Annotated in this window: 57 protein-coding genes and 1 pseudogene (1 of these 58 cut by a window edge); 28 read left to right on the top strand and 30 right to left on the bottom strand. The window is 64.3% G+C overall.

Features of this window, described 5'->3' with window-relative positions; translation table 11 throughout:
* The 5 genes from JQ621_RS32500 to JQ621_RS32480 form a co-directional block, all read left to right on the top strand.
* Positions 1–1,185, top strand: partial view of an NAD(P)/FAD-dependent oxidoreductase gene (locus JQ621_RS32500; RefSeq protein ID WP_212241068.1) — the 3' portion only. Its footprint begins 102 nt before the window's first position; the window shows 1,185 of its 1,287 coding nt (coding positions 103–1,287); the start codon falls outside the window, past its left edge; its stop codon occupies positions 1,183–1,185.
* On the top strand, positions 1,182–1,625 hold the full coding sequence (trxC, locus tag JQ621_RS32495; protein WP_212241067.1) for a thioredoxin TrxC: 444 nt from the start codon (positions 1,182–1,184) through the stop codon (positions 1,623–1,625). The genes JQ621_RS32500 and trxC overlap by 4 nt, the downstream gene beginning before the upstream one ends.
* Positions 1,626–1,653: 28 nt before the next feature.
* Positions 1,654–1,857, top strand: a complete 204-nt coding sequence (locus tag JQ621_RS32490; protein ID WP_212241066.1) for a YgaP family membrane protein — start codon at positions 1,654–1,656, stop codon at positions 1,855–1,857.
* A gap of 38 nt (positions 1,858–1,895) precedes the next feature.
* Positions 1,896–3,335, top strand: a complete 1,440-nt coding sequence (gene ccoG, locus JQ621_RS32485; protein ID WP_212241064.1) for a cytochrome c oxidase accessory protein CcoG — start codon at positions 1,896–1,898, stop codon at positions 3,333–3,335.
* A 154-nt stretch (positions 3,336–3,489) separates the two neighbouring features.
* A complete protein-coding gene (locus tag JQ621_RS32480) occupies positions 3,490–4,683 on the top strand; it encodes a GNAT family N-acetyltransferase (RefSeq protein WP_212241062.1) in 1,194 nt (397 codons plus the stop codon).
* On the opposite strand, the gene JQ621_RS32475 is transcribed toward JQ621_RS32480, so the two are convergent.
* Together JQ621_RS32475 and JQ621_RS32470 are read right to left on the bottom strand one after the other, a co-directional pair.
* A complete protein-coding gene (locus JQ621_RS32475) occupies positions 4,661–5,326 on the bottom strand; it encodes a DsbA family oxidoreductase (RefSeq protein ID WP_212241060.1) in 666 nt (221 codons plus the stop codon). The genes JQ621_RS32480 and JQ621_RS32475 overlap by 23 nt on opposite strands.
* Before the next feature lie 80 nt (positions 5,327–5,406).
* Positions 5,407–6,228 (bottom strand): helix-turn-helix domain-containing protein, encoded by an 822-nt coding sequence (locus JQ621_RS32470; RefSeq protein ID WP_212241058.1) that lies wholly within the window; start codon positions 6,226–6,228, stop codon positions 5,407–5,409.
* 101 nt (positions 6,229–6,329) lie between these two features.
* Here JQ621_RS32470 and JQ621_RS32465 point away from each other — a divergent pair, with 101 nt between their 5' ends.
* The 4 genes from JQ621_RS32465 (at position 6,330) to JQ621_RS32450 (ending at position 9,367) form a co-directional block, all read left to right on the top strand.
* Entirely contained in the window at positions 6,330–6,560 is a 231-nt protein-coding gene (locus JQ621_RS32465; protein ID WP_212241056.1) for a hypothetical protein, read from the top strand.
* 36 nt (positions 6,561–6,596) lie between these two features.
* Complete coding sequence (locus tag JQ621_RS32460; RefSeq protein WP_212241054.1) at positions 6,597–6,995, top strand: hypothetical protein; 399 nt, start codon at positions 6,597–6,599, stop codon at positions 6,993–6,995.
* A gap of 380 nt (positions 6,996–7,375) precedes the next feature.
* Entirely contained in the window at positions 7,376–8,992 is a 1,617-nt protein-coding gene (locus JQ621_RS32455; protein ID WP_312015468.1) for a GAF domain-containing protein, read from the top strand.
* Positions 8,993–9,001: 9 nt separating this feature from the next.
* Complete coding sequence (locus JQ621_RS32450; protein WP_312015466.1) at positions 9,002–9,367, top strand: response regulator; 366 nt, start codon at positions 9,002–9,004, stop codon at positions 9,365–9,367.
* Positions 9,368–9,412: 45 nt separating this feature from the next.
* On the opposite strand, the gene JQ621_RS32445 is transcribed toward JQ621_RS32450, so the two are convergent.
* Both JQ621_RS32445 and JQ621_RS32440 read right to left on the bottom strand, forming a co-directional pair.
* Positions 9,413–9,979, bottom strand: coding sequence for an SET domain-containing protein (locus tag JQ621_RS32445; protein WP_212241050.1), 567 nt, complete (start codon positions 9,977–9,979; stop codon positions 9,413–9,415).
* Between the two features lie 190 nt (positions 9,980–10,169).
* Positions 10,170–10,892 carry a TetR/AcrR family transcriptional regulator gene (locus JQ621_RS32440; protein ID WP_212241048.1) on the bottom strand — a complete coding sequence of 241 codons (723 nt, stop codon included), beginning with the start codon at positions 10,890–10,892 and terminating at the stop codon, positions 10,170–10,172.
* A 106-nt stretch (positions 10,893–10,998) separates the two neighbouring features.
* On the opposite strand from JQ621_RS32440, the gene JQ621_RS32435 reads away from it, so the two are divergent.
* The 5 genes from JQ621_RS32435 to JQ621_RS32415 all read left to right on the top strand — a co-directional run bounded on the left by JQ621_RS32435 (position 10,999) and on the right by JQ621_RS32415 (position 14,545).
* Positions 10,999–12,396 (top strand): carotenoid oxygenase family protein, encoded by a 1,398-nt coding sequence (locus tag JQ621_RS32435; protein ID WP_212241046.1) that lies wholly within the window; start codon positions 10,999–11,001, stop codon positions 12,394–12,396.
* Between the two features lie 42 nt (positions 12,397–12,438).
* Positions 12,439–12,921: an MAPEG family protein gene (locus JQ621_RS32430; RefSeq protein WP_212241044.1), complete on the top strand. Its 483-nt coding sequence runs from the start codon at positions 12,439–12,441 to the stop codon at positions 12,919–12,921.
* 75 nt (positions 12,922–12,996) lie between these two features.
* A complete protein-coding gene (locus tag JQ621_RS32425; RefSeq protein WP_212241042.1) occupies positions 12,997–13,572 on the top strand; it encodes a hypothetical protein in 576 nt (191 codons plus the stop codon).
* 13 nt (positions 13,573–13,585) lie between these two features.
* Positions 13,586–14,140, top strand: a complete 555-nt coding sequence (locus tag JQ621_RS32420) for an inner membrane-spanning protein YciB (protein WP_212241041.1) — start codon at positions 13,586–13,588, stop codon at positions 14,138–14,140.
* A gap of 108 nt (positions 14,141–14,248) precedes the next feature.
* Positions 14,249–14,545, top strand: coding sequence for a hypothetical protein (locus JQ621_RS32415; protein WP_212241040.1), 297 nt, complete (start codon positions 14,249–14,251; stop codon positions 14,543–14,545).
* 133 nt (positions 14,546–14,678) lie between these two features.
* Here the strand turns inward: JQ621_RS32415 and JQ621_RS32410 are convergent, their stop codons facing one another.
* Positions 14,679–16,334 carry a fumarate hydratase gene (locus JQ621_RS32410; RefSeq protein ID WP_212241039.1) on the bottom strand — a complete coding sequence of 552 codons (1,656 nt, stop codon included), beginning with the start codon at positions 16,332–16,334 and terminating at the stop codon, positions 14,679–14,681.
* A 245-nt stretch (positions 16,335–16,579) separates the two neighbouring features.
* Here JQ621_RS32410 and JQ621_RS32405 point away from each other — a divergent pair, with 245 nt between their 5' ends.
* Positions 16,580–17,059, top strand: coding sequence for a hypothetical protein (locus JQ621_RS32405; protein ID WP_212241038.1), 480 nt, complete (start codon positions 16,580–16,582; stop codon positions 17,057–17,059).
* A gap of 254 nt (positions 17,060–17,313) precedes the next feature.
* Positions 17,314–17,487, top strand: coding sequence for a hypothetical protein (locus JQ621_RS32400; protein WP_212241037.1), 174 nt, complete (start codon positions 17,314–17,316; stop codon positions 17,485–17,487).
* A gap of 54 nt (positions 17,488–17,541) precedes the next feature.
* Here the strand turns inward: JQ621_RS32400 and JQ621_RS32395 are convergent, their stop codons facing one another.
* From JQ621_RS32395 to flgB, 10 genes are all read right to left on the bottom strand, one after another.
* Positions 17,542–18,249, bottom strand: coding sequence for a glutathione S-transferase (locus JQ621_RS32395; RefSeq protein ID WP_212241036.1), 708 nt, complete (start codon positions 18,247–18,249; stop codon positions 17,542–17,544).
* A 135-nt stretch (positions 18,250–18,384) separates the two neighbouring features.
* Positions 18,385–19,062 (bottom strand): lectin, encoded by a 678-nt coding sequence (locus tag JQ621_RS32390; RefSeq protein ID WP_212241034.1) that lies wholly within the window; start codon positions 19,060–19,062, stop codon positions 18,385–18,387.
* A 149-nt stretch (positions 19,063–19,211) separates the two neighbouring features.
* Positions 19,212–20,216, bottom strand: coding sequence for a Tim44 domain-containing protein (locus JQ621_RS32385; RefSeq protein ID WP_212241032.1), 1,005 nt, complete (start codon positions 20,214–20,216; stop codon positions 19,212–19,214).
* A gap of 204 nt (positions 20,217–20,420) precedes the next feature.
* Positions 20,421–23,006, bottom strand: a complete 2,586-nt coding sequence (gene cckA, locus JQ621_RS32380) for a cell cycle histidine kinase CckA (protein ID WP_212241030.1) — start codon at positions 23,004–23,006, stop codon at positions 20,421–20,423.
* A 153-nt stretch (positions 23,007–23,159) separates the two neighbouring features.
* The gene (gene flhB, locus JQ621_RS32375; RefSeq protein ID WP_212241028.1) at positions 23,160–24,239 is read right to left on the bottom strand and encodes a flagellar biosynthesis protein FlhB; all 1,080 of its coding nucleotides are present in this window, start codon (positions 24,237–24,239) and stop codon (positions 23,160–23,162) included.
* Between the two features lie 9 nt (positions 24,240–24,248).
* Entirely contained in the window at positions 24,249–25,019 is a 771-nt protein-coding gene (fliR, locus tag JQ621_RS32370) for a flagellar biosynthetic protein FliR (protein WP_212241026.1), read from the bottom strand.
* 17 nt (positions 25,020–25,036) lie between these two features.
* Positions 25,037–25,300: a flagellar biosynthesis protein FliQ gene (fliQ, locus tag JQ621_RS32365; RefSeq protein WP_212241024.1), complete on the bottom strand. Its 264-nt coding sequence runs from the start codon at positions 25,298–25,300 to the stop codon at positions 25,037–25,039.
* 110 nt (positions 25,301–25,410) lie between these two features.
* Positions 25,411–25,719, bottom strand: coding sequence for a flagellar hook-basal body complex protein FliE (fliE, locus tag JQ621_RS32360; RefSeq protein ID WP_212241023.1), 309 nt, complete (start codon positions 25,717–25,719; stop codon positions 25,411–25,413).
* Positions 25,720–25,736: 17 nt separating this feature from the next.
* A complete protein-coding gene (gene flgC, locus JQ621_RS32355) occupies positions 25,737–26,162 on the bottom strand; it encodes a flagellar basal body rod protein FlgC (protein WP_212241022.1) in 426 nt (141 codons plus the stop codon).
* Between the two features lie 18 nt (positions 26,163–26,180).
* A complete protein-coding gene (gene flgB, locus JQ621_RS32350; protein ID WP_212241021.1) occupies positions 26,181–26,585 on the bottom strand; it encodes a flagellar basal body rod protein FlgB in 405 nt (134 codons plus the stop codon).
* A gap of 360 nt (positions 26,586–26,945) precedes the next feature.
* Between flgB and JQ621_RS32345 the strand changes: the two genes are divergently transcribed.
* Positions 26,946–27,890 carry a flagellar biosynthetic protein FliO gene (locus JQ621_RS32345; RefSeq protein WP_212241020.1) on the top strand — a complete coding sequence of 315 codons (945 nt, stop codon included), beginning with the start codon at positions 26,946–26,948 and terminating at the stop codon, positions 27,888–27,890.
* Positions 27,887–28,672 (top strand): flagellar type III secretion system pore protein FliP, encoded by a 786-nt coding sequence (gene fliP / locus JQ621_RS32340; RefSeq protein ID WP_212241019.1) that lies wholly within the window; start codon positions 27,887–27,889, stop codon positions 28,670–28,672. Before JQ621_RS32345 ends, fliP begins: the two co-directional genes overlap by 4 nt.
* 189 nt (positions 28,673–28,861) lie before the next feature.
* Here the strand turns inward: fliP and JQ621_RS32335 are convergent, their stop codons facing one another.
* The 6 genes from JQ621_RS32335 to fliL all read right to left on the bottom strand — a co-directional run bounded on the left by JQ621_RS32335 (position 28,862) and on the right by fliL (position 35,984).
* The gene (locus JQ621_RS32335; RefSeq protein ID WP_212241017.1) at positions 28,862–29,098 is read right to left on the bottom strand and encodes a hypothetical protein; all 237 of its coding nucleotides are present in this window, start codon (positions 29,096–29,098) and stop codon (positions 28,862–28,864) included.
* Between the two features lie 79 nt (positions 29,099–29,177).
* On the bottom strand, positions 29,178–32,936 hold the full coding sequence (locus tag JQ621_RS32330; RefSeq protein WP_212241089.1) for a tetratricopeptide repeat protein: 3,759 nt from the start codon (positions 32,934–32,936) through the stop codon (positions 29,178–29,180).
* Between the two features lie 103 nt (positions 32,937–33,039).
* Positions 33,040–33,801, bottom strand: a complete 762-nt coding sequence (locus JQ621_RS32325; protein WP_212241015.1) for a MotE family protein — start codon at positions 33,799–33,801, stop codon at positions 33,040–33,042.
* Between the two features lie 9 nt (positions 33,802–33,810).
* Entirely contained in the window at positions 33,811–34,257 is a 447-nt protein-coding gene (locus JQ621_RS32320) for a DUF6468 domain-containing protein (protein ID WP_212241013.1), read from the bottom strand.
* A complete protein-coding gene (gene fliM / locus JQ621_RS32315; protein WP_212241011.1) occupies positions 34,254–35,456 on the bottom strand; it encodes a flagellar motor switch protein FliM in 1,203 nt (400 codons plus the stop codon). The genes JQ621_RS32320 and fliM overlap by 4 nt, the downstream gene beginning before the upstream one ends.
* 27 nt (positions 35,457–35,483) lie before the next feature.
* Positions 35,484–35,984: a flagellar basal body-associated protein FliL gene (fliL, locus tag JQ621_RS32310; RefSeq protein ID WP_212241010.1), complete on the bottom strand. Its 501-nt coding sequence runs from the start codon at positions 35,982–35,984 to the stop codon at positions 35,484–35,486.
* 386 nt (positions 35,985–36,370) lie between these two features.
* On the opposite strand from fliL, the gene flgF reads away from it, so the two are divergent.
* Genes flgF through flgH form a run of 4 tightly spaced genes read left to right on the top strand, consistent with a single transcriptional unit; the run spans position 36,371 to position 39,873 of the window.
* The gene (gene flgF, locus JQ621_RS32305; RefSeq protein WP_212241009.1) at positions 36,371–37,132 is read left to right on the top strand and encodes a flagellar basal-body rod protein FlgF; all 762 of its coding nucleotides are present in this window, start codon (positions 36,371–36,373) and stop codon (positions 37,130–37,132) included.
* A 16-nt stretch (positions 37,133–37,148) separates the two neighbouring features.
* Positions 37,149–37,937 carry a flagellar basal-body rod protein FlgG gene (gene flgG, locus JQ621_RS32300; protein ID WP_212241008.1) on the top strand — a complete coding sequence of 263 codons (789 nt, stop codon included), beginning with the start codon at positions 37,149–37,151 and terminating at the stop codon, positions 37,935–37,937.
* A 10-nt stretch (positions 37,938–37,947) separates the two neighbouring features.
* Entirely contained in the window at positions 37,948–39,102 is a 1,155-nt protein-coding gene (flgA, locus tag JQ621_RS32295) for a flagellar basal body P-ring formation chaperone FlgA (RefSeq protein WP_212241007.1), read from the top strand.
* Positions 39,103–39,111: 9 nt separating this feature from the next.
* Entirely contained in the window at positions 39,112–39,873 is a 762-nt protein-coding gene (gene flgH / locus JQ621_RS32290) for a flagellar basal body L-ring protein FlgH (protein ID WP_212241006.1), read from the top strand.
* Positions 39,874–40,083: 210 nt separating this feature from the next.
* Here flgH and JQ621_RS32285 read toward each other — a convergent pair whose 3' ends face one another.
* Complete coding sequence (locus JQ621_RS32285; protein WP_212241004.1) at positions 40,084–40,863, bottom strand: 2-keto-4-pentenoate hydratase; 780 nt, start codon at positions 40,861–40,863, stop codon at positions 40,084–40,086.
* Between the two features lie 89 nt (positions 40,864–40,952).
* On the bottom strand, positions 40,953–41,981 hold the full coding sequence (locus tag JQ621_RS32280) for an SDR family oxidoreductase (RefSeq protein WP_212241002.1): 1,029 nt from the start codon (positions 41,979–41,981) through the stop codon (positions 40,953–40,955).
* Positions 41,982–42,102: 121 nt separating this feature from the next.
* On the opposite strand from JQ621_RS32280, the pseudogene JQ621_RS32275 reads away from it, so the two are divergent.
* Positions 42,103–42,376: pseudogene (locus tag JQ621_RS32275) on the top strand (winged helix-turn-helix transcriptional regulator).
* 282 nt (positions 42,377–42,658) lie between these two features.
* Here the strand turns inward: JQ621_RS32275 and dksA are convergent.
* Positions 42,659–43,024: an RNA polymerase-binding protein DksA gene (gene dksA, locus JQ621_RS32270; RefSeq protein WP_008142458.1), complete on the bottom strand. Its 366-nt coding sequence runs from the start codon at positions 43,022–43,024 to the stop codon at positions 42,659–42,661.
* A 216-nt stretch (positions 43,025–43,240) separates the two neighbouring features.
* Positions 43,241–43,852, bottom strand: coding sequence for an NAD(P)-dependent oxidoreductase (locus tag JQ621_RS32265; RefSeq protein ID WP_212241000.1), 612 nt, complete (start codon positions 43,850–43,852; stop codon positions 43,241–43,243).
* Between the two features lie 152 nt (positions 43,853–44,004).
* Between JQ621_RS32265 and JQ621_RS32260 the strand changes: the two genes are divergently transcribed.
* Entirely contained in the window at positions 44,005–44,376 is a 372-nt protein-coding gene (locus JQ621_RS32260; RefSeq protein ID WP_212240998.1) for a winged helix-turn-helix transcriptional regulator, read from the top strand.
* A 37-nt stretch (positions 44,377–44,413) separates the two neighbouring features.
* Here the strand turns inward: JQ621_RS32260 and JQ621_RS32255 are convergent, their stop codons facing one another.
* The gene (locus JQ621_RS32255; RefSeq protein WP_212240997.1) at positions 44,414–44,827 is read right to left on the bottom strand and encodes a flagellar assembly protein FliX; all 414 of its coding nucleotides are present in this window, start codon (positions 44,825–44,827) and stop codon (positions 44,414–44,416) included.
* Between the two features lie 282 nt (positions 44,828–45,109).
* Between JQ621_RS32255 and JQ621_RS32250 the strand changes: the two genes are divergently transcribed.
* The 4 genes from JQ621_RS32250 (at position 45,110) to JQ621_RS32235 (ending at position 47,660) form a co-directional block, all read left to right on the top strand.
* On the top strand, positions 45,110–46,246 hold the full coding sequence (locus tag JQ621_RS32250) for a flagellar basal body P-ring protein FlgI (protein ID WP_212240995.1): 1,137 nt from the start codon (positions 45,110–45,112) through the stop codon (positions 46,244–46,246).
* Complete coding sequence (flgJ, locus tag JQ621_RS32245; protein WP_212240993.1) at positions 46,246–46,632, top strand: flagellar assembly peptidoglycan hydrolase FlgJ; 387 nt, start codon at positions 46,246–46,248, stop codon at positions 46,630–46,632. The genes JQ621_RS32250 and flgJ overlap by 1 nt, the downstream gene beginning before the upstream one ends.
* Positions 46,633–46,643: 11 nt before the next feature.
* Positions 46,644–47,138: a hypothetical protein gene (locus JQ621_RS32240; protein WP_212240992.1), complete on the top strand. Its 495-nt coding sequence runs from the start codon at positions 46,644–46,646 to the stop codon at positions 47,136–47,138.
* 159 nt (positions 47,139–47,297) lie between these two features.
* On the top strand, positions 47,298–47,660 hold the full coding sequence (locus JQ621_RS32235) for a hypothetical protein (protein ID WP_212240991.1): 363 nt from the start codon (positions 47,298–47,300) through the stop codon (positions 47,658–47,660).
* A 13-nt stretch (positions 47,661–47,673) separates the two neighbouring features.
* Here JQ621_RS32235 and JQ621_RS32230 read toward each other — a convergent pair whose 3' ends face one another.
* The 4 genes from JQ621_RS32230 to JQ621_RS32215 all read right to left on the bottom strand — a co-directional run bounded on the left by JQ621_RS32230 (position 47,674) and on the right by JQ621_RS32215 (position 53,484).
* Positions 47,674–48,042 carry a hypothetical protein gene (locus JQ621_RS32230; RefSeq protein WP_212240990.1) on the bottom strand — a complete coding sequence of 123 codons (369 nt, stop codon included), beginning with the start codon at positions 48,040–48,042 and terminating at the stop codon, positions 47,674–47,676.
* Positions 48,043–48,054: 12 nt separating this feature from the next.
* Positions 48,055–48,423: a flagellar biosynthesis regulator FlaF gene (flaF, locus tag JQ621_RS32225; RefSeq protein ID WP_027534793.1), complete on the bottom strand. Its 369-nt coding sequence runs from the start codon at positions 48,421–48,423 to the stop codon at positions 48,055–48,057.
* A 283-nt stretch (positions 48,424–48,706) separates the two neighbouring features.
* Positions 48,707–50,995: a DUF1522 domain-containing protein gene (locus JQ621_RS32220; protein WP_212240989.1), complete on the bottom strand. Its 2,289-nt coding sequence runs from the start codon at positions 50,993–50,995 to the stop codon at positions 48,707–48,709.
* A 218-nt stretch (positions 50,996–51,213) separates the two neighbouring features.
* The gene (locus JQ621_RS32215; protein WP_212240988.1) at positions 51,214–53,484 is read right to left on the bottom strand and encodes a DUF1522 domain-containing protein; all 2,271 of its coding nucleotides are present in this window, start codon (positions 53,482–53,484) and stop codon (positions 51,214–51,216) included.
* Between the last annotated feature and the right edge of the window lie 379 nt (positions 53,485–53,863).

Genomic DNA, 53,863 nt, shown 5'->3' with positions numbered 1-53,863 from the left:
CAGGGCGCGACCTATCATTTCGTGCCCTCGAATCCGTGGGTCGCGGTCGGCTGGCGCAAGCGAGACGAGATCGAGATCAATCTCAGCGAGATCATGTCGCGCAAGGGCGTGCGCCTGCTGACGCAAGGCGCAAAGCTGGTCCACCCTGCCGAAAACCGGGTCGAGCTCGGCGACGGAACGTCCATCCAGTACGACTATCTGGTCGTCGCAACCGGTCCCGAGCTCGCTTTCGACGAAATCCCGGGGCTTGGACCTCAGGGCTACACGCAGTCCATCTGCCATGTCGATCATGCGACGCACGCGAAGGAAGCGTTCGAAATCCTCGCCGCAAACCCCGGCCCCGTCGTCATCGGCGCGGTCCAGGGAGCTTCCTGTTTCGGGCCGGCCTACGAATTCCTGTTCATCCTCGAAACCGAACTGCGTCGGCGAAAGCTGCGCGACAGGGTCCCGATGACGTTCGTCACCTCGGAGCCTTATATCGGCCACCTCGGTCTCGACGGCGTCGGCGACACCAAGGGTCTTCTCGAAAGCGAGATGCGCGAGAAGCACATCAAGTGGATCACGAACGCACGTGTCGACAACATCAGCCCCGGCTTGATGTCGGTGGAGGAACTGGCCGACAACGGCACGGCACACAAGGCGCACGATCTGCCTTTTGCCTATTCGATGATGCTGCCGGCCTTTCGCGGCGTCGAGGCTGTCCGCGGCATCGAGAAGCTGACCAACCCCCGCGGCTTCGTCATCGTCGACAAGCATCAGCAGAACCCGACCTTCCCCAATGTCTTCGCCGTCGGAGTCTGCGTCGCGATCGCGCCCGTCGGCGCGACGCCGGTGCCGGTCGGCGTTCCCAAGACCGGCTTCATGATCGAATCCATGGTGACGGCGACAGCGATGAACATCGGCGCTCTGCTCCGCGGCCAGACGCCGACCGCGCAGCCGACCTGGAACGCGATTTGCCTCGCCGACTTCGGCGATTCCGGCGTCGCATTCCTCGCGCAGCCGCAGATTCCGCCGCGCAACGTCAATTGGTCCTCCAAGGGCGAGTGGGTGCACTACGCCAAGGTCGCCTTCGAGAAATATTTCCTCCGCAAGATGCGGCGCGGCGAGAGCGAACCGTTCTACGAGCGTTTCGTGCTCGACAGACTGAACATCGCCAAGATCAAGGAGGTTCGAACGGGCACATGAGCACGACACGCCAGGTCGTCTGTGGACATTGCGGGCGCAAGAATCGCCTGCCCGCCGAGCGCGCGCCTGAAGCAGCGCGATGCGGCGCCTGTCACCAACCGATCTTCACCGGCCATCCGATCGAAGTGAATGAAGAGGCCTTTGGACGCCATGTCGCCGCCAGCGACATTCCCGTGCTGGTCGACGTATGGGCGCCGTGGTGCGGACCGTGCCGCGCCATGGCACCGATGTTCGAGCGCGCGGCGCAGGCGCTCGAGCCCGGCGTCCGGCTGCTGAAGCTGAATTCGGACAGCGCGCCGACGCTGTCGCCGCGGCTCAACATCAGCGGAATTCCGACGCTGCTGCTGATGCGTGGCGGCCGCGAAATCGCCCGCCATTCCGGAGCCATGGATGCACGCGGCATCATCGCGTGGACCGAAGCCAACCTGACCCGTTCGTAACGTCGCCGTATCTGAAGAGGAGCATGCCATGAATGTCGACAAAGCCGTTCTCGCCTTCGCAGGATTCGTCGTCCTGCTCGGACTTGCGCTCGGCACCTATGTAAACGCGTATTGGTACCTTCTGACCGCCTTAGCCGGGCTGAACATGATTCAAGCCTCGTTCACCGGCTTCTGCCCGGCCGCGATGGTCTTCAAGAAGCTCGGCCTGCGCGGCGGTTGCGCGTTTTCGTAACGCGCAGCGACGCCGCCTGTAATGCGGGGGAATTTGCCATGACCGACGACACCATCATCGAAGGCCCGCTCTACGAAAAGCGCAGGAAGGTCTATCCGCAGTCGGTCCACGGTCCTTTCCGCCGCATCAAATGGACCATCCTCTGCGTCACGCTCGGGACCTATTATCTGCTTCCCTTCTTGCGCTGGAACCGCGGGCCCGGCCTGCCCGACCAGGCGGTGCTGATCGACCTGCCGCATCGGCGCTTCTATTTCTTCTTCATCGAGCTGTGGCCGCAGGAGGTCTATTATTTCACCGGGCTCCTCATCATTGCGGCGATGACGCTGTTCCTGATGAATGCGGTCGCGGGCCGGTTGTGGTGCGGCTACATGTGTCCGCAGACGGTGTGGACCGACCTGTTCTACGCGGTGGAGCGCTGGGTCGAGGGCGACCGGCGCGAGCGCATGCAGGGCGACAAGCGCTACTGGACGCTCGATCACATCCGCAAGGTTGCGCTGAAGCACTTTCTCTGGATCATGATCGCCTGGTGGACCGGCGGCGCCTGGGTGCTGTATTTCGCCGACGCACCGACGCTGGTGAAGGATCTCGCCACCTTTCAGGCTCCGTTCATCGCTTACCTGTGGATCGGCATCCTGACCGCAACGACCTATCTCTTCGCCGGCCACGCCCGCGAGCAGGTCTGCATCTACATGTGCCCCTGGCCGCGCATCCAGGCGGCGCTGACCGACGAATGGGCGCTCAACGTCACCTATCGTCGCGATCGCGGCGAACCGCGCATGTCGGTGAAGAAGGCCGAAGCCGCCCGGACCCATGGTGAACTCGCCGGCGATTGCGTCGACTGTCACCAGTGCATCAATGTCTGTCCGACCGGGGTCGACATCCGCAACGGCATCCAGCTCGGCTGCATCCAGTGCGGCCTCTGCATCGACGCCTGCGACAACGTCATGCGCGAGATCGGCCGGCCCGCAGGCCTGATCGGCTACGACACCGACATCAACATGCAGCGGCGCCGCGACGGCAAGGCGCCGATCTACCGCGTCGTGCGCCCGCGCACGCTGATCTATGCCGCAGCCATCGGCATCGTCGGCACAGTCATGCTCTATACGCTCGCCACGCGCGCAACGATGGACGTCAATGTTCTGCACGAGCGCAATCCGCTGTTCGTTCAGCTCTCGGACGGCGGCGTGCGCAATGACTACGTCGTGCGCCTTCTCAACAAGGGCGCAGCGCGATCGTTCGCGCTCGATGTGTCCGGCCTGCCGGGCGCGACCATTCGCATCGCCGGCATCGCAGCCGGCCCCGGCGACAAGCCGGTCGTCGAGGTCGGGCAGGATCAGACCCGCGAGGTCCGCCTGTCGGTGCAGGTCGACCCGGCCCATCTGCCGAAGACGCCGCGCGACATCGATATCGCCATCGCGGACACCGCCGGCGGCGGAAAGGCAAGCGCCCGCGATCACTTCATACCGGGTGACCAGTGACGTCGGCACCCGTTGTCGGGCCTCCGTATGCTCAATCAAACGTTAACAATACGACTCGAATTGAAGCGGCGTCCCAACGGTATTTTCCAATCTTTGCGCTAAGCATGACCTGATAACGCCGGCTTCTGGCTGGCGTGAACGGGGACGACGGGACGTGGTCGACATCGCGCACCAGGCTGCGATCAATCCGGCATCGACGAAGGATGCAATGCCCGCGCTCGCCCCCCTCACGGCCATCGAGCCCAGTCAATGGCGCGCACTGGCGCAGCGCGTGGCCGAGCCGAACGGCTATTATTTGCCCGCCTGGGAGCTTGCCGTCAGCGCAACCGCGCGCGACCGCACAGGTGCCTCGGCCTTGACCGCCTGCGCGGGCTCCTCGACGCGGCTGATCGGCTTGATGCCGGTGGTCTCGCTCTGGCGAGCCTGGAAGATCCCCCTGCCCGCGCTGGTGAGCGCGCATCCCTATGGCACGCTGTGCAGCCCGCTGCTCGACCGCGACGCGTCGGTCGAGGCAGCGACGGGCCTCCTGCAGCGGGCGCGCGCGGCCGGTGCACATGCGCTGATCCTGCGCGACGTCGCGCTCGACGGCGCCGCGATGATGTCGATCAAGACAGCGCTTGGCCGGACTGGCCTGACGCCACGCGTGCTCTCCTCCTATATCCGCGCCTGTCTCGATGCGACACGGGATGGCGACGAGCTGCTGCACCAAGCTCTCGGTGCCAAGAAGGTCAAGGAGCTGCGCCGCCAGCGTCATCGGTTGGAGGAGCACGGCGCGATCAGCTTCGACATTGCGCGCAAGGTCGGCGAGATCAAGTCCGCGCTCGAAACGTTCCTCCAACTCGAAGCGAGCGGCTGGAAGGGCCGGCGCGGCACCGCGTTGGTCCAGGACGCGGGCGATGCGACTTTCATCCGCCGCGCGGTGCCTGCGCTCGCCGAGACCGCGCAGTGCGAGATCGTGACGCTGCGTGCCGGTGCGACGCCGGTGGCAGCCGGCATCGTGCTGCGCCACCAGGATCGCGCGTTCTTCTTCAAGCTCGGCATCGACGAGCGGTTCGCGAAATATTCACCGGGCGTGCAGCTCACGCTCGATCTGACGCGCCATCTCTGCGCCGATCCCTTCATCGCGAGTGCTGATTCCACCGCGAGCGCCGACCATCCCATGATCAATCCGATCTGGCGCGGGCGAATTGCGATCGGCGACGTGCTGATCCCGCTACGACGGAATGATCCGATGGTGGCACTCATCCATGCGGCATTGATCGCACGCGGCGTTGCGCGCGACGCAGCGCGTCAGGCGATCCACCGGCTCCGCAGACGGGCGCGCACTACTCCGCCGCTTGCGCGTTGATCTCCGCCGAGACCTGGCGGATGGCGCGGGCGAGCAGGTTCGGATCCTGCGCGCCGGACACAGCATATTTCTGGGCGAAGACGTAGGTCGGCACGCCGGAGATACCCTTCTCGGCGGCCTCCTGTGCATCGGCCGACACGCGCGCGACATCCTCGTCGGTGGCGAGGCGCCTGCGCACGTCGTCGGCATCGAGGCCGACATCGGCGGCCGCCTGGACCAGCACATTGACGTCGGTGAGATCGCCGCCGTCGCGGAAATAGAGCTCCATCAGGCGTTGCTTCATCTCGGGCGCCTTACCGATCGCTTCGGCCCACAGGATGAGGCGGTGGCAGTCGGTCGTATTGGGCTGGCGCGCGACCAGCTCCGGCTTGTAGACGAGGCCCTCTTCGCTCGCCGCGGCGACCACGCGGCCGGCAATGCCCTTATAGGCCTCGACCGAGCCGAATTTGGTCGTCAGGTAATCCTCGCGGCTGATGCCCTCACGCGGCACCCAGGGATTGAGGAAAAACGGGCGGAAGTTCAGCTTCACCGGCACATCGGGCACCAGCGCCAGCGCGCTCTCGATCCGGTGCTTGCCGATATAGCACCAGGGGCACACCACGTCGGAGACGACATCGATCTGGAGCGGCTTGAGGGTGCTCATGGAGCGCCTCCTTCGGATGGGGACGGGTTCGCCCAAACATAAGCCGAACCTGCCCCGAGGCAAGGGTGCAGCGACGGGCGCTAGCTGATGGCTGCGGCCATCTGCCTGAGCCGCTCCGCGGTGCGCTCGTCGGCCGGAAAGAACGTCTCCAGAGCCAGCTCCGACAGCGTGATGTCCACCGGCGTGCCGAACACCATGGTGGTGGAGAAGAAACTCAGGATCTCCCCGTCCTGGCGCAGCTTGAACGGGATCGCGACGTTATCGCCCGACAGCGGCCCCGCCCGCGCCGGGATCGGATAGCTCTTGAGGTCGTGATAAAGCTTGATCAATTCAGGATCGGCCGTCGCCTCGCATTGCCGGTGCAAACGCTCCAGCAGATGCGCGCACCATTCCGCGAGATTGACCGTGCGCGGCGCCAGTCCTTCCGGATGAAAGGCGAGCCGCAAGACGTTCAGGGGCTGGCCCAACAGCCGCTCCGGGATGCCGGCGAGCAGCGGCGCCACCATTCGATTAGCGGAAACCAGGTTCCAGTGCCGGTCATAGGCCAGCGCCGGATTGGGCTCGTGGGCTTTGAGGACGAGGTCGATCGCCTGCCGCGCTGACGTCAGGGCTGGATCCTCCAGCGGACGCTGCGGAAAGGCCGGCGCGAAGCCTGCGGCAACCAGCAGCACGTTGCGTTCGCGCAAGGGCACATCGAGGCGCTCGGCGAGCCGCAGCACCATGTCGCGCGAGGGCGTGGCCCGGCCGGTCTCGACGAAGCTCAGATGCCGCGCGGAAATCTCCGCCTCGCCCGCGAGGTCGAGCTGGCTCATGCGGCGGCGCTGCCGCCATTCGCGCAAATGGTCGCCGATATGGACCGGCTGGCTGGGTTCGGCGCGTGCCGTGGATGCATGTGCGTTCATGATGGAAAACCTATCACGCGCTTTTCGGCCCTTCCATTACCCCCGAGGTAATCGAATTGGGTCGCGGGCCAGCGCATCTTCGGTCGCGACAGGAGATGACCATGATCGCGTTGCTGCTCTACCGGACCGTCGTCGACCACATCCTGCCCTGGGCCGTGACTTTCGCGACCAGGATGCTGGCGCGCGGGCTCAACATGCCCGAGCCACTGGTGCATACGACCGGCGACTATGTCGTCGCGCGTGTCACGGCCTTCGAACACAGCGTTGGCAGAAGCCTCGGCGTGTTCCGCCTTGCACACCTGCTCCGCGCCTGGTGGCGCGAACTGCATTGAGTTGACCCCGCGTCCAACCAACCAAGGAGAATGACGATGATCGACACATCGACCTTCCTTCGCCGCGCCCTGCTTGCGGACGCCGTCTTCAGCGGCGTTGCCGCACTCGGCTTCACCTTCGGCGCCGGCGCGTTCGCGGCACTGTTCAATCTGCCCGAGGCGCTGCTGCGCGAAACCGGCCTGTTCCTGATCGCCTACACCGCGCTGGTCGGCTGGCTCGCTTCGCGAAAGGCGGTGCCAAAGCCGCTCGTGCTGCTGGTCGTGGTTGGCAACGCCGCCTGGACGGTCGGCAGCATTGCGCTTCTGTTCTCGGGCGCGGTGGCGCCGAATCTCGCCGGCGAGCTCATGGTCGGCGCGCAGGCGATTGCGACCGGCGTGTTCGCCGAGCTGCAATATGTGGGCCTGCGGAAGAGCGGGAGTGCGGTGGCTGCGTGAAGTGAGAGCTCCGTCATTGAGGCGCTCGCGTAGCGAGCCTCGAAGGACGACGGTCAGCCATCTTTGAAGGCGCTGCATCAACTTCGTCATTGCGAGCGCAGCGAAGCAATCCAGACTCTGTCCGCACAGGGATTCTGGATTGCTTCGCTACGCTCGCAATGACGGAATAAGGAGCGATGTCGTTTGCTTTCAATGGTCAATTTCGGTCAATACGAATATTTTGACGCGCGCGGCTTGACAGGGCGTTTCCTTCGGTCGGGCAATAGTTCCGTGCCTGCTGGATTGAGGCTTGAGGATCCTCAAAGTGGGCCTGTGCTCCGCTTGGGAACCAGAAGCTCGGCAGGAAGGTTGAGACTTCCTCATTGGAGTTTTGAGTTTTGGTGGGCGCCCCGGACTATACCTTTGACCGCGACAGGCTCCAGGCGTTGGCGCAGTTCGATATTCTCGACACGCCACCCGAGCGCGGATTCGACGACATCGTCGATCTCACGGCGCAGCTCTGCAACGTTCCGGTCGCGCTGGTCAGCCTCGTGGCGGACAATCGACAATGGTTCAAGGCCAGGGTCGGGATCGGCGATTGCGAGACCGATCTGAACAGCTCGGTGTGCGCACATGCCCTGATCGAGCCTGATTTGCTGGTCATTCCCGATCTCACGCTCGACGTCCGAACCCGTGACAATCCACTCGTTCAGGGCGCCCCTTTCATCCGATTTTATGCTGGCGCGCCGTTGCGAACGGCCCAAAGCCACGTGCTTGGCAGCCTGTGCGCAATCGATACCGAGCCGAGGCCCGGTGGATTGACGGAAGCGCAGGCCGGGGCGCTGCGAAACCTGGCGCGTCAGGTGATGAGCCAGCTGGAGTTGCGCAGGGCGCTCGCCGAGCGCGACACGCTGCTGGCTGCGGAGAAGGACGCGGAGACCCGCCGCAACGGCCTCCTGAACATCGGCGACCGGCTGCGCAATGCGCTCACCATCGGCGATGTCACCCGCTCGGCGACGGCGATCATCGGCGAAAGCCTGAAAGTCGATCGCGCCGCATTCGGACATTTCGACAGTTCCGGTGAATTTGTCGATGTGGAGCCCGACTGGACAGGCTCAGGCATCGCATCGGCTGCCGGACGTCATCGCCTGGCCGACTATGGTCACGATCTTCAACGCGGCCTACTCGAAGGTGACGCTTTGATCGTTCCCGATGTCCTGAACGATCCGATCACGGCGGATCATGCCGAAAGGCTTTTGAGTCTCGACATTCGCTCGGTGGTCAATGTGCCCGTCATCGACCGCGGACGTACGACCGGGATCCTGATCGTCCATGCGAAGCAACCGCGGACCTGGCCGCCCGAAACGCTGGTTTATCTGCGCAATATCGCCGACCGGGTCGAGGCCGAAATCGCACGGATTCGGGCCGAGACTCAGCAGCGATTCCTCAATCATGAACTCAGCCACCGCATGAAGAACACCATGGCGCTGGTGCAAGCCATCGCCTCGCAAACGCTCAGAACCATCCCGGAGCAAGAACCGGTCAAGGCCTTCTCGGATCGGTTGATGGCGCTCAGTCTGGCCCATGACGTCCTGCTTCGGCAGAACTGGGGTTCGGCTAGCGTTGGAACCATCGTCGAATCCACGGTTTGCGCGTTCGCTGATATCGCGCGTTTCGACATCTCGGGGCAGACAGTGGCGCTCGGTTCCCGGGCGACGCAGTCCCTGTCCCTGGTCCTGCACGAACTGACAACGAACGCCCTGAAATATGGTGCACTTTCCAATGACGCCGGGCGGGTCGCGCTAAGCTGGAAAGTCGAGGACGAGGAAGCTGGTCCGACATTTCACCTGGATTGGCGCGAGGTCGGAGGGCCTGCGGTGACGGCGCCGACACTCCGGGGTTTCGGCACGCGACTGCTAAAAATGGGACTTGGAGGAACAGGAGGCGCTCAACTTGCTTATCATGCTTCGGGCTTCGAGGCGACCTTCGCAACACTCCTTGCTGACCTGGAAGGTTAAGGAGGCTCAGTGCAAACGCGTAAGCCCATGGTGCTGGTAGTCGAGGACGAGCCTCTGCTGCGAATGAATACGGTCGATATGGTCGAGGAAGCCGGCTTTCCCACCCTGGAGGCGGCAAACGCGACACAGGCCATCCAGATCCTGGAGAACCGATCCGACATCAGCATCATCCTCAGCGACATTGACATGCCGCCCGGAATGGATGGGATGGCACTTGTCGCGCTGGTACGTCGCCGCTGGCCGCCCGTCGCAATCATTCTCGTATCAGGACAAGTCGCTTCAGCGGACGTCGTCATTCCAGACGGAGGCAGATTTTTCAGCAAACCCGTTCGTCCGGCGGAACTGATCGCTACGTTGGAGCAGATGGCCGCTTAGGTCCCTGCCTGATGCAGCGAGACCGACGTCTCGGCTGAACGGACGTCACGCTTTCGCCCGGCCGACCTTGCCGGCAAAATGCTTGCCGTTCAGCTTCTTCTTTTTCGCCGTGGCCGCTTTCGGGCTTGCCTTCTGCGCCTTGCGCTCGGCGCGCGCCTTCACCTTGGCGCGCTCGGCACGCGCTTCGGCACGCTGCTTCTTGCGCTTGGCCTCGCAGGACGGGCACTTGCAGCCGATCGGCTTCAGGTAGGCTTTGAAATAGTCGGTGCCATAATCATAGTTGATCTCGTCGCCGGGCTCGATGTTCTTGATGGCCCGGATGAACACCTTGCGCTCGCGCGGACGCACGTCGGACTCGGCGTTGGGCCGGCAGGAGTGGTTGATATAGCGCGCAAGGTTCTTTCGCACCGAGCCGTCAATGGTCCAGCGGTTGTTGAGCTCGAACAGATATTTGTTCTCGATCGCGTCATGCGCCGGAATCCGCGAGTCCAGGATCGGTCCGTAATATCGGATGATCCGGGTGCCCTTCTTGATCGGCATGGTGGCGAAGAGGCCGAGTCCGGTCTTGGAACGGCCGACGCGATAGGCTTTGCGGGGAGCGATGGCTGGCATGATCGATAGGAAAGGTGGACGCGAACAGGGCCGTATGCCCAAGCGAAGACGCTCTTCTAGAACGATTCCGCGCGGCTGTCAGGTCCATCAAGACCGCGTTCGATGCTTGCCCACAGTGAACTTGCCCACAGTGAAGATGGCGATTGATCGAGTTCCGCAGGATGGAGGCGACGTCACGATACCTGTCACATCAGGCTGGCAGCTTCGCGGCAACCGTCGATTTCAGGATCGCTTCCAGCAATTGCTCGGCCGTTGTACCTGCCGGCAACCGCTCCAGAATATCCTCGAGCCGCCCGTCGAGTAGCAGCATGGTGAATCCATGCACCATCGACCAGGCCCGCGCGATCGCGGCGCCCTGCTCGATGGTCAGCGCTTTGCCGCTGATCGGCTCCTGCCGCATCGCGCCGATCGCATTGGCAAGTCCGGCGAAAGACGATTCCGCGGCCTCGTGCAGCGAGGGCCTGGAATAGTCGAGCCGCTCGGTGCGGAACATCAGGCCGTACATGCCGGGATGGGCCTGGGCATAGGCGACATAGGCCTTGGGCCTCGCGAGGGCGCGCTCCAGCGGCGAGGTGGCCGCGTCACTGGACGAGGCCATCGCAGCATTGAACTGGCGGAAGCCGATCGCCGCCAGTTCGCTGACGAGGCCGGTGAGGTCGCCGAAATGATGGGTCGGCGCCGCGTGCGACACGCCGGCCTCACGCGCCACCGCGCGCAGCGTCAAGCCGGCGAGCCCGTCGCGCTCCAGCACCCGCTCGGCGGCCTGAAGCAGCGCCTCGCGCAAGGCGCCGTGGTGATAGGGCGTCTCGGTCTTTGCAGCTGCCGGGCGGCGGGCAGGACGAGATGCCGGTGATGTCTTCCTGGGGCTGCGCGGGCTCCGCGCCGTTTCGCCTTTGGTAATGCTTTTGGCCATTTGCAAGCTATATGACGCAATATTGACAGTGTAAAGATTTCACTTGACGGAAGTCGCGCTTGGCCCTATGCCATCTTTACGATGTAAAGATAAGGAGGGATACGCCGTGCAGCAGGACGCCGTCACCGAGCGCCGCAACAATATCGCGCCGATTCCGTTTGAGGCCGATGCGCCTTTCCTCAGGATCGTCGGCGAATTGCCGCGCGAGCTGAACGGCACGCTCTATCGCAACGGTCCCAATCCGCAGTTCGATTCCCCCGGCGCGCACTGGTTCGTCGGAGACGGCATGCTGCACGCCTTCCACCTCGAGAACGGCCGCGCCTCCTACCGCAACCGCTGGGTCCGCACGGCAAAATGGCTCGCCGAGCACGATGCCGGCCGCGCGCTGTTCGGCGGCTTTGGCCGCAAGCTGCCGGATGCGCCGGCCCACCTCACCGACGGCGGCGTGGCCAACACCAACATCGTCTTTCATGCCGGCAAGCTGCTCGCGCTGGAGGAGTTCCACCTGCCGACCGAGATCGAACCGGGCTCGCTGGCCACACGCGGCTACTGCAACTATCAAGGCCGCATCGCCGGCCCTTTCACCGCGCACCCGAAGCTCGATCCGGTCACGGGCGAGCTGGTGTTCTTCGGCTACAATGCGGCGGGGCCGCTGACGTCTGCCCTTTCCTATGGATCAATCGATGCCGCCGGCAGGGTGACGCGTTTCGAGCGCTTTGAAACGCCCTATGCCAGCATGGTGCATGATTTCATCGTGACCGAAAATCACGTGCTGTTTCCGATCCTGCCACTCACCGGCAGCATGGAGCGCGCGATGAGCGGCAAGCCGCCCTACGCCTGGGAGCCGGACAAGGGCGCCTATGTCGGCGTCATGAAGCGCAACGGCACGGCAGACGAGATTGTCTGGTTTCGTGGCGAGGCCTGCTACGTTTTCCACGTCATGAACGCGTGGGAGGACGGCGGTCGCATCGTCGCCGACGTCATGCAGTTCGATGTGGCTCCGTTGTTTCCGCACCCTGACGGGCGTCCGACCAATCCCGAGAAGGCCTTTGCGCGCCACTGCCGCTGGAGCTTCGATCTCGCGGGCAACACCGACCGCTTCCAACAGACCTATCTCGACGATCTCACCGGCGAATTCCCGCGCATCGACGATCGCCGCGCCGGCTTGAAGAGCCGTCACGGCTGGTACGCCTGCGCCAATCCGAAGACGCCGATGTTCGGCGTTCTGTCCGGGATCGTCCATGTCGACGGCGATGGAAGGCGGCTCGGCCAATATCTGCTGCCCGCCGGCGACACCATCTCCGAGCCTGTCTTCGTCGAGCGATCGAAGAATGCTGCGGAAGGCGACGGCTGGCTGCTGGCGGTGGTCTGGCGCGCGCGGGAGAACCGCAGCGACCTTGCCGTGTTCAACGCCACCGACATCGAAGCCGGCCCCGCCGCGCTGGTGCAGCTCGGCCATCGCGTGCCCGACGGATTCCACGGCAATTGGGTGGGAGCGGCCTAGCTCCCACCCCAGGCCCGTGATGCGTTGCCAGGGAGATCTCGCATGCACATGCCTTCGATCACGGCGAACTATCTCGCCGTCCTGGCGCTGATCTACGCCGCGCTCGCGCTCGAGGTCATCCGGCTGCGACGGAGCAGCAAGGCGCCCTTCAGCGATGGCGGCAACGAACACCTGCGCTGCGCGATCCGCGCCCATGGCAACTTCATGGAATACGTTCCGATCATCACGCTGATGGTCGCACTGCTGGAAATGTCCGGCGCGTCGACCTCGCGCGTGCATGCGCTGATGGGTGCGCTGGTGCTGTCGCGGCTGCTGCACCCGATCGGGATGTACGCAACGCCGGGCTCGCTGCGGTTCGCGATCTGCCGCAGCGGCAGCATCGTCATCACCATCGGCCTCCTGATCATTTGTGCGCTGACCATCCTGTCGCGCCTGCCCTGGGCCAGTTTCGCCGATGAAATAGCCGATCAAGCCATTGCAACCGTTCAGTTTTTACATGTCATTCACGTCATTTTGACACTGTAAAGATTTTGCTTGACCCAGTCGCCGCGCTGACTTATTCATCTTTACACCGTAAAGATTTGTGCGACCGAGGCGACCATGACGATCTTCCTGATCCTTGCCCCCTACGGCGTCTACACCGTCCTGATGTTCATGACCTCGGTCAAGATCGCCGTGTTCGCGGGATGCGCGATCTGTCTCGCCACGATCGCGCTCGATGTGGCGCGCGGCCGCTCGGTGAAGATCCTGGCTGCGGGCTCCGCGATCCTGTTCGCAGGCATCGGCCTCTACCTCGCGCTCGCCGATCCGACACTGAGCGTGCTGGCCGTCAAGCTCTCGGTCGACATCGGCATCTTCGTGATCTCGCTCGGCTCCTTGCTGGCGCGCCGGCCGTTCACGCTGCAATACGCGATCGAGAACGTTCCGGCCGAGACCGCGGCGATGCCGGGCTTTCTCACCGCCAACTACATCATCACCGCTGCCTGGACAGTGGCCGCCGTGCTGATGATGGCGGCCAACATCGTGCTGCTCTACTTCCCCGGCCTGCCGGTCTGGCTGGGCCTTGCGGTTGCCTTCGCCGCCCGCAACAGCGCGATCTGTTTCACCAAATGGTATCCCGAATATCGCCAGATCAAGTATGGTGCGCCGTCCAGCGCGTTGCCCGAAGCGCAGTGAGACAGGACCGACAATGAAGGACGTATTCGCCCGCCTCGCCTCCGACTTCCTCTCCGCCATCGTCTTCCTGGTCGTCTATCTGATCACCGACAACGTCATCCTGGCGACGTCGGTGGCCATTGCCGGTGCGATCGCGCAGGTGATTTACGCGCGCGTCAAGGGGCGCGAGCTCGGCTACATGACCTATGCGAGCCTCGGGCTCGTCATTGTGCTCGGCACCGTTACCATCCTCACCCAGGATCCGCGCTTCGTGATGGCAAAGCCCGCGATCGCGCATTTCGCGATCGGGACGATCATGCTCAAGCGCGGCTGGATGCTGCGCTACATGCCGGCGATGGTGGTCGAGACCGCGCCGGAATACGTCACCGCCGCGGGCTATGCCTGGGCTGCGCTGATGTTCGCACTCGGTGCCGGCACGATCGCGGTCGCCTCCACCGGCGATCTGAAGCTGTGGGCGTTCTACATCTCAGCGGTCGCGGGCGGCGCCAAGGTTTTGGCCTTTGCCGTGCAATACGTGGTGTTCAGGCTCGTCGTCACCAGCCGCCGGCGTGCCGCAGCCCGCGCCTGAGGCCGCCCAAGGGGGCGTTAGGCAGCGGCTTCAAGTTGCGCTATAGGCTCGGCCCAGGACTGGCTGCGGATCGTCGCAGCCCGCCGGAACATTGTTCGGGAGACGCGAATGGCCGTGGACGGCAACTGGAATCTGACCATGACGACGCCGATGGGCGAGCGCCAGGCGACGCTGAGCCTCAAGGCCGCGGGCGGTACCCTCACGGGCACGCAGGGCGCAGAAGGCAATACCGCCGAGATATTTGACGGCACCGTCAGCGGCGATGCCGTCAACTGGAAGGTGTCCATTACCAATCCGATGCCGTTGACGCTCGAGTTCATCGGAAAGGTCTCCGGCGACAGCATGAGCGGCGAGATGGGCATCGGCCCGATGGGCAGCTTCCCGTTCACGGGCACAAGGGCGTAAGGCTACTCCGTCATTCCGGGATGCGTGCGCAGCACGCAGGCCCGGAATCCATTTTCCCGCAAGAATTGAGGCCCGATGAATACCGGGTTCGCGCCAAGCGGCGCGCCCCGGAATGACGGCATCGGAGCAGGCCTCAGCCCAGATTCAATTCCTTGAAGAAGTCGTTGCCCTTGTCGTCGATGATGATGAAGGCCGGGAAGTCGACGACTTCGATGCGCCAGATCGCCTCCATCCCGAGCTCGGGATATTCGAGCACCTCGACCTTCTTGATGCAGTGCTCGGCGAGGTTCGCCGCCGCACCGCCGATCGAGCCGAGATAGAAGCCGCCGTACTTCTTGCAGGCCTCGCGCACGGCAGGCGCGCGATTGCCCTTCGCCACCATCACCATCGAACCACCGGCGGCCTGGAACTGGTCGACGAACGAGTCCATGCGGCCCGCCGTGGTCGGACCGAACGCGCCGGAGGCGTAGCCCTCGGGCGTCTTGGCGGGACCGGCGTAATAGACCGGATGGTTCTTGAAATAATCCGGCAGCGGCTCGCCCTTCTCCAGCCGCTCGCGCAGCTTGGCGTGCGCGCTGTCGCGCGCGACGATCATGGTGCCGGTCATCGAGACGCGGGTCTTGATCGGATGCTTCGAGAAGGTCGCCAGGATGTCCTTCATCGGCTGGTTGAGGTCGATCTTGACGACCTCGCCGCCGAGCGCCTCTTCGACCTCCGGCAGATATTGCGCCGGGTTGTGCTCGAGCTCCTCGAGATAGACGCCGTCCTTGGTGATCTTGCCGAGCACCTGGCGGTCGGCCGAGCACGACACGCCGAGCCCGATCGGCAACGAGGCGCCGTGGCGCGGCATGCGGATCACGCGGACGTCGTGGCAGAAATACTTGCCGCCGAACTGCGCGCCGACGCCGAGCGACTGCGTCATCTTGTGGATTTCCTTCTCCATCTCGACGTCGCGGAAGGCGTTGCCGTCGGGCGAGCCGTGGGTCGGAAGCGCATCGAGGTAGCGGGCGGAGGCGAGCTTCACCGTCTTCATGCAGAGCTCGGCCGACGTGCCGCCGATCACGATGGCGAGGTGATAGGGCGGGCACGCCGCGGTGCCGAGGGTGAGGATCTTTTCCTTCAGGAACGCGAGCAGCCGGTCCCTGGTCAGAACGGAGGGCGTCGCCTGGAACAGGAAGCTCTTGTTGGCGCTTCCGCCGCCCTTCGCCATGAACATGAACTTGTAGGCGTCATCGCCCTCGGCGTAGATCTCGCACTGCGCCGGCATGTTGTTGGCGGTGTTCTTCTCCTCGTACATGGAGAGCGGCGCGACCTGCGAGTAGCGCAGATTGCGGCGCAGATAAGCATCGCGCGCACCTTCCGACAGCGCCGCCTCGTCGTCACCGTCGGTGATGACGTTGCAGCCCTTCTTGCCCATGATGATGGCGGTGCCGGTGTCCTGGCACATCGGCAGCACGCCGCCGGCCGCGATATTGGCGTTCTTCAAGAAGTCCAGCGCGACGAATTTGTCGTTCGGGCTCGCCTCGCCGTCCTCCAGGATCGCACGGAGCTGCTTCAGATGGCCGGGACGCAGATAATGATTGATGTCGCCAAAAGCTGCCTCCGACAGCGCCCGCAGCGCCTCGCGCGACACCACCAGCATGTCCTTGCCCAAGACCTTCTCGACCCTGATACCCTCGGACGAAATCTTCTTGTAGGGCGTCTCGTCCTTGCCCAGCGGGAAGAGCGGGGTGTGCTTGTAAGGCGGAACGGGCTTTGCGGGGTCGGGGAAAGCGGTGGGAGCGTTCATGGGGCGATCTCGGGTTTTACAGCCCTTGCGGGCCTCTAAGCATAGAAGCGTTCTAAGCTTTTTTGCCGCAAAGGGAAGGCGTTCCGGCGCGGCCGGGGCATCCCGATTCGGCCGCTCGGCGCCCATTTTGCCGTCCCCTCCTTCGATCAGCCGGTGGTCGCGGCCGTACCCAATGAAGCAGGGTTGCACCCCTTGCGCTTCGCGCGCGGCAACGGTTGAATGCACGCCATCAGGGGCTATTCATCATGATTTTCAAAGTACACTTCCGCGGCGCGATTGCTGTCGCCGCCGCAATCGTCGGCCTTGTGACCCTCGCCGCGCCTGTCCGCGCGGATCAGTGCGACGATATCGCCAAGCAGCTCGCAGGCGGCATCGACGGGCTGAAGGTCAACTTCAAGGCCGCCAACATCATCTACCTCACCCATCCGGCGGCGAAGGAGCTGTCGCTCGGCTGCAGCGCGCAGGGACTGGCCTATTCCAACGAGCTCTATGCCAAGGGCGACCGCAAGCCGACGCCGAAGTTTTTTGATCTGGTCGCGTCGGCCTCGGCCATCACCTTTACGCTGCCGAAGGACGACACCACCACCGGCGCGACGCGTTGCCTGAAGCGGATGGGCCTGCTCCGCGGCGACAAGATCACGATGCGCTACAAGCGCCTCAACATGGAATGCACGCGGACAAAGACGGAAGCCGCGATCACGATCACGCGGCCGAAGGACGAGTAGGCCGGGCCGCCCGCCACACATTCCGTCATTGCGAGCGCAGCGAAGCAATCCAGGGTCTTTCCGAGGAGGGATTCTGGATTGCTTCGCTGCGCTCGCAATGACGGGGAGAGAGATCTCCTTTCTCGATCGCATCTGTATATCGAAAAAAATGTCCTCCACTGCCACCAGATCCCTTGCATTTTAACAATTGGCTTGACGGACCTTTCGTCCGCTCCGGGGCAAGGTCAATTGTTTCAATCTGTGAGGATATGTGAATGAGCGTTTCAAGTGTTGCGCCGCCGCCTGTGACGGTCGTGGTCCCGAGCTACGAAGCGACCAAGCAGCCGGAAGACCAGACCAAGACCAAGGACACCGACCCGACCTATCAGCCGACGCCGCCCGCGCCGCTGCCGCCTGGCCAAGGCACGCGGATCGATCAGCTCGCCTGATCCGCCCTGCACCGCGAGGATCGTCCTGTCGGGTTGATCGGGCCTCGTGGTGTTTCACGCGTCCAGTTCGCGATAGCGCCGAAAAATGCCCTGCTCGTTGAACGGAATGCGGCGTTCGCTTGCAAGATAGGCCTTGATGTTCGGCCGTGCGGCGACGCGGTCATACAGGCCGACGAGACCTGGGACATTTGTCTCGAACGCCTTCATCCGCTTGGGGAAGGCGTAGCGCAGCCCGTCGACGATCTGGAACAGGGAGAGGTCGACGTAAGTGAGACGACGACCGGTGACATAGACGCCACCATTGTCGTCGAGGAGCTGCTCGAAATAGCCGAGATATTTCGGCACGCGTTCGTCCCAGAACTCGGCCGTACGTTTCTTCGCCGCCGGTTTCTGGTCCTCATAATAGAGCGAGGGCCCGAGCGGATGATGGGTGTCGTGAATCTCCAGCACGAGATCGGTGATGGTGAGCTGGAGCTGGTGCACCCAGAGTTTGCCCGCTTCCGTCTTCGGCGCGAGGGCGTGTCGCGCGCCGAGATAGAGCAGGATGTTGGCGGTCTGGCCGATCACAAGCTTGCCCGCTTTCAAAAACGGCGGCGCGAAAGGCGGCGTGCCCATATGCGCCTCCATCATCTTCATCATCGCAGCCGAGCCACGCGGTCCGCGCGCGACGTCGTCGTAACTCGCCGCCGCCTCCTCCAACGCCAGCCGCACATATTCGCCGCGGCCCTGGATCTCGGGCCAGTAATAGAGCTCGTATTTCATGGGAGCGGTCCGTGAGCGTGGGAACGACGGACCCAATCTAGCATGCGGTCGAAGGTTCCGACAGGATGAGACGGAGCCGGCGACCTGGACACTCCGTCGTTGCGCGCGCAACGACGGAGGAGAGAGCTCAGCGCCTCAATTCACCGCAAAACAATACAGCAGCCCGTCGCCGCCGGTGCTCTTCAGATCGGCCTGCGAACAGCCGCCATCCGGGCCGCGCGAGGGATGCGCGGCGTTCCATGACTTCGCCGTCGGGTTGCTCGCCGGGCCGTTGAGGTCGGAATGGCCGAGCATCGCCGCGCCTTGCGTGCTCGACGTCCAGTTCTTGCAGGTGCGGTCATCGGCACCTGCGAACGCCGTGCCGTCAGGCTGCGATCCCGTGAGGATGTCGTGACGGTTGGGCTGGTCGCCATAGCCGTTCACCACCTCGCCCTTCTCGGTCAGCGAATTATCCTTGTTGATCTTGTTGGCGCTGTGCAGTTCAGCGACGTCCTTGGCGATCACGACGCCCTTTGCATTTTGCCACGGACCTCTGCCGATGCGGTCGCGCGCGTTGACCGCCGGCTTACCGTCGGCGGCCTGCGTGGATAGATAGGCATGCCAGGTCTTGGTTCCGGCGCCCGCAGCCTGTGCCAGCTTCTGGCAGTGCGCATCGGCTCCACTGAGACCACCGAGATCGGCGCCCTTGCCCGGGCCGCTGGAGGTCACGAAGAACGTCATGTCGGGTGACTGCGCAAGTGCCGACGGCGCTGCAAAAAAGGCCATCGCGAGCGCGAGGCCTGACATCGTCACGGATATCTCGATGCGGGTCATCCTGTCCTCCCAGTTGTGTTTCTCATTAGCCGCCTGATGTGAACCCGAGGCGGGCCTGCTTATTCCAATGTCGTGACGCGAGAGGCTCAAAAGAAAAAAAGGGCGCCGTGCCGAAGCACGGCGCCCTCGTTTTTCGCCATGACGGGCGATCAGTTGGTCTGCTGGATCGCCGACAATTCCCAGGGGCTGCCCGGGCGGCGCGCGAAGGTCCAGACTTCGGTGACCTCGCTCGGCTGCTCACTGCCGGCGATGATCGCACCGGTGGTGCGATCGACCGTCTTGTCGGTGAGAGCGAAGCGCATCGCCACCGTCGCGTAGTCGGTCGCGCCTTCGCGCCAGGCTTCGGCAAGGTCGCCCTGCAACAGCTTGACGTTGGTCACCTTGTTGACCGCATTGCGCGCGCGGTTCTCGGCGAGATCCTTCTCGAAATAGGAGACCATCTCCGGCGTCGCGAGCGTGTGCAGCTTGGCAACGTCCTCGTTCGACCAAGCATTCTGGATGTCGCCGAGCAGACGCTCGAACGCCTCGTAGTCGTCAGGCTTGATCTCGAGCGGCGCACTATTGGCGCCGAAGCCGAAGCCGCCGCCCAGACCAGAACCAAGACCGCCACCAAGGCCGCTGCGATAGCTCGTCTGCGGCCCTGAACCTGCGTCAGCGCCGGCATAAGCGGCCCGCGGCGAATTCCGGCGCTGCCACCAGGACATCGCCAACCGCACCACGAACACGACGAGCACGATCTGGATGACCAGACCCAGGATCGACGACAGGCCGCCGAGGCCGCCGAACAGGCCACCGCCGAACAGCATGCCAAGAAGGCCCGCGCCAAGGAAGCCGGCAGCAAGACCGCCGAGGAAGCCACCACCGCGACCGAACAGACCGCCGCGCGAAGGCGCAGCCGTGTTCATGCCGGCGCCAGGCTGGGTGAACGTGCGGTTGAATTGCGAGGTCGAGCCCGGTGCGGTCGTGGTCGACGGTGGGGCCGTGAACGTCCGCGAACCGCGCGAACCCGACGAAAAGCCGCCGCCGACGCGGGCGTCAGCGGACGAGATGGCGAGCGCCGTCGGCAGCGCAAGCGCCAGAACCACGGCAATCGTCTTCACGAGACTGCGGGACCATTGCGAGATAGTCATGTTCGTTTCCCAAATCCCCGGCATGGGGACGTGCCAGTAAGATGGGCAGCCTTCTACAAAAAGGAAGCCGGTTTCGGAACCCCCGGCTGCGGCCCTCGGTCGCGGGGATGTGGCAAAAGCCCATATTTATCGGGGGTTAGCCGGGGATGCGGGGAACTGTGGTCGCCAGTTACCGGCGATTTGGCGGGAGGCACCGTCCCCGTACAAGGCGCCTCCGTCCTTTGTGCCTCACCCCGGCTTCGCCATCGTCTCCTTGACCGCCGCGACGAGCTGGGTGAGCGTGAACGGCTTTGGCAGGAAGTCGAACTGCTGGCCCTCGGGCAGGCTCTTCTCGAAGGCGTCTTCGGCATAGCCCGAGACGAAGATGAAGCGGATGTCCGGGTTCTTCTCCCGCATCGCCTTGAGCAGCGTCGGCCCGTCCATCTCCGGCATCACGACGTCGGACACGACGAGATCGATCGCGCCGCCCTGCTCTTCCAGCATTTCCATCGCCTCGACGCCGTTTTCGGCCTCGACGACAGTGTAGCCGCGCGAGCGCAGGCCGCGGGCGTTGAGCGCACGCAGGCCCTCTTCGTCCTCGACCAGCAGGATGGTGCCCTGCCCCGTGAGATCGGTGCGCGGCTTTGCCTCCGCCGCGGCTGGCGCGGCGTCCTTCGCGGTGCCGTTCGTCGCGGCGGCCGCAGCCGCAGGCTGCTCGACCTGCACGTCCGTCTCAGCCTGATGGCGCGGCAGGAAGATGTGGAAGGACGTGCCCTGCCCCGGTTCGGAATCGACGTAGATGAAGCCGCCGGTCTGCTTGACGATGCCGTAGACGGTCGAGAGACCAAGGCCGGTGCCCTTGCCGACCTCCTTGGTCGAGAAGAACGGCTCGAAAATCTTGTCCCTGATATCAGCGGGAATGCCGGTGCCGGTATCGGCGATCTCGATCCGCACATAGTCCGCCGCCGGCATGCCCTTGTAAGCGAGCTTGCCTGCCTCCTCGGTCGCGACATTGGCAGTGCGGATGATCAGCTTGCCGCCATCGGGCATCGCGTCGCGCGCATTCACCGCAAGATTGACGATGACCTGCTCGAACTGGGAGACGTCGACCTTGACCGGCCAGAGGTCACGGCCATGGATCAGATCGAGCTTGACCTTCTCGCCGATCAGCCGGCGCAGCAGCATGGTGAGATCGGAGAGCGCATCCCCGAGATCGAGCACCTGCGGCCGCAGCGTCTGCCGCCGCGAGAACGCGAGCAATTGCCGCACCAGGGTCGCAGCACGTGTCGCGTTCTGCTTGATCTGCATGATGTCCTGGAACGACGGATCGGTCGGCTTGTGCGCGTTCAGCAGGAAGTCGTTCGCCATCATGATGGCGGAGAGCACGTTGTTGAAGTCGTGTGCGATGCCGCCGGCGAGCTGGCCGACCGTCTCCATCTTCTGCGACTGGTTGATCTGGTTCTCCAGCGCGCGCCGCTCGGTGGTCTCGAGCATGTGCACAATCGCAGCTTCCGCGTCATTCTCGGCCGCATCGACAGGCGTGACGAAGAACTGACCCCAGCGCTCCTTGCTGCCTTCCAGCGCGACCTCGACCGGCGCGATGTCGGCCTGGCCTTCGGCGGCCTGATTGATCGCCGCAATCACCAGATGGCGGTCGCGTGCATTGATGGCGCGAAAGATCGACTTGGAGGCGCTGTCCAGCCCGAGGCCCTGCGCGAGCTTGGCGTAGCGCGCATTCGCCCGCACGACGTTGCCGCCGCGATCGACGGTGGCGATCGCCATCGGCGTGTGGTCGAAGAAGCGCATGAAGCGCACTTCGGCGGCGCGATCGGGATCGCTGCGCTCGTCGCGGGCCCGGCTGATGACCAGCGTGCGCGAGGGCCCCGGCGCGCCGTCGGCGCCGAAGGCGAGCTTGTGATAGAGCCGGACCGGCATGGTCTTGCCGGTGCGCATGCGCAGATCGATGTCGAAGACTTCCGTCTTCACCTCGCCCGGCACCGCCACGATCGAGCTCAGCAGCGAGGCGCCGTCGCCGGAAACGATGTCGGCAAGCTTCAGGCCGCCCGAGCCGATCTCGGCAAGGTCGTAGTCGAGCCAGTTCGCGAGCGTCGCGTTGACGTAAGCGAGCTCGCCGGCAGGATTGACCGAGAAGAAACCGCACGGCGCGTGATCAAGATATTCGATCGCGTGCTGAAGCTCCTGGAACACGTCCTCCTGGCGCTCGCGATCGCGGGTGATGTCGGCGATCGACCACACCGCGTATTTGGCCTCGCGCTTTCCGGTGCCGAGCGGGCGCACCCGCATGCGCAGCCAGCGGCCGTGGCTGCCCTCCTGGCCGGAAATGCGCACCTCTTCCTGCTGACGCTTGCCTTCGCGCGCAGCCTTGAGCAGGCGGAAAACCGCTTCGGAAACATCCGGGTTGCCGATGAAGACGCGCTCCACAGGGCGCACGTCCTGCGGGCCGGACGCGCCGGTCAGCGTCAGATAGGCCGCGTTGGAATAGACCACATGGCCGCGCGGATCGGTGACCGCCAGCCCGTCGAAGGCGTGATCGGCGATGCGTCCCATCACTGGATCGTCGAGATTGCGGTCGACGAAGCGGATGATGCCGGCCGCAAAGGCGAACAAATTGAACAGGCCGATCATCGCCAGCACGGCGAGGATGCCGAGGATATAGGGCTGCGCCTGCGCCCGCCCGAGCGTCATCAGACCGATGGCGACCGCGACGAGGCCGGTGGCCACCAGCAGCACCAGCGCAATGCTGCCCGAGCGCGGCGGCGGCTCATGCGCCGCAACGGGCTCGCGTGACAGGTCGTGGTCGGTTTCGGCGGTCATTTCACGCTAGGGCAGCCTGTCGGCAGGGAATCAACGCGCCACGGGGCACGTGGGGTCCTCCCTGCCTGAATCGGACCCGCAGACGCAAGGGCGGCAGGGGCGAAAGGTACGCTGATTCCCAGCTTACGGCCATTTCCGGTACTTTTCGGGGTTTTATTGCCGCGCGGCACTGAAACCGCGCTTCAGCCGGATGACGTAGCCGATGACTTCGGCGACCGCATGGTAGTGCTCGACCGGGATCTCCTTGTCGATGTCCGCGGTCGCATAGAGCGCGCGGGCCAGCGGCACGTTCTCGACGATCGGGATGTCGTGCTCGCGTGCAATCTCCCGGATCTTGAAAGCGAGGTTGTCGACGCCCTTGGCGACGCAGATCGGCGCCGACATGCCGCGCTCGTAGGACAGCGCGACCGAATAGTGGGTCGGGTTGGTGATGATCACCGAGGCCTTGGGAACCGCTGCCATCATGCGCTTCTTGGAGCGCTGTTGCCGCAATTGCCTCAGCTTGCCCTTGATGTGGGGGTCGCCTTCCGACTGCTTGAATTCTTCCTTGATCTCCTGGAGCGACATCTTCTGCCGCTGGAACCAGCTGCGATACTGGAAGAAATAGTCGCCGATGGCGATGATCGCCAGGGCCGCGACCACTGCGCCGAGCAGATGGACGGTCATGCCCGTGCTGGCGCCGAGCATGGCCATCGGATCGAGCCTGACCATCGCCTCCATGCGGTGCCGCTCCGGCCACAGGATCGTGGTCATGACCACGCCGAGCACGACGAGCTTGCCTATTCCCTTGAGAAAATTCGCGCCCGCCTGCTTGCCGAAGATGCGCTTGAAGCCGGCCGCCGGCGACAGCTTGCTGAATTTGGGCGTGAGGGATTCAGCCGACCACACCAGCCGGTGCTGGAGCACGTTGCCGGCGATCGCCGCGATCACCAGCATCAAGAGCGGCACACCGACCGCAGCCAGCACCGCGACTTCGATCTGCTGCATCAGCGCCAGCAAATTCCCGGGATCGGTTTTGATCATCCAGGAGTTGGCGAGCAGATTGCGCATCGGCGTCAGCAGCCCGCTGCCGACCGAACCGGAGAAGGTCGAAACCACGAGCGTGCCGCCCGCGATCATGAACCAGGTGTTGATCTCCTGGCTTTTGGCAACGTCGCCGCGTTCGAGCGCCTGTTCCAGACGCTTTTGTGTCGGGTCTTCTGTTTGACTTTCCGGATCGTTGTCTTCCGCCATTGATCGCTCTTATTTCAACGGAAGCATCTGGTGCATGACGCCGATGAAGTAGTCGAGATAGGTCCCCATCATCGCGGTCAGCACCACGGCGAGCACCATGAAGCCCGCGAAGATCGACAGCGGCACGCCGACGAAATAGACCTGCATCTGCGGCATCAGCCGCGCCAGCACGCCCAGTCCGATGTTGAAGACGAGGCCGAACACCAGGAACGGCCCGGACAGTTGCAGGCCGAGCAGGAATGCCGCTGAAAATGCACGCGTGGCCAGCGAGGCGACGTCGCCGCTGGAGACGGTCTCGCCCGGCGAAAAGATCGCGTAGCTGTCGTTCAGCGCCGCAATCACCAGATGGTGGCTGTCGGTGGCAAACAGCAACGTCACGCCCAGCATGGTCAGGAAGTTGCCGACCAGCACGCCCTGCTGCCCCTGTGTCGGATCGACCGAGGTGACGAATCCGAGCCCCATCTGCTGCGCGATGACGGCGCCTGCGACCTGCAGGGCCGCGAGCGTCACGCGCGCGGTGGCGCCAAGCACGATGCCGATCACGATCTCGTGCAGCATCAAGACCAGCATCGGCGCCAGCGAGCCCATGTCGACGTGATAGGCGCCCCGATGCAGCGGTAGGATGATCAAAGTGAGAAGCAGCGCGATCGACAGCTTCACCCGCGTCGGGATGTTGGTCTCGCCGAGCCCCGGCAGCAGCATCACCATCGCGCCGACCCGGGCGAAGGCGAGCATGAAGGCCGCCGCGAGCGCCGGCAGCAGCGAGACGTCGATGCGCATGGTGGGCGCATTGTGCCTCAGCCGCCGATGATTCGCGACGATATCCGCATCATGTGCGAGTGGAGCGCGTCCGCCATGAAGGGTAGCGCCAGCAGCATTGTGGCAAAGATGGCCAGAATCTTCGGCACATAGACCAGCGTCTGCTCCTGGATCTGCGTCAGCGCCTGGAACAGCGACACGATCACGCCGACCACGAGCCCGACCACCATCAGCGGCGAGGACACGATCACGATCGTCCAGATCGCATCGCGGGCGACGTCGAGGGTCTCGGGTCCGGTCATTGCTTGTTGCTCACTCTTGGTTGCTGACGCGTCAAGAAATGCGAATGGCGAGTAGCGAATGGCGAATTGAACACCCCCATTCGCCAATCGCTACTCGCTATCCGCCTCATTCAGATCGGCATCTTCATGATGTCTTCATACGCTGCGATCACGCGGTCGCGGACAGAGACCAGCGTGGACACCGCGACGTCGGTGTCGGCGACCGCCGTCACCACGTCCATCACGTTGGCCTTGCCGTTGGCCATCGCCACGGTCTGCGCATCCGATTTGCGGCCGGATTCCATGACGCTGCCGACAGCGTCTTTCAGCAGCGAAGCAAAGGACTGGCCGCTCGCTTCGCTGCCCTTGCCGGCGCCGCTGTTCTCCAGCACGCGGGCAAGGTTGGCGTAGGCATTGGCCGCGATTGTCGGTGTTGCCATGGCTTATGGGTTCCTGTTCAGGCCTTGAGGATGTCGAGCGTGCGCTGGATCATCCGGCGCGTTGCACTGATGATGTTGACATTGGCCTCGTAGGACCGCTGCGCATCGCGCATGTCGGTCATCTCGACCACCGAGTTGACGTTGGGATATTTGACGTTGCCGGAGGCATCCGCCGCCGGATTGCTCGGCTCGTATTTGACGCGAAAATTGGACTGGTCGGGCTTGATCCTGCCGAGCGTGACGACCTGCGCGTCGAGAGTCCGGTCGAGTGCCGAAGAGAACGTCGGCACCTTGCGGCGGTAGGGATCGCCGCCAGCGCTCGCCGAGGTCGAGTCCGCGTTCGCGATGTTTTCGGAGATCACCCGCATGCGCCCGGCCTGCGCCCGCAACCCCGAGGTCGCGATCGCCATCGAGCGGGCAAAGTCACTGCTGTCATTCGCCATGGTCTGCGTCCTTTAGCTCTAGCCCTTGCCGATCGCGGTCTTGAGAAGGTGCAGGCTCTTCGAATAGAGCGAGGTCACCGCCGCGTAGTCCATCTGGTTGTTGGCGGACTTCATCATCTCTTCTTCGAGATTGACGGCGTTGCCTGCAGGACGGGTCTCGAAACCCGCGTTCCTGTTCTGGTCGAAGCTCGAGGCCGCCCCCGGGGGCGTCATGTGCGAGGCGCTGGTGACAGCCATGGCCAGGGTCCCCATCGCGCCGGTGGTCGCTCCGGTCTTGTCGAACTTCGGCTCGACCAGCTCGCGCGGACGAAAATTGGGGGTGTCGGAATTGGAGACGTTCTCGGACAGGACGCGCTGGCGTTCCTGGTGCCACTGCATCTTGGTGCGAAGCGCCGACAGCACCGGAAGATCGTTGATGGACATCGTTGCGGCTCCTTCCGCCTCTTGCGGACCCTTGTGCGAGGCTTGGGGCCCGAAGCTAGGCAGAATTTGCCGCGTGTATGGTTAACAGGTGGTTAAGGCGGGGCGAATGCATGTTTCCGATTGAGACATCCAATGCCCCCCCGTGATTCTACGCACCCCAAAAACCGCATTAACCCAACCGCTTGGCGGCGCGTGCACAGGCCAAGAAGTCGTTTTGGATCGGGCGATTCATAGGTTATTAAGAGTTGGGGACGGCAAAACTTGCCGCGGGACGTTAAGAAATCGCAGTTTGGGGCATCGCAAGCCGGTGGTCGGCGTCGACCATAGGCACGGAAGAAGCGCCATTTACCGGGGACAGGTATGAACGGTAGCCCTATCACCTTCATCGTCGCGTTCATCGTCGTTCTGGCGTTGATCGGCGCCGTATTTTGGCTGCTCCGCCGATTCGCCAACACCCGGCTCGGCGCCAACACCCAGCGCGGCAGGATGCCCAGGCTCGCGGTGATTGACGCGGCTGCGGTCGATGGCCGCCGGCGCCTGGTGCTGGTCCGCCGCGACAATGTCGAACATCTCCTGATGATCGGTGGCCCGACTGACATCGTCGTTGAACCGAACATCGTCCGCGCCGGCGCAGGCCGTGACCAGATTCCGCCACGTTCCAGCGCCGCCGAGCCGCCGCGCCTCGCCCCGATGCCTGATGCCGGCAGCTGGGCCGACGAAACCCCTCGTCCCGAAGTGCTGGACCATCCGGAGCCGCAGATGCCCGAGCCGCCGCCGCGGCCCGCGCGTCCCTCTTTCGCCGACGAAGTCCGCAGGCCGGCACCCGCTCTCCCCGAGCGTCGCAGCGAACCGCAACTCGGCGGCTTCTCGCCTGAACCGATGCCGCCGCGTCCCGAGCGCGAGCCTCGTCCGGAGCCGATGCCGCCGCGTGTTGCGCGCAACGAACCGCCGCTGATGCCGCGGCCGCCGCGCCAGAGCGAGCCGGCGAAGGTGCCGCCGGTGCGTGCCGAGCGCGCGCCCACGCCGCCGCCCGCACCACAGGCTCCGCCCGTTCCGCCGCCCGCCGCCGCGCCGTCGAGCGCCGAACAGAACCTTGCCGAAATGGCCCAACGCCTCGAAGCGGCCCTGCGCCGTCCCGCCGGCGAGACCCTCGCGCCGCCGGTTGCGCCGGATCCGCCTGCGCAGCGCGCTGCGCGCGTCGAACCCCCGGCGCCGCCGGCCAGGCCGGCCGCGGAAAAGACCAGCTTTGAAAATCTCGAAGACGAGATGGCCTCACTGCTCGGCCGTCCGAAGCCGTCTTCGTGAGGCTGCCGTCCCTCCCGCGTAGAGTTCTTGTTCTTTCTGTTCTGACCACCGCGGCCTTGCTCGCCACAGCGTTGCTCGTCACGACTTTGCTTGTGACCCCCGCGCACGCGCAGGACATCAGCATCAATCTCGGCGGCCAGGGCGGCGGCGGCGTCACCGAGCGCGCGATCCAGCTGATCGCACTGCTCACGGTGCTGTCGATTGCGCCGTCGATCCTGATCATGATGACGTCGTTCACGCGCATCGTGGTCGTGCTGTCGCTGCTGCGTACCGCGATGGGCACGGCGACCGCGCCGCCCAACTCGGTGATCCTGGCGCTGGCGATGTTCCTCACCTTCTTCGTGATGGGACCGGTGCTGCAAAAATCCTACGACGACGGCATCCGCCCGCTGGTCGCCAACCAGATCGGCGTCGAGGACGCGCTCCAGCGCGCTTCCGTCCCCTTGCGCGGCTTCATGCAGAAGAACGTGCGCGAGAAGGATCTGAAGCTGTTTCTCGATCTCTCCGGCGAACCGCCGCCGGCGACGCCCGACGATCTCGCGCTGCGCATTCTCGTCCCTGCCTTCATGATCTCCGAGCTGAAGCGCGCCTTCGAGATCGGCTTCCTGCTGTTCCTGCCGTTCCTGATCATAGACCTCGTCGTCGCCTCGGTGCTGATGTCGATGGGCATGATGATGCTGCCGCCCGCGACGATCTCGCTGCCGTTCAAGCTGATCTTCTTCGTGCTGGTCGACGGCTGGTCGCTGGTGGCGGGGAGTCTGGTGCAGAGTTACGGGGGGTAAGCGGGCCTGGCGCATCCTCCCCATGCCCGCGGTAGCCCCCGCCCTCTCCCCGTCATTGCGAGCGCGACGAAGCAATCCAGACCGCCTCCGCGGAGAGATTCTGGATTGCTTCGTCGCGCTCGCAATGACGGAGAATGGGACGAAGTCTCGGGCCGCGCTTCGCGCGGTTCGCGAGTACGGGGTGCGCCCCTACCCCTTCACATCATACTGCTTGCTGAGGTGATCGCCGATCTGCACCAGCATGGCGACGCGTTCGGGGAAACCGGGCTTGTCCCGCGTCGCCTGGTCGGCGTCGGCGCGGAACTCCCAGCTGTCGCCGTCGCGAACAATCGAGATGACGAGGCTGTCAGGCCCATCGGTATGGACCTTCAACTCGGCCCGCGCCATGGCGATGAGTTCGGCTTCGGTCTTGGCAGGCTTGCTCATATCAACGCTCTCCCGGCATGAGGGGCACAGGTTGCCGCCTCGGCGGCCGCCTGTCGAGAGGCCAGAGCTAGCAGGGTTGCTACCGCGTCATCTTGATCTGCCGCACGACCGGGATCGACGGCAGCGAGCCGGTGTGCTCGGTCTCGTCCTTGGCCTGCGGCGAGGTGGGGGCGCGTGCGGTGGCGTCGGGAAAGCGCTGCTTCATCTCGCGAAGGAAGCCGTCGAGCGTGTCGACGCTGGCAGCGAGCTTGGCGATCTCGGCAAACTCGGCGCTTGATGCCGCTGCCGGCTTGCTGGCGATGTCGAAGGCGAGCCTGTCGGCGCTTTCGCTCATCAGCGGGGCGTACTTCTCGCGGAAGCGAGACAGGCCGATTGAATCATCGGCGAGCGCGTAACCCACTGCGGCGCGAATGATGTCGCTCTTCTCAACCGTATTGAGCGGCTTGAAGTCGCGGAAGCGCTCGCCGTAGTACAGCTCGACCTGCTCGGCGGACTCGCGCCAGCGCCGCGCCGCCCAGAAGATGTCGGACCGCAGCCGCAGCACCTCCCGTCCCGAGACATTGGAAACGATATCGAGCGCGAGATCATGACGGCCGACATCGCTCTGCGCGCGCGCTTCCAGCAGCAGGCGCTGCTGGCGCAACTCGCCCGAGAGGTCGCTGATGCGGCTCGCACGCAGCGCCGTGATCGCCATGTCAGGCTTGCGATTGGCGAGATAGATCATGGCAAGGCGCGCGGCGACCTGCGCACGCGCCGCGCCTTCGAGGCGGTGATCGACCTGGTATTGCAGCAGCTCGGCGGCCTGGTCGAGCAGATCGATCGAGGCGAGACGATCGGCCAGGCGGCGGATCAGCTCGTCGCCGCGGCGACCGATCGGCGTCAGCTCGCGGAACTCGTAGAACATCCCGAGCGCCTCGACCGGCGGCAGCTCGTCGCCCTTGGGGCCCAGGAAGATCTGCGTGAAGAGATCGGACGCCAGATCCTGCGCCTGGCGCGAGGCTTCCGCGTTCGGCTGCAGCCTGGTCGCGGTACGCGCGGCGGTGAGCGCGTCGCGATAGCGGCCGGCCTCGGCATACATCTGCGACAGCATCTGCAGCGTCTTGACCTCAATGGAATCGCCGCGCCAGGTCATCGACAGCGTCTCGAGCTCGCGCAGGGCTTCTTCCTTGCTGATCTCGTCGCGCTTCTGCCGCAGCGCGACCTCGAGCTGCTTGGCTTCGGCGGCGGCCTGCCGGTCGTTCGAGGCGACCGCCAATTTGTAATCGTCGAGCGCGTCCTTGTCGTGGCCGAGCGCTTCGGCGAGCCGGCCGCGCAGCACCGCAAAGCCCGGCGCCGCCTCCGGCGACACGCCGACCACCTCGATCTCGCCGCGGCGCTTGGAGGCGCCGGCATAGTCTTTCACCTCGAGCGAGGCCCGCATCGCGTCCATCGTCACGATGCGCTGGATGTCCAGCGGCAGCGAGGCGATGGCGAATTCGACATTCTTGAATTTTTCGCGGGCGTCCGCCCATTTGCCCTGGCGCGCATAGGCAAGCGCCTTCCAGAGCTGGGAATCGTGGCTGTTGCCGATCACGGGATTGGCGAGATCCTTCAGGCCCTGGGCCGGTCGGCCGATCAGGATGCTCGCGATCGCATGAATGATCAGCGCATTGCTCTCCTCCTTGTTGAGGGGATCGGACAGCATCACGTCGGTCACGGATTTGGCCTCGTGATACATCGCGCGCGACATGTAGAACTGGGCGAGATCGAGCCGCGGCAGCGAACGCTGCGCCGGCTCGACGGCCGAGATTGCCGTGATCAGATCGCTCTGACGCGACCAGAAATCTTCCGACTGGCCCTTGCGCCAGTTCTCGGGGCTGAAGATCGGCCGCACCGCAGTCGGCGCCCGCTCGGCCGAGACGTCGACCGGCGACAACGTCAGGCCGCCCTTCTTGCCGAGAATGACCTTGTCCGCCCCGACCTCGACGCCGACCTCGTCGGAGTTCGGCCGGATCGCGATGCCGTGCGCGGATTCCAGCAGCGAGAGATCGACGAGATCCTGCCGCTTGATGAAGCCGCGGACCGGCCGCTGCGCGGTGACGACGTAGAGCATGTCGCCGGCATCGGGATCGGTGAGCTTGTGCAGCTGGCCAGGATTGGCAAAAGGAATGGCGATGTTGGCGAGCGCGGGATCGGTAATGTTGCGCGACATCGTCAGCGGCAACGGCGTCGCCTGGATCTTGTCGGCAAGCGTGAGCAGCCAATTGGTCTCCTTGCCGACCTCCTCGCTGGTCAGCGAATAGACCAGCGGACGGGTGAGACGGATGCGCACCGCCTGCCCCTGGTCGAGTGGCATGCGGCCGACATCGCCGATCATCGCGCCGCCCTTGGTGCGGATCGCCTCGATATCGATCGGCTTCCGCGAGTCGAACACCAGCCACACCGTGTCGCCGCGGCGGAACGCAGCGGCCGGCGATGTGACGGCAACCGGGAACGTCACGCGCAGGCCGTCGCTGTCGCGGCGTGCATCGACGCTGGCGACAGGGGGCGGCGTTGCTGCCTGCGCTTCGACCGGCGCCGGCTTCGGCGCTTCCGAAGGAGCTTCCTTCGCAGCCTCTTTCGATGGCTCCCTGGCTGCCTCCTTGATCGCTTCTTTGGGCGCTTCCTTGACAGGCTCCTTCGCGGCTTCCTTCGCGACCTCTTTGGACGCTTCCGTGACATGCGGAGCTTCGGTTGAGTGCGCGGCAGGAGCCGAATTCGGCGCTTCGACTGCGGGCATTGCCGCGGGCGCTTCCGGCTTTGCTTCCGACTTTGCTTCCGACTTTGCTTCCGACTTGGCCTCTGGCCTCACCTCGATCTTGGCTTCGCGCGCGATCGTCTCCGAGGTCGGCGGCGTGATCTCGCGATGGGCGTCCTTCGGCTTGGCTGCCGGCTTTTCCAGAGGCGCTCCCTGACCACCGGCTTCAGCCTTCGCGATCGCGGCCTCCGGCGTCGCAGCCGTCTTGCCCCTGTCGGGCTGGAAAGCAATGTCGACGACGTAATTCTTGTCGTCGCGGAACGAGTGCACGTCGGAATCGCCGATCAGCGCGATATCGACGCTGGTCGTGTCGATATCGGCCTTCTGCTTGATCGACGCGACGTTCGGCGGCGCGGCAACGACGGCGTCCGCAAGGTCGAAGCTGAGATTGGCGTTGAAGGCAAGCGTCAGCTTCTGCTCGTTGAGCACGGAGGAGACGCCGACGCCGTCAGGCATCTCGAACACGAAGCGCACGAAGGTCGGCTGCACCGAGGCCCGCACACGGATCGGCGGACGCTTCTTGCTCTCGGCCGCGGCACGCTGGGCGCGCAGCGCACGCTCGGCGGCACGCGCACGCTCGGCGAGTTCCTTCACCACGTCCATCGGCAGGCTCGGCGGCGGGCCCTTCCAGCCTTCCGGCAGCAGGTCGATGAAGGTACGCTCGCCGGCATTCATGGTGTTGACCGTGACGCGCCGCGCCAGGGACAGCCTGATCGCGCCGCCGTCGGGGTCGCGACGCGCGGAGTTGACGTAGTCGGGTGCTCCCTCCGGCACGCGATCGACGGGAACGTCGACGGGGCGATCGAACCTTATGATGAGAATGGAGCCGGCAGTCGTCACCTCGGAGGGAATGTCCTCGCCGAGCTTGATCACGAGACGGGCAAAGCCGCCCGCGGCCGAAAAACTCGCCTCTCCCCGGATCGGATCAGCCGCGTGAGCAACAGCGTTGAGGCCGATCAGCGCGCAGGCGGCCAGCAAGACGGCCTTGCGGACATGACGCGGCAGCCCCAGCGCCAGGGCGCGGGCTCGCGACACAAATCCAGCGGCAGCCTCCTGCGCCATTGGCGGCATTTCTTCCGGCTCGACGGGTCCACGCCGGCACTGGTGCCGGCCCATGCCCTCGAATGTAGGTTTTGCCAATTAAGGACTTCTTAAGTATGAGCCCTCAATTCGGCTTTTGCGTCGGCTTGCCGTCGATCTTGGGAAGGTCCCCGGCGGACGCGGCCTGATCCCCGCCCCCATTGGCACGGCGGGCCATCTCGACGGTCAGCCGCTCGGCAGCTTCCGACGACATCAGCCCGAGGATGTCGGACATCTTCCGGGGGGCGATCGCCGAGGCGATCTCGATCAGCACGCCCATCTCGAGCCGGTCGAACACCCGCGCGGCGTCCTTGGGCTTCATGCCCTCATACATGGTCACGAGGCCCTTCAAGCGCTGAGCCTCCGCGGCCTTCTGCTCGGCCTGGGTCGCGGTGATGCGGGATTCCACCGCCTTCATCTCCTCGACCTTGCCTTCGATGCGCTTCTCGGCCGACTTCAACAGGCTCTCGCGGATGTCGATCTCGCGCTGGCGGGCCTCGATTTCCTGACGGCGCGATTGCAGCCGCTCCAGGATGGCGCGCTCCGACTCCGAGATCTGCGGCTGGGCCTCGTCCATCTTCACGGGAGTGCCGCTCTCGGATTTTGTCTCGGGCGCAGCCGGCTTCGGTGCTTCCTTCGGCGCCCCGTGCGTCGAGCCGGTGATGTCAGGGTCTGCACCCCCAGGGAAGTTCAGATTTTCCTGAGCCCAGGACTTCTTCACGCTGTTCGGCTGGTAGTCGAACACATAGCCGCCATTGATCACGAGCCCCGCCACTTTCAGCGTGGCGAGACCTGCGACCGCAACCAGGACGACCGGAATGACGCGGATGTTACGAAAGGACTTCATACCCTGACTTTATGCGGCAAGACCGTTGGATCGTCGGCGCTCGGAGAAGGCTTCGGCCGCGGCTGCCACCGCCTTCGCGGGCGACGGCTTGGCGACAGGAGCGGCTGCGGCTTCCGGGTTCGTGACGGGGCGCGCCGCAATCGCGATCTTGGAAAGACGGCGCACCACGTTGTCGGCTTCGCCGAGCTGCTTGTAGAGCTGATCGGACATCTGCGTGGCGGCGGCCAGCTGGCTGCCGAGATTCTCGTTGACGTCGCGCACCGCAAGCTTGAGCCCGCCGATCGCACGCTCGGCGATCTCGGTCGCCGTGATCAGCTCGCCGATCACCGCCTTCAGCGAGTGCTCGTCCGCCTTCAGCCGCGTCAGCCGCTTGTTGAGCAGGATGCAGTAGCCGATCGTGAGCATCAGCAGGATGGCCACCAGCGTCTCGATCGCCATTCCTAGGGAGTGGTTCATGGGGCCTCCATCAGCTTATTCTGTTCGTCCACCTTCTCGAACATCGCAAGTGTCGTACTTGGCTTGCGCAAGGGTTTCGTCACGCGGATAGCGACGCGCTCGCCGACCCGGCCCATGCGCCCTTCCGTGATGGTGACGTCGCCGCAGCGCACGGTGACGTTGGCATCCGCGCGCATGTCCAGCGGCAGGGTGTCGCCGACCTTGAGCCGCATCAACTGCTTGAGCGGAATGTCCGCCTCGTAGAGTACGGCATCGACGGAAATCTCGGCCTGCACGATCTCGGTGGCGAAATGGCCTTCCCAGATCGGATCACGGCCGAACTTTTCGCCCATGAACATCTGGAGCAGGACGGGCCGGATCGGCTCGATCGTCGCGTAGGGCAGCAGCAGTTCGATGTTGCCGCCGCGGTCTTCCATGTCGATGCGCAGGCGCACCAGGATCGCGGCGTTGGCCGGACGGCTGATCGCGGCAAAGCGCGGATTGGTCTCGAGCCGGTCGATCGTGAAGGTCACTGGCGAGAGCGGCCGGAATGCCTGTTCGGCATCGGCCAGCACCACTTCGACCAGGCGCTTGACGAGTTCGGTCTCGATCGTGGTGTAGGGCCGGCCCTCGATGCGCAGCTGGCTGGAACCGCGGCGGCCGCCGAGCAGCACGTCGATCATCGAGTAGATCAGGTTGGAATCGACCGTCGCCATGCCGAAGTTTTCCCACTCCTCGGCCTTGAAGACCGAGAGCACGGCGGGCAGCGGGATCGAGTTCATGTAGTCGCCGAAGCGCACCGAGGTGATGCGGTCGAGCGAGACTTCGACGTTGTCGGAGGTGAAATTGCGCAATGAGGTCGTCAACAACCGCACCAGGCGGTCGAAGACGATTTCGAGCATCGGCAGACGCTCGTAGGAGACCATTGCCGAATCGATGATCGCGCGGATGCCGCTGTGGTCGTCGAGCGTGACGTCACCGACGGTAAAGCCGAGGAGATTGTCGATCTCCTCCTGCGACAGCACCCGCTCCCCGGAGTTCTTGCCGGTGCCGAGGTCGCGACTGCCGTCCTCGACCATGGCCGCCCATTGCAGGGCCATAGTCTCCGAGAGTTCGTTTTCGGCAGCAGCCTTCGCGGCCTCTGCAGGATCCTCGGAATCGAGCGACGCCTCCCATTGGGCGGCAATCGCATCCTGGTCCATTTGCTCGTTGCCGGCCATGGCGCTAGCCCGTTGCCTTCCGCATCCTCACTGGAGCACGACTTCCTTGAACAGGACCGCGCTGACCTGGATCGGCGCGACCGCGGCGTTGACGCGCTTGGTCAGCTCTTCCTTCAGACGGAAGATGCCGGCGGAGCCGTTGAGGTCAGAGGAACGCAGCTCGCGCACATAGGTCTGGAAGATGTCGGTGACGCGCGGCATCGACGGCTTGATCGCCTCGATCTGCTTCTCTTCCTTCAGCTCGAGCACGATCTTGAGCTTGAGATATTGCACGCGCTCGCCGGGCGCACCGGCGAGGTTGACCATCATGTCGGGCACATCGACGAAGGCCGGCGGCTTCGGCGGGGGCGCCGCCTCGGCATGATGCTCTTCGGCGCCGTGACGGAAGAACAGGAACCAGGTCGCGGCCCCGCCGCCGAGCAGGACCAGCACGCCGACGACAATCAGGATCAGCTTGAACTTGCTCTTGGGGGCAGCGGCTTCCGCGCCTTCGGCGGCTGCGCCGCCTTCCGCTTCATTCTCTGCCATGATCGTCCGGGCTCGCTCATCTCATAAAGGATCGGAAGGGCGAAGCCTCCTGGCAGACAGTGACGCGATACAAATGCCCCAGCGCTAAGCGCTCCTCTCACAAGCAAACGCTACGGTAATAATGGTTAACGGAACCTTTCGATTGGGCTTCCGCTAGGAAAAATCTGCCGGGCAAACATGGCTAACAGAACCTTTCTGCCCCCTGCTTTTGCTTCCACAAAATCCATAAGCGACTGTAATCACACATTCTTCCGAGTTGGCACGGCTTTCGCTGAGAGAGAGGCGAGACCGAACGGTTTGGGAGAACCTGACGGCCTCTTTCACGGGATCGGCCAAGGCGCTTGGGAGAGCGAAATGGCCGGGCTCACCTGAGGGGAGATTGACCGATGCAGAATGCGCTTCTGATCGGATTGTCACGGCAGATGACGTTGGAGCGGCAGATGGATGTCATCGCCAACAATGTCGCCAACGTTAACACCAACGGCTTCAAGGCCGACCATTCGCTGTTCGAGGAGTATCTGAACTCGAATGCGCATGAAGACAATTTCGTCGGCTCCGATCGCCGGGTCTCCTATGTGCAGGACCGCGGTACCTACCGCGACGTCGGCCAGGGGCCGATGGAGGCGACCAAAAATCCGCTCGACATGGCGATCAGCGGCAACGCGTTCTTCGCCGTGCAGGCCAATGGTGCCGAGCGCTACACCCGCGACGGCAAGTTCGCGCTGAGCAGCACCGGCCAGCTCATGACCTCCGACGGCAATCTCGTGCTCGGCACCGGCGGCCCGATCACCTTCCAGCCGACCGACCACGACATCAACGTCTCCCCCGACGGCACCGTGACGGTGCTCGAGGGCACGGCCAAGGTCGACTCGATCCGCGGCAAGATCAAGATGGTGTCGTTCGACGATCCGGCCAAGCTGACCAAGCTCGGCGCCAATCTCTATGCTGCCGGCTCCGCCAACCAGCAGACCGACAGCAAGTCCACCCTGCAGCAGGGCTACGTCGAGAAGTCGAACGTGAACTCGGTCGGCGAGATGAGCCGCATGGTCGAGGTGATGCGCAGCTACACCGCAATCGCCAACCTGCTTCAGCAGCAAAGCGACCTGCACAAATCGGCGATCGAAAAGCTCGCCGACGTTCCGGCCTGATTAGGGGACCACTGACATGCAAGCGCTCCACACCGCTGCGACCGGAATGGCGGCACAGGAACTGAACGTTCAGGTGATCTCCAACAACATCGCCAACCTGCGCACCACCGGCTTCAAGAAGCAGACGGCCGCGTTCCAGGACTTGATCTACGAGCACATCCGCCGCGTCGGCGCCCAGGCCTCGGACCAGGGCACCATCCTGCCTGTCGGCGTCGACATCGGCGGCGGCGTCAAGACCGTCGGCACGCCGCGCAGCATGACGCAAGGCACGCTGTCGCAGACCGGCAACGACCTCGACCTCGCGATCTCGGGCGAGGGCTTCTTCAAGATCCTGATGCCCGACGGCACCTACCAGTACACCCGCGACGGCACCTTCCAGATGGACAATCAGGGCCGCGTCGTCACCGCGGGCGGCAATCCGGTGCAGCCGACCATCACGATCCCGAACAACGCCTCGGGCATCACCGTCAACGAGCAGGGCCAGGTGACCGTGACGCTGCCGGGCTCGTCGAGCAACACCGTTCTCGGCCAGATCGGTGTGACCCGTTTCATCAACAAGGCGGGCCTGCAGCCGGTCGGCAGCAACCAGTTCGTCGAGACGACCTCGTCGGGCACGCCGCAGGACGGCACCGCGAATTCGGAAGGTTACGGCAAGATCACGCAAGGCAGCCTCGAACAGGCCAATGTCGACGTCGTGTCGGAAATGAGCGACCTGATCGCCGCGCAGCGCGCCTACGAGATGAACGCCAAGGTGATCAGCGCCGCCGACCAGATGATGCAATCGACCACGGCGCTGTTCCGCTGAGGTGATGACCATGATCCGCACCACGCTGCTCGCCCTCTCCGTCCTGTTCGCGCTGGCGCTGCCGGCGGAGGCCGCCGACGACGGCATCGCCGCACCGACGCTGCGCGCCAGCGTCACCGTCTCCTCAGACGTGGTCCGGGTCGGCGACCTCGTCGACAATGCCGGTTCGGCCGCGCTGATCCCGGTCTATCGCTCGCCCGATCTCGGCACGACGGGTGCGCTGCCGGTTGCGCAGGTCTTGAGCGTGCTGCGCGCCAAGCAGGTGATCGGCGTGATGACCGGCGACATCAGGGAAGTCCAGGTCACCCGGCTTGCCCGCACGCTCGCCAACAGGGATCTCGAAAACGCGGTCGCTTCCGCGCTCGAACGTCGCTTTGGCCTTGGCGATGCCGCCAACATCGCCGTGACCTTCGACCGCGGCATCTCCGACATGCGCCTCGACGCCTCCAACAGCGGCGCGCTCCAGGCGGTTGCGACCCGCTACGATGCCCGCGGCGGCCGCTTCGATGTCACGTTCGAGATCAACAACGACAACACCCCGGCGCCGACCAAGCTGCGCCTGACCGGCATCGCGATCGAGACCGTCGAGGTCGCCGTCCTGACCCGCGATATCGATCGCACCGATGTGCTGAAATCCTCCGACGTCGCGCAGGAGCGCCGGCCGAAGGCGGAAGTGCCCGGCGAGCCGGCGCTGCGCGAGCGCGCGGTCGGCATGCAGCTGCGCCGGCCGATGCGCGCCGGCACGCCGATCCGCGCCGCCGACATCGCCAAACCCGAATTCGTGTCGCGCGATCAGAGCGTCACCGTGATCTACCAGGTCCCCGGGATCTACCTCACCACCCGTGGCAAGGCGCTCGACGGCGGCGCCGAGGGCGACACCGTGAGCGTCCTCAATCTGCAGACCAAGCGCACGCTGACCGGAACCGTCACCGGCCGCGGCCAGGTGACCGTGCAAGGCGCCAGCCAGTCCGCGCCGATGCCCGCTGCTGTCGAACAGACCTCCTCGCTGAAGCGCGACGAGGCGCCCGCCCCGGTCGACACCGACGCCATCGTGCGCAACCTGGTCCAGGCTCCCGCATCGCCGGCCCAAGCCGCTCAAAGTCAAGCTCAAGTCGCACAAGCCCAGATCCCGCAAGCTCGCGTCTCGCAAGCCCAAGCAAAGTAAGAGTTAGTCATGTCCGCTTTCAGTTCGGCTTCCCGTCTCCGTCGCATCGCGATCCCTGCACTGCTGCTGACAGCCAGCGCGCTGGGCGGCTGCTCCTCGATCGACCGCTTGTCACAGATCGGCGAGCAACCAAAACTGTCGGCGATCGACAATCCGACGACGCAGCCCGGCTACAAGCCGGTGCAGATGCCGATGCCGAAGCCGGAAGTTGCCTCCTACAGCCCGAACTCGCTGTGGCGCAGCGGCAGCCGCGCCTTCTTCAAGGATCAGCGCGCCACCCATGTCGGCGACCTCCTGACCGTGACCGTGAACATCACCGACAAGGCCAATATCGAGAACGAGACTCAGCGCAGCCGCTCCAACAAGGAAGATTCCGGCATTACCGACTTCATCGGCGCCAAGACGATCACGCAGGCCAACAAGATCCTGCCCGGCCGCATCCTCACCGCCGACTCCACGGCCTCCAGCGATGGCAAGGGCTCCGTCAATCGCACGGAAGCGTTGCAGACCAACGTCGCTGCGGTCGTGACCCAGGTGCTGCCGAACGGCAACCTCGTCGTCGAAGGCAAGCAGGAGATCCGCGTCAACTACGAGATCCGCGAGCTCGTGGTCGCCGGCATCGTCCGTCCCGAGGACATCCAGAGCGACAACACCATCGATTCCAGCAAGATCGCGCAGGCCCGCATCGCCTATGGCGGCCGCGGCCAGATCACGGACGTGCAGCAGCCGCGCTACGGCCAGCAGGTCATGGACGTGCTGCTGCCCTTCTAGCCTTTCGCAAGAGCTCCCACATCGTGCTCGCGAACCTAGGCGCGAACGACGATGTACGACGCGGCCCTCGCTAGCTCCCCTGGCGAGGGCCGCATCTATTCTGGCGTTGATGCCTTTGAGGCAACGAGCCAAGTGCTCGCGCGTGTAGCGACGCCACAACCTCACGCTCCGTCATTGCGAGCGCAGCGAAGCAATGACGGCGGGGAGAGCTCACGTAAATTCCGCCTCCACCACGCCCAGCCCGTCCAACTCCATCCGCACCTTGTCGCCGGCTTTCAGCCACAGCGTCTTCACCAGGCTCCCTGTCAGCACGAGCTGTCCCGCATGCAGCCCCTTGCCTTCGGCGGCGAGGTGGTTGGCCAGCCAGGCGAGTGCGTTGTGGGGATGGCCGAGCACGTCGGCGCCGGTGCCATGGCTGACCTCCTCGCCGTTGACGATGGCGCGGCCCTTGACCGCCTTAAGGTCCGGAACCGACGAGCGCGGAACCGAGGCACCCAGCACACAGCCGGCGGCGAAGAAATCGTCCGCGATCAGCGTCGCGGCGCCCATCGTCTCCCACTTCACATAGCGGTCGTCGACGATCTCGATCGCGGGATGATAGGCCTCGACGGCTTCGCCGACCCATTCGGCCGTGAACGGCGCCTCGCCGGCGGCGAGGTTACGTTTCAGGCGTACCGCGATCTCGCACTCGACGCCGACACGGACATAGTCGCCGGCCGCGAGCCTGACGCCGCTGTCGTGCACACCCCTCTGGAACACGCCGCCGCCGCAGGGATGCGGGATGCCGATGTAGTCCTGCATCACCTGGCTGGTGCAGCCGATCTTGTAGCCGACCAGCGGCCCGACATGCGGCAGCAGGAGATCATGCAGCGCGCGCTGCACCTGATAGCCTTCGCCCTCGTCGGCGGGTGGATGTTCCAGTGCCGCAAGCGGCGCATGGTTCCTGCGCGCCAACGCGATCGCCTTTGCGGCTTCGAGAATTTTGTCCATCGGCGCCGCCTCCACGCTACGCTATCGCAATCTGGGGCGGCACTTGAGCATCCCGGCCCGGGCCTGACAAGCGCGGGCGATCTGCGGCCTCAGGCCTTGACCAGACCGAGCCGGATCAGGCTTTCGGCGGTGGCCAGAATTGCCTCGTCGTTGGAGCGCGGCTGCCAGCCGAGCACTGATCTGGCCTTGGCGCTGGTCGAGTGTCTGACCTTGCCGAGCATCGGCACGACCGAGCGCAGCAATGGGATCTGGCGCGCGGCAATCCGAACCAGCCAGTCCGGCGCCTGGAGCCGCGGAACCCGGCGCGCCCGCGGCCCAAGTTCCCGCCGCAGCACTTTGCCGATCTCGAGGATCGACAGCGTCGCGCCTGAGACCGCGATGAAGCGTTCGCCTTTCGCTTCCGGGGCGGTCATCGCCCGCACATGTAAATCGGCGACATCGCGCACGTCGACAAGGCCGAAATAGACCCTGGGCACCGCCGGCATGGCGCCATCGAGCAGCGATTTGACGATCTCGATCGAGCCCGAAAAATCCGGCCCGAGCACGGGACCAAAGATGCCGGCGGGATTGATGACGGACATCTCAAGCCCGTTGCCCTCGCGCGCGATGAAATCCCAGGCCGCCCGTTCCGCCAGCGTCTTGGACTTGATGTAGGGCTGCAGGCTCGCATCGCCGAGATTGGTCCAGTCGGTCTCGTCAAATGGCGTGTCGCGCGGCGGATGGCCGTAGCCGATCGCGCCAACCGACGAGGTGACGACGACCCGGCTGACGCCGGCATCCCGCGCGGCGCGCAGCACCCGCAAGGTGCCGTCGCGGGCCGGAATGATCATCTCGTTCTCGTCGTCGGGAACGGTGGTCAACAGCGGCGAGGCGACATGGAGGACGTAGTCGCAGCCCGCGACCGCCTCGCGCCAGCCATCGTCTGCGGTGAGGTCGGCGGTAAAGAAGGACAGGCTTTCGGCCGATACGGCCCCGCCCTCGCGCAGCATCGCCAGCACGTCGGCCTGCCGGTCCGGCCGGCGCACCGTCGTTCGCACGGCATGACCGGCGGCCAGAAGCTGCAGGACCACATGGATGCCGACGAAGCCGGACCCGCCGGTGACCAGAACAGTGCTCATTGCCCAATTTCTCTCGTTGCGCCGGGCCGGCCAATTGGCTCTGCCAGCCTGCTCAAGTCCGCATCTGGACACTATCTCACGAGGGAACAAGTAGAATGGATTTGAGGGCCGGTAGTGGAAGCTGGAGATCCTGTTCGCGCCGATGAACGGCGCGGTTCGTTTCGGCGCGCCGCGCCTGGTCGATCGGCGGCATCACCCAGCACATGCTGACGACGCAGCTGCGCGAGCTCGCGCAGGACGGGCTGGTGTCGCGCACCGCCTTCGCCGAGAAACCGCTTCGCGTGGAATACGGGCTGACGGACGCGGCCTATGGCCAGCTGCCGGCGTTTAAGGAAATATTGAGCTGGTCCGGGCTTTATGGAGATGCGCGCCTTGTAGCGTCTCACGAAGCCTGATTGCAGCGAAACATGATGCTGCTTGATCAGTGTCTGAGCATCCGAACAGATCTCGTTGATGCGACTCGCAAAACGTCCCGCACCTGAAGTGAAGGCTGTTTCTCATGTGAACTCACGTGAGCTCGCAGAAATCTGTTCTAGCTCATTGATCGTGATTCACTTTTCGCGATCGCACGCGTGCGTCGAAGCGCGCGGCGGCAAGCGACAGACAAAATGCCGGTTACGGCGCGAAACCGCGCCTTGAGCCCAAAAACAAAGAGCCGCATCTCTGCGGCTCGGACTCTATTCGTCGCGATAGACCTTCTCGCGTTTCTCGTGGCGCTCCTGCGCTTCCACCGAGAGCGTCGCGATGGGCCGGGCTTCGAGCCGCTTCAACGAGATCGGCTCCCCGGTGTCTTCGCAATAGCCGTAGGTGTTGTCCTCGATGCGCTGGAGCGCGGCGTCGATCTTGGCGATCAACTTGCGCTGGCGGTCGCGGGCGCGGAGTTCGATGGCGCGGTCGGTTTCGGACGATGCCCGATCGGCAAGATCGGGGTGGTTCACGTTCTCCTCCTGCAGAGCCTGCAGGGTGAGCTTGGACTCTTTGAGGATCTCATCCTTCCAGGCGAGGAGCTTCATACGGAAGTACTCCTTCTGCCGGTCGTTCATGAAAGGCTCTTTTTCGGTCGGTCGGTAGTTTTTCAACTTTTCCAAGGGCGGCCTATCTTCTTAAGCAACGACTCGCGAACGGAACGGGGTCCGTTGAGCCGGGGCTTATATAGCTACCCCTTGTGACAGACAATATTTCCTTAACGGCGCGGTTACCGCCCCCAAACCCTTGCACAGGAAGGTTTATCCGGCGGAAGCCCGGGGGCGGCCAACGGCCTAGTAGCCGACCGTGAAACGCTGCCTCGGATGGGCCGGTTTCTCGATCTCATCGGCCATCGCGATGGCGTAGTCGGCGAAGCTGATCCAGCTTTTGCCGTTCGCATCTGCGAGAAGCTGGTCGGTCCCGAGCCGGAACTTGCCCGTTCGCGCCTCCTCGACGAACAATGCCGAGGGCGAGATGAACGTCCAGTTCAGGTCCTTCTCCTGCCGGAGCAGGTCGAGGAACACCCCGCCGGCCTCCGCCTCGGCCTTGTATTGGGCCGGGAAACCAGGGGTCGTGACCAGTTTGATGCCGGGAGCGACTTCCAGGCTACCGGCGCCGCCGACGACCAGATAGCGGCCGACCTTCGAATCCCTGGCCGCGCCGATGAGCTTGTGCGGGTCGCTCGCCAGGAAGTGGACGGAGCTGATGGCAACGTCGTGCCCGGTCCAGAGCTTGGTGAGGCCGGCCTGGTCGAGGACATCTCCCTTGGTCGGTGTGACGTTCGGCAGGCCGGCGATCCTCTCGGGGTTCCGGGCTATGGCGGTGACCACGTGACCACGGCGGGACAGTTCCTTGGTGATCTCCGACCCGGCCCGACCCGAGGCGCCGGCAACTGCGATTTTCATGGAAGGCTCCTTTGCTCTTGGCTTTTAAAGTAACCAATAGTTACTAGATATCGCAAAGAATGCTGGTGTTAAGAGAGCACTTTGTGCTTACTTGATTACACAGGAGTAACCGGCAAGAAGCTGGCCGAGCCAGGCAAGCGCGAGGAACCGAAATGAAACCCAATGTCTATGCTGCCGAGTGCCCGACGCGTCAGATCCTCGATCGCGTCGGCGACAAATGGGCCGTGTTGATCCTGTTGCTGCTGCGCGAGGAGCCGATGCGCTTCAATCAGTTGCGTCGCACGATCGAAGGGATCTCGCAGAAGATGCTGAGCCAGGTTCTCAAGTCGCTCGAACGCGACGGCCTGCTCAAGCGCCACGCCATCGCGACCGTGCCGGTGACGGTGGAGTATTCGATCACGCAGCTTGGCGTGACGCTCGCAGCCGCAGTCGATCCGCTGCGCGATTGGGCCGAAGAGAATCTGAAAGACGTGCTCGCTGCACAGCGCCGCTACGATTCGCAGCAGAAGGAGGAAGCGGCGTAGAGCCGTTCCCCACGCACTCTAGATTACCTGATAATCGTCAGCCCTGCCCGGCCTTCGCGAGTTCGACCTCGACGCGCAGTTCGATCTCGGACAGCACGGAGTCCAGACCGGGATCGCCGGAGGACGATTTCAGGCTTGCGGCCGCATCACGCAGCCGCAACACCGTCGACTTGTCGAGATTGCCGGACAAAAGTCCCATCTTGAGATCGTCAAGGACGTCGAGCGCGGTCTTGCCGCGGGCAACCGAGCGCTTGCGGCGCTCGACCGGATCTTCCTCGATGCCTTGCAGCGCGAGCAGCCCGTCGATGTTGGCGGTGGCCTTGGGTGCGGAGGCGCTACGCGTCTCCTGCGTCGACGAGGTGTCGGGCAGCACGAAGGTGCCGGAGCTCGTTCGCCTGGCCTGGCTGGCCGGCGTTCCGAGCGTGGTGCCATTCGGTCCGTAGATGCGCATCGAAGCAATCCGGGTGATCGATGCGCCACATTCGCCGCCTTATGGTTAACGGGGCGTAAACGGCCCGGCAAAATCTGCCGACACACGGCAGTTTCGCTCCCCATCGCCAACACCGGCTGACACCGGAGGAAACAAATTTACTCAACCTATTCAATCACCTAATCCCCCTGCCCCGGGTTGGCACAGTGCTCGCAAGGAAAGCGTCGGACCAGCTCGTCATGGGAGTGTCGCGGTCGGTCCGAGACGTGAGGAGGCTCGTTCGAGGGCCTTGGGGAGCAGAGGATGCCAGGCGTTCGTTGGGTGAAGATTCTGAGCGGGTTGTTTGCATTGGCCTGTGCCGCGCTGTCGGCGCTGGCGCTCTCGGCTGCCACGGCAAACGCGACCTCGCGCATCAAGGATCTCGCCAATATCGAAGGCGTGCGGCAGAACCAGCTCATCGGTTACGGTCTTGTCGTCGGCCTTAACGGCACCGGCGACACCCTCAACAACATCCCCTTCACCAAGCAGTCGCTGCAAGCGATGCTTGAGCGCATGGGCGTGAACATTCGCGGCGCCACAATCCGTACCGGCAACGTCGCCGCGGTGATGGTCACGGGCAATCTGCCGGCCTTCGCCACGCAAGGCACGCGCATGGACGTCACCGTCTCTGCGCTTGGCGACGCCAAGGATTTGCGCGGCGGCACTCTGCTGGTCACCCCGCTGCTCGGCGCCGACGGCAACGTCTACTCGGTCGCCCAGGGCTCGCTCGCCATCTCCGGCTTCCAGGCCGAGGGCGAAGCGGCCAAGATCGTGCGTGGCGTTCCGACCGTGGGCCGCATCGCCAACGGCGCCATCATCGAGCGCGAGATCGAGTTCGCACTCAATCGCCTGCCGAATGTGCGGCTCGCACTGCGCAATGCCGACTTCACCACCGCCAAGCGCATTGCAGCCGCGATCAACGACTATCTCGGCGTCAAGAGCGCCGAGCCGATCGATCCCTCGACGGTGCAGCTGACGATCCCGCCGGAGTTCAAGGGCAATGTCGTCGCCTTCCTGACCGAGATCGAACAGCTTCAGGTCGATCCGGATCTCGCCGCCAAGATCATCATCGACGAGCGCTCCGGCATCATCGTGATGGGCCGCGATGTCCGCGTCGCCACCGTCGCGGTCGCGCAAGGCAACCTCACGGTCACGATTTCCGAGAGCCCGCAGGTGAGCCAGCCCAATCCGCTGTCGCGGGGCCGCACCGTGGTTACGCCGCGCTCCAGCGTCGGCGTCACCGAGGACGGCAAGAAGTTCGCCGTCGTCAAGGACGGCGTCTCGCTCCAGCAGCTGGTCGACGGCCTCAACGGCCTCGGCATCGGCCCACGCGACCTCATCAGCATCCTGCAGGCGATCAAGGCGGCCGGCGCGATCGAAGCCGACATCGAGGTGATGTGATGCAGACCGGCATGCTCAACACCGCGCGCGTCAACGCCGCCGCTCTCGCCTCGAACCCCGCATTCTCCGTGGAAAGCCGCAACGGCCGGCCCGACTTCGAGCTCGCCGCGGCGCTCCAGAAGGTCTCGCCGCAGCAGCAAGCCAAGGCGCAGAAGACCGCCACCGACTTCGAAGGTATGTTCCTCAACAGCATGTTCGCGCAGATGACCTCAGGCCTGAAGGGCGAAGGCCCGTTCGGCGACACGCCCGGCACCGGCGTCTGGCGCTCGATGCTCACCGAGCAATATTCCAAGAACTTCGCCAGCGCCGGCGGCGTCGGCATTGCCCGCGACGTTTACCGTACCCTGATCATGCAGCAGGCCAAAACCACTCTGCGTACGGCATAAGGTCAAACGAGATGAACCACTTCAACGCGTCACGTCAGCCGATGCCTGTGCAGCGTGCAAACCCGAGCGAGAGCGCTGCGGCACGCAAGCTCGCCGAGGACCTGATGGATGCGATGAGCGCCCTTCTCGGCCTGATCGAGCGCGAGACCGAACTGGTCCGCGCCGGCAAGGTCCGTGAGGCGATGACGATGGAAGGCAAGAAGCAGGAGCTGTCGAAGCGCTACGTCGGCGCCGTCGGCGAGTTGAAGGCGAACCAGGACAAGCTGGCGAAATCCGCGCCCGAGTTGCTCTCGACGCTGCACCGGCACCATGACGCCTTCCGCGCCATGCTTCAGGTCAACCTCACCGTACTTGCGACCGCGCATGCAGTCTCGGAAAGCGTTGTGCGTGGCGTCAACGCGGAAATCCAGAAGCGCAACGTGCCGAACACCTATACGGCCGCAGGACGCCGCGCGGCACCCGGCCCGCGTCACATCACGCCCCTCGCGGTCAGCCGCACGCTCTGAGCAAACGCGAAAACTGTCTGCAATTTTATGAAAAACCGCGCGGCAAAAGCTTCGCGCGGTTAGCCACGTTTCCTTACCGGGTATTCAATCCTGGTGTTCCATTGTTGCGTATTGAGAGGGGTTGGGATTTGACTCACGCAAGGCAACCAGGAGGCTGCCATGAGTACAGATTTCAGCATCAGGCCGGTGGGGATACCGGCCCCGGTACAGATCGTAACGACGTCGAATTCGGCGGCGAACGATGCTGTACAAACCGATTTGCCGGTGAGCCAGACGGTCGCCGCGAGCGATACGATTGCGGCCGCGGGCAATAATGATTTGCAGGGTAACGCGAATATCGCGCGCCAAGTCGTGTTCGACCAGGCGTCCGCGTCCATGGTCTTCCAGGTCGTCAATGAAAATACCGACGCGGTGGTCAACCAGTTCCCCGACGAGGCGATGCTGCGCCGGCGAGCCTATTTCCACGCACTGGATTTGAAGTCGGAGCCCCCGCGTCCGCTCAACACGGACCTCAGCGCCTGAAGGCACCTTCGTTTCAGCTATCGAGCTTGGCCTGCGCGGTATCGAGGTAGCTCGAGCCTGTCGCGGGATCCGTGACGACGTTCTTGATCTGCGCCACGCCGGTGTTCGTCAACGTGAACTTCGTGTTGCCGAAGCGGAACGAGGCGTCCTTGATCAACACCTGCTGATATTGCGAGGTCCCGTCGCTCTGATAGTGGATCTGCGCGCGGAAGCCGTTGACCTGCGAGATGTCGAGCGAGAATTTCTTGCCGTTGGCGTAGGTGCCGGTCCAGTTGCCCTGGTAGAGCGACGAGTCGACCGGAACGTATTTGGACGAACCCTTGGTGCTCGACAGCGTGTTCGACTTATACGTGGACGACAAGATGCTCATGATGTCGGACATCACGAGTCTCCATCACGGGCGGCCGGAAAGGCCGGCAGCGATGTTGCGATTGATCTCGATCAGCGGACGGAAGTGATCGAACTGCGGGCTCATCTGCAGCGCCGCGGTCTGGCTCAGCACGAACACGCTGATGTTGGCGATCTTCTGCCGGACGTCGAGCGGCTGGGGGTTGTTCTCGCGCATCGCTTCGCTGAGGAAGATGGTCCAGAGCTTGCGATTGAACATCAGCGCCTGGGTGGTCTGCTCGCTGAACGGATCGGCGGCGTTGATCGCGTCCTGCAGCTTGTTGGCGGCCTTCAGCAAGGTCTGCGCCTCAACGTCGCGAGGAGATGCGGTGGTCGTAGCAACACGCGCGTAGGCCGAGGCAGCGGAATTCGACATCAATCACACCTTGAAAGCTTCCTAGCCCGTTGAACGGACTTAAGGATTTCTTTCCCAACCCTATGCATCACCGCTTAAGATTTGCTTACATGTGCGCTTGGAAGCTCTCCGGAATATTACGGGTCGCTTCGTGAGCGCGAGGATAGATGCGCAGGATGCCGGCTGTAAATTTGCACTGCATCATGCACGTCGATCGCAGCTAACCTTGTCTTAGCGGACTCCCTCAAAACAACGGCGGGGCTAAGCCCCGCCGCGACTCGTCGGCCGGCGACCTCGCGGCGAATTACTTGAGCAGCTGCAGCACGCTTTGCTGCGACTGGTTCGCCAGCGACAGCGCGGAGACCGCGATCGACTGACGGGTCGACAGCGCCTGGCTGTTGGCCGCTTCCTCGTTGGTATCGGCGAGCGTCAGGTTGGACGAGCCGGTCTGCAGCACGTTGATCAGGTTCTTCGAGAAGTCCTGGCGCACCTGCACGATGGACAGGTTCGAACCGAGGCTCGAACCTTCCGAGCGCAGCGTGCTGGACGCAGCATTCAGGCTCTGCAGGACCTTGTTGGTCGCGCCGTTGTCGATGAAGTCGGTGCCGGGAACCAGATTGCTGAGGCCGAGACCCGCCGCGTTGAACACCACGCCGTTGATGCCGAGCGTGGAGCTGCCGGTCTCGTTGAACACCAGCTTCAGCGTGTCGCCGTTCAGCAGGTTGACACCATTGAAGGAAGAGTCCTGCGAGGTCGTGTCGATCTGCGCCAGGATGTTGTTGAACTGGCTGACCAGGCTCGAACGCGCGGTCTGCGCCACGGGGTCCTGCACCGGCGGCTGCGCGGTGGTGAAGGCGAGCACGCCGGTCAGCGTACCGCCGACCGTACCGCCAGCGGTCGACGAACCGAGCGTCGAGGATGCGTATTCGTTGACGGTGGTCACCGTCAGCACGCCGTTGGCGTCGATCGTCGCGGTCAGGTGGTTGGCCTGAAGCTGGACGTTGAGCTGGTCGAGTGTCTTGACCGTGCCGTTGGTGCCGTCGCCGAAGGTGACGTTGACCGGCGTGCCGCCGTTGAAGGAGGTAAAGGTCAGGGTCTTGCCACTGACGCCGCCGACGCCTGATTTGCGCGCCGCGCTGAACGCCGTCGCCGTTCCGGTATTGCCGCTGAGGCCGAAGGCGCTCAGCGCGTTGCCGGTGCCGGTGATCGAGAGGTCTGCGTTGATGCCGGTCGAGATCGCCAGCTGGCCGCTCGAATTCACCGACGAGGGGATCTGGCCCGAGGTGGTGCCGAGCGTCGCGGTGCCGTTGAAGAGGCTGGCGGTCTTCACGCCGGTGGCCAGGTCGATCGAATTGAGCAGGTCGGTCAGGTTCGCGCTCTGCAGATAGACCGTCGAGTTGCCGTTGCCGTCGGTGACGACGTTGCCGTTGACGCCAAAACCGTTGGCCACGCTGGCGGCAGATTGCGGCGTCTGCGCGTTCTTGAAGGTGATGGTGTGGCCGTCGACGTTCAGGGTCGAGCCGTCCTGCACCAGCGAACCCAGCGAGCCCGCAGTGGTCGAGCGGTTCGCGGTGATGCTGGCATTGCCGGCGCCCGTCGCCGACGTCAGGCCGAGGGCATGGAGGAAGTCGGCCTTGCCGGCGACGGACAGATCGGCGCCGGTCGAGCTCTTCAGGGTGATGGCGCCGCCTGCACTAATGGAGGATGGCGTCTGGATCGTGCCGACTGTCGCGCCGCTGGTCGCGATCGTGGCCGCACCGGCGCTGATTGTCGCGGTCCTGACGCCGCTGGCGAGGTCGATCGCGCTGAGCACGTCGTTGACGGTCGCCTTGGGCGCGGCCGCCGTTCCCTCATAGACGATCGAATTGCCGTTGCCGTCGGTCGCAATGGTTCCGCTGGCGTTGAGGCCCCAGCCGGTCGGCTGCGTCGTCGGCGCGGGCCCGGTGCGGAAGGTGACGGTCTTGCCGTTCACAGTGATGGTGTCGCCATCCGCAGGCGGCGTGCTGAACTGGGTGGATGTGGTGGTGCCGAGCAGCGTGTCGGTGCCGGCGAGCGCAGTGCTGCCGTCGGCGGCGGTCACGGTGCCGCCGACCAGGGTGCCGGCGGTGGAACCGAGCGAGGCGCCGAGCGCAGCAGCCGCCGTCACCGGCGTGACACCGCCGGCCGCACCGGTGTAGAGCACGTTGCTGTTGGCGGTCGCGCTCGCATACGAGGTCGTGCCGCGCAGATCCGCCGGCGTAGCACCGGGGATCGTGGTCGAGACGTTGGACTTGGTGGAATAGCCGACCGTGGTCTGCAGCGCCTGGTTGGCGATCGATTTTGCGCTGTCGATCAGCTTCTGCAGCGAGGTGATGCCGGTATTGGCCGCCTGGAGCACCTGCACGCCGTTATTGATGCCATCCAGCAGGTTGCTGATGTCGCTTGCCCGGTTGTCCAGCCCCTGCGCCGTGAAGAAGTTGGTGGGATTGTCGAGCGCCGTGTTGACCTTCTTGCCGGTCGACAGCCGCTCCTGCGTCGTGGCCAGCAAGTCGGCCGTCGACTGCAGCGACAACAGGTTCTGGCGAACGGACGCCGAGAGAACGATGTTGGACATTGGCTAGTCTTCCTCTTGAACCGGATACGAATCGGCCGCGCAGGTCTGGAAGCGGGCTTTTGTCCAGTTTTAGGACCTGTCCTTTAAAGTATGGTTAACGCCGGTTTAAGGGATAGGGTTAATGGGCCGTAAACGCCCTTCGCTGTCTCCAAACACACAAAAGGACGGCGGGGCAAAAGCCCCGCCGCCCGGTTTTATTAAGTAATTTCAGCCGCTTATTAGCGGAGCAGCTGGAGCACGCTCTGCTGCGAGGTGTTGGCCAGCGACAACGCGGAGACCGCGATCGACTGGCGGGTCGACAGCGCCTGGCTGTTCGCCGCTTCGACGTTGGTGTCGGCCAGCGTCAGGTTCGACGAGCCGGTCTGCAGCACGTTGATCAGGTTCTTGTTGAAGTCCTGGCGGATCTGCACCACCGAGAGGTTCGAACCCAGCGCCGACGCTTCCGAGCGCAGCGTGCTCGACGCGGAGTTCAGGTTGGTCAGCACGCGGTTGGAAGCCGCGTTGTCGATGAAGTCGACACCGACCGTCAGCGCGGCGAGGCCCAGACCCTTGGAGTTGTAGGTCACGCCGGTGATGTTCAGGCTCGACTTGCCGGTCTCGTCGAACACCAGCTTGAGCTGGTCGCCGTTCAACAAATTGACGCCGTTGAACGAGGAGTCCTGCGAGGTCGTATCGATCTGGTTCAGGATGTTGTTGTACTGAGACACCAGGTTCGCACGGGCTGTCTGCGCAACCGCATCCTGGACGGGGGTGGAAGCCGTCGAGAAGGTCAGCGCCGAGGTCAGCGTGCCGCCGATCGCGCCGCCGGCGACGGTCGATCCGATCGTCGAGGACGCATAGTCGTTGGACGCGGTGATGGTGAGCCGGCCGTTGGCGTCGATCGTGGCAGACAGGTTGTTGGCCTGCAGCGCGTTGTTGAGCTGATCGAGCGTCTTGACCGTGCCGTTGGTGCCGTCGCCGAAGGTGACGTTGACCGCCGTGCCGCCGTTGAAGGAGGTGAAGGTCAAGGTCTTGCCGGCGATGCCGCCGATGCCCGAAGTGCGGGCCGCGGTGAACGCGGTCGCCGTGCCGGTGTTACCTGCAAGGCCGAGCACGGCGAGAGAGTTGCCGGTGCCGGTGATCGACAGGTCCGCATTGACGCCGGTGGACAGCTTGAGCTGGCCGGAGCTGTTGATCGTCGACGGAGCCTGGCCAACCGCAGTGGCAAGCGTACCGCCGCCGCTGCCGTTCAGCGCGAAGGTCTGCACGCCAGTCGCGAAGTCGATCGCCTTCAGCACGTCGCTGATCGAGCCGGTCTGGAGGTAGACCGTCGAGTTGCCGTTGCCGTCGGTCAGGACGTTGCCGCTGACACCGAAGCCGGACGGAACCGCCGGAGCGTTGGACGAGCCGGGGACCGGCGCGTTCTTGAAGGTGATGATGTGGCCGTCGACGTTCAGCGTCGAACCGTCCTGGAGCAGCGATCCCAGAGAAGATGAGCTGGTCGCGCGGGCCGCGGAGACCGTCGCGTTCCCGCCACCCGTCGCGGTCGTGAGACCGAGCTCGTGCAGGAAGTCGGCATTGCCAGTCACCGACAGATCCGCACCGGTCGAGCTCTTGAGCGTCACGACACCGGCGGCAGCGGTCGACGGCGATGCGGCGGAGGCCGCGCCGATGGTCGCAGCGCCCGCGGTGATCGTCGAAGTCTTGACGCCGCTGGCGAGATCGATCGCCGTGAGGACGTCACTGACAGTCGCGAGCGGCGCCGAGCTGGTGCCGAGATAGACGGTGGTGTTGCCGTTGCCGTCGGTGACGAGGTGGCCGCTGACGCCCGAGCCGGTCGGAACAGCGCTCTGGGCCGGAGCCGTACCGGCACGGAAGGTGATGGTCTTGCCGTTCACCGTCAGCGTGTCGCCGTCAGCGGGCGCCGTGGCCAGCGCGCTGGACGTGGTGGTGCCGAGCAGGGTGATCGCACCCGTCAAGGCCGTCGAGCCGTCGGCTGCGTAGGACGTACCGGTGCTCACGGCCGAGGCCTGGGCCGCGCCCAGCGTCGTCGCGCCGCTCGCAGCAGTCGCGCCGCCCGCCGCGCCGTCATACAGCACGTTGCTGGCTGCGGTCGCGCTGGCGAAGGAGGTCGTGCCACGCAAATCGGCCGAGGTCGCACCGGAGATCGTGGTGGAGACGTTGGACTTGGTGGAGTAGCCGACCGTGGTCTGGAGCGCCTGGTTGGCGATCGACTTGGCGCTGTCGATCAGCTTCTGCAGCGAGGTCAGGCCGGTGTTGGCAGCCTGCAACACCTGCACGCCGTTGGCGATGCCATCGAGCAGGTTGTTGATGTCGCTGGCGCGGTTGTCGAGCGACTGGGCGGTGAAGAAGTTGGTGGGATTGTCCAGGGCCGAGTTGACGCTCTTGCCGGTCGACAGACGGTTCTGTGTGGTGGCGAGAAGATCAGCAGTGGACTGGAGAGAGAGCAGGTTCTGGCGAACCGACGCAGAGAGAACAATACCGGACATGACTCTTACCCTTCTGGCTTACGCGTCTTCGTTCGATCGCTTCTGGATCGAGTGACGGCCACAGGGTGCGCCAACATGGCTAATAAAGGGTGAAACGTGGCTCGCTGTCATAAGCGCCGGTTCACCATAAACCATTGTGGCGCACTGGCACGCGTCGCAATCCGCCTGAAATCGCTCGCGATTTTTCTCGCTTACTCCCCGTTAACCATAACCGCTGGTTACTTTTACGATCCCTCCTCGCTTCCCCCAATACCGATTGGCGCGCAAAAAAGCGGCGGGGCCGAAGCCCCGCCGCCGTGTCCTGCTTACGATGTCAGCCGCTATTAGCGGAGCAGCTGCAGCACGCTCTGCTGCGACTGGTTGGCCAGCGACAGCGCGG

It is taken from the genome of Bradyrhizobium manausense, assembly GCF_018129685.1.
Classification (GTDB): Bacteria; Pseudomonadota; Alphaproteobacteria; order Rhizobiales; family Xanthobacteraceae; genus Bradyrhizobium; species Bradyrhizobium manausense_D.
Note: the sequence above shows the minus strand (reverse complement) of the source record. Positions and strands in the feature narration are given on the sequence as shown.

Excerpts from the sequence above, each read along its gene's own strand:
- flgC (WP_212241022.1), bottom strand. The coding sequence starts at position 26,162 with ATGGCGAATGACAGCAGTGACTTTGCCCGCTCGATGGCGATCGCGACC.
- flgA (WP_212241007.1), top strand. The coding sequence starts at position 37,948 with ATGATCCGCACCACGCTGCTCGCCCTCTCCGTCCTGTTCGCGCTGGCG.
- JQ621_RS32410 (WP_212241039.1), bottom strand. The coding sequence starts at position 16,334 with ATGAACGCTCCCACCGCTTTCCCCGACCCCGCAAAGCCCGTTCCGCCT.
- JQ621_RS32325 (WP_212241015.1), bottom strand. The coding sequence starts at position 33,801 with ATGAAGTCCTTTCGTAACATCCGCGTCATTCCGGTCGTCCTGGTTGCG.
- JQ621_RS32265 (WP_212241000.1), bottom strand. The coding sequence starts at position 43,852 with ATGAAAATCGCAGTTGCCGGCGCCTCGGGTCGGGCCGGGTCGGAGATC.
- flgJ (WP_212240993.1), top strand. The coding sequence starts at position 46,246 with ATGCAGACCGGCATGCTCAACACCGCGCGCGTCAACGCCGCCGCTCTC.
- JQ621_RS32420 (WP_212241041.1), top strand. The coding sequence starts at position 13,586 with ATGAAGGACGTATTCGCCCGCCTCGCCTCCGACTTCCTCTCCGCCATC.
- JQ621_RS32240 (WP_212240992.1), top strand. The coding sequence starts at position 46,644 with ATGAACCACTTCAACGCGTCACGTCAGCCGATGCCTGTGCAGCGTGCA.
- JQ621_RS32285 (WP_212241004.1), bottom strand. The coding sequence starts at position 40,863 with ATGGACAAAATTCTCGAAGCCGCAAAGGCGATCGCGTTGGCGCGCAGG.
- flgH (WP_212241006.1), top strand. The coding sequence starts at position 39,112 with ATGTCCGCTTTCAGTTCGGCTTCCCGTCTCCGTCGCATCGCGATCCCT.
- JQ621_RS32425 (WP_212241042.1), top strand. The coding sequence starts at position 12,997 with ATGACGATCTTCCTGATCCTTGCCCCCTACGGCGTCTACACCGTCCTG.
- flgG (WP_212241008.1), top strand. The coding sequence starts at position 37,149 with ATGCAAGCGCTCCACACCGCTGCGACCGGAATGGCGGCACAGGAACTG.
- JQ621_RS32255 (WP_212240997.1), bottom strand. The coding sequence starts at position 44,827 with ATGCGCATCTACGGACCGAATGGCACCACGCTCGGAACGCCGGCCAGC.
- ccoG (WP_212241064.1), top strand. The coding sequence starts at position 1,896 with ATGACCGACGACACCATCATCGAAGGCCCGCTCTACGAAAAGCGCAGG.
- fliM (WP_212241011.1), bottom strand. The coding sequence starts at position 35,456 with ATGGCCGGCAACGAGCAAATGGACCAGGATGCGATTGCCGCCCAATGG.
- JQ621_RS32335 (WP_212241017.1), bottom strand. The coding sequence starts at position 29,098 with ATGAGCAAGCCTGCCAAGACCGAAGCCGAACTCATCGCCATGGCGCGG.
- JQ621_RS32235 (WP_212240991.1), top strand. The coding sequence starts at position 47,298 with ATGAGTACAGATTTCAGCATCAGGCCGGTGGGGATACCGGCCCCGGTA.
- flgB (WP_212241021.1), bottom strand. The coding sequence starts at position 26,585 with ATGTCCATCAACGATCTTCCGGTGCTGTCGGCGCTTCGCACCAAGATG.
- fliE (WP_212241023.1), bottom strand. The coding sequence starts at position 25,719 with ATGGCAACACCGACAATCGCGGCCAATGCCTACGCCAACCTTGCCCGC.
- trxC (WP_212241067.1), top strand. The coding sequence starts at position 1,182 with ATGAGCACGACACGCCAGGTCGTCTGTGGACATTGCGGGCGCAAGAAT.
- JQ621_RS32415 (WP_212241040.1), top strand. The coding sequence starts at position 14,249 with ATGGCCGTGGACGGCAACTGGAATCTGACCATGACGACGCCGATGGGC.
- JQ621_RS32470 (WP_212241058.1), bottom strand. The coding sequence starts at position 6,228 with ATGAACGCACATGCATCCACGGCACGCGCCGAACCCAGCCAGCCGGTC.
- JQ621_RS32475 (WP_212241060.1), bottom strand. The coding sequence starts at position 5,326 with ATGAGCACCCTCAAGCCGCTCCAGATCGATGTCGTCTCCGACGTGGTG.
- fliR (WP_212241026.1), bottom strand. The coding sequence starts at position 25,019 with ATGCGCATCGACGTCTCGCTGCTGCCGGCGCTCGCGGCGGCCTTCATG.
- flaF (WP_027534793.1), bottom strand. The coding sequence starts at position 48,423 with ATGTCGAATTCCGCTGCCTCGGCCTACGCGCGTGTTGCTACGACCACC.
- JQ621_RS32400 (WP_212241037.1), top strand. The coding sequence starts at position 17,314 with ATGAGCGTTTCAAGTGTTGCGCCGCCGCCTGTGACGGTCGTGGTCCCG.
- JQ621_RS32330 (WP_212241089.1), bottom strand. The coding sequence starts at position 32,936 with ATGGCGCAGGAGGCTGCCGCTGGATTTGTGTCGCGAGCCCGCGCCCTG.
- fliQ (WP_212241024.1), bottom strand. The coding sequence starts at position 25,300 with ATGACCGGACCCGAGACCCTCGACGTCGCCCGCGATGCGATCTGGACG.
- JQ621_RS32440 (WP_212241048.1), bottom strand. The coding sequence starts at position 10,892 with ATGGCCAAAAGCATTACCAAAGGCGAAACGGCGCGGAGCCCGCGCAGC.
- JQ621_RS32280 (WP_212241002.1), bottom strand. The coding sequence starts at position 41,981 with ATGAGCACTGTTCTGGTCACCGGCGGGTCCGGCTTCGTCGGCATCCAT.
- JQ621_RS32215 (WP_212240988.1), bottom strand. The coding sequence starts at position 53,484 with ATGTCCGGTATTGTTCTCTCTGCGTCGGTTCGCCAGAACCTGCTCTCT.
- cckA (WP_212241030.1), bottom strand. The coding sequence starts at position 23,006 with ATGACCGCCGAAACCGACCACGACCTGTCACGCGAGCCCGTTGCGGCG.
- JQ621_RS32405 (WP_212241038.1), top strand. The coding sequence starts at position 16,580 with ATGATTTTCAAAGTACACTTCCGCGGCGCGATTGCTGTCGCCGCCGCA.
- JQ621_RS32430 (WP_212241044.1), top strand. The coding sequence starts at position 12,439 with ATGCACATGCCTTCGATCACGGCGAACTATCTCGCCGTCCTGGCGCTG.
- JQ621_RS32460 (WP_212241054.1), top strand. The coding sequence starts at position 6,597 with ATGATCGACACATCGACCTTCCTTCGCCGCGCCCTGCTTGCGGACGCC.
- JQ621_RS32390 (WP_212241034.1), bottom strand. The coding sequence starts at position 19,062 with ATGACCCGCATCGAGATATCCGTGACGATGTCAGGCCTCGCGCTCGCG.
- JQ621_RS32230 (WP_212240990.1), bottom strand. The coding sequence starts at position 48,042 with ATGTCCGACATCATGAGCATCTTGTCGTCCACGTATAAGTCGAACACG.
- JQ621_RS32395 (WP_212241036.1), bottom strand. The coding sequence starts at position 18,249 with ATGAAATACGAGCTCTATTACTGGCCCGAGATCCAGGGCCGCGGCGAA.
- JQ621_RS32345 (WP_212241020.1), top strand. The coding sequence starts at position 26,946 with ATGAACGGTAGCCCTATCACCTTCATCGTCGCGTTCATCGTCGTTCTG.
- dksA (WP_008142458.1), bottom strand. The coding sequence starts at position 43,024 with ATGAACGACCGGCAGAAGGAGTACTTCCGTATGAAGCTCCTCGCCTGG.
- JQ621_RS32490 (WP_212241066.1), top strand. The coding sequence starts at position 1,654 with ATGAATGTCGACAAAGCCGTTCTCGCCTTCGCAGGATTCGTCGTCCTG.
- JQ621_RS32250 (WP_212240995.1), top strand. The coding sequence starts at position 45,110 with ATGCCAGGCGTTCGTTGGGTGAAGATTCTGAGCGGGTTGTTTGCATTG.
- JQ621_RS32445 (WP_212241050.1), bottom strand. The coding sequence starts at position 9,979 with ATGCCAGCCATCGCTCCCCGCAAAGCCTATCGCGTCGGCCGTTCCAAG.
- flgF (WP_212241009.1), top strand. The coding sequence starts at position 36,371 with ATGCAGAATGCGCTTCTGATCGGATTGTCACGGCAGATGACGTTGGAG.
- JQ621_RS32220 (WP_212240989.1), bottom strand. The coding sequence starts at position 50,995 with ATGTCCAACATCGTTCTCTCGGCGTCCGTTCGCCAGAACCTGTTGTCG.
- JQ621_RS32320 (WP_212241013.1), bottom strand. The coding sequence starts at position 34,257 with ATGAACCACTCCCTAGGAATGGCGATCGAGACGCTGGTGGCCATCCTG.
- fliL (WP_212241010.1), bottom strand. The coding sequence starts at position 35,984 with ATGGCAGAGAATGAAGCGGAAGGCGGCGCAGCCGCCGAAGGCGCGGAA.
- JQ621_RS32385 (WP_212241032.1), bottom strand. The coding sequence starts at position 20,216 with ATGCCGGGGATTTGGGAAACGAACATGACTATCTCGCAATGGTCCCGC.
- flhB (WP_212241028.1), bottom strand. The coding sequence starts at position 24,239 with ATGGCGGAAGACAACGATCCGGAAAGTCAAACAGAAGACCCGACACAA.
- JQ621_RS32465 (WP_212241056.1), top strand. The coding sequence starts at position 6,330 with ATGATCGCGTTGCTGCTCTACCGGACCGTCGTCGACCACATCCTGCCC.
- JQ621_RS32260 (WP_212240998.1), top strand. The coding sequence starts at position 44,005 with ATGAAACCCAATGTCTATGCTGCCGAGTGCCCGACGCGTCAGATCCTC.